The sequence below is a fragment of the Pseudomonas sp. TE31087 genome, assembly GCF_057284075.1.
Map to the genome: position 1 here is coordinate 1,911,448 of NZ_JBXVNN010000001.1, position 57,671 is coordinate 1,969,118.

Here is a 57,671-nt window from a genome sequence, read left to right on the forward strand (position 1 = left end):
CCGCTACCGCCCTGGCTGCGGAATTGGGTGATGGTAAGCAGTTCCGCTGTGGGCGAAATTATTCAGCCTCCATAGGCCTGGTTCCCAGGCAGCACACGACAGGCGGCAAACCTTGCCTGGGGCGAATCAGCAAGCGGGGCGACGGCAATCAGCGACGACTGCTGATCCAGTGCGCGAGGGTCTATCTGATTGGGCTGGAGCGCAAAACCGGCAAGCTGGCGGACTGGGTACGTGGCTTGCTACGTGTTCACCACCCCAACCTGGTGGTGTGCGCTATCGCCAACAAACTGGCCCGAATCGCCTGGGCCATCACGGCACACCACAGCGAATTTGATGCAGGGTCAAGCGCCATGAACGCTTGACCCTGCAGACACACGAGTAACAACCCACCTGGTTTTGCGATGCTGCACACAGATGACGTGAACGGTATACCGGCCTGGCGATCAACCTGAGCTCCTACTCGGCTTCAGAAGCCGAACAAATATCTAGGCTCGTCGGGCGCGATTTTCATCGAGGCGCGGGACCAACCTCCCACACGACGCCGTATAGATTGACGCAAACCAAACTCACGCACATCTCAGTACAGTATTGCAGAAATGGGGGTAACCATAGATGTAGGAGCGGCCTTGAACTGGTCAAGTAATTTTGGACACCGGTTAAGGTTCATGCCGCTGCCTTGAGCTTTTCCTCCATGGCTACTGGCGTTTCATAGCCGTTGTAGCTGTGGAGGCGCTTGAGGTTGTAGCGCATCAGATAAGCCTGGATATCCACTCGTGCCTGCGCTTCGGTCTCGTAACCCTCTGCCGGCACCCATTCTGATTTCAATGCTCCGAAGAATCGCTCCATGGCAGCGTTATCCCAGCATTGGCCTCGATGGCTCATGCTCTGGTTCAAGTTGTACTCATCGAGCGCGGCTCTGAATTTATGGCTGGTGTACTGACAGCCCTGGTCTGAATGAAACATTACGCCCGCCGGCCTACCCCGCGATTCAGCGGCCATGCGCAGGGCGTTACAAGCTAAGTTGGCATCTGCAATCATCGAGAATGCCCAACCCACTACGCGACGGGCATAGAGGTCAATCACGGCGGCTAGGTACAGCCAGCGCCTGCCAACCTGGATATAGGTCACATCGCCACACCAAACCTCATTGATCGCCGAAACCTTGAAATTGCGCTTCAGCTGATTCTCGGCGATCAACGCTTCTGCCCCTGATGACCGATAGCGGTGCGGCCTGCGCTGTTTGCACTTCAGGCCAGCTTCACGCATTAGCGCACGCACCTTGTATCGTCCTATTTCATGGCCTTCGTGCCGCAATTCCTGCGCCAGGGTTCGCGAGCCAGAAGCACTTCGCGATGCGTTGAAGTGCTTGATTACCAGCAGGCGTAGCGCATCTCTTGCCGGGTTTTCACGTCCTTGCCGTTTGCGCCACGCATAGAAACTGCTGCGCTTAACCCCAAGCACGCGGCAGCAGTCGACAACAGGGTATTGCTCACTCAGCTCGTTGATCAGCGAGAACGATCTTTGGAGTCCCGAAGCAGGAGAGCACTGGCCTTTTTTAGGATTTCGATATCCCGATCCTTTTGCCGAACCAGCGCTTCGAGTTCTTCAATTCGTTGCTGCTCGGGTGTGATCGCTTTGGCTCCAGCAGGAACCTTACCGGCTCTCTCTTCACGCACCTGATCAACCCAGCGGCGAAGCGCGGTAGGGCCCAGCCCAAGGGCTGCACAGACCTCAGGAACTGACTGCCCACCATCCAGCACCATTTCGGCAGCTTGGACTTTGTATTCTCTTGAATAAGATTTACGCACTGATTTTGCCTCCAATTGGGCGCCATCATAGCGCCCGATGAAGGTGTCCAAAATCATTAGGCCAGTTCACCTTGCGTCGCGATGCGCCGCGCGGGCGGCGCTCGATCTCATAGGCGCTGCAAACCTGTCGCCAGGCACCTTTACGCCACTACACGATCCCCGCCATCAACACCCCTTGGCCACTTCCTGCGCCGACACCGGCACATCGAAAACCTTATCGAACCCCCACTGGAACACGAACGCATAGACAAAGAAGAACACGAACAGCGCCAGGTTGGTCACCAGCGCCGCCCACAGCCCGATGTCCAGCCAGTAGGCCACCAGCGGCAGCAGGATCAGCACCAGCCCACCCTCGAAGCCCAGGGCATGCAGCAGGCGCCGCAGGAAGGTGCGGCTACGCTGACTTTGGCGTGCCTCCCAACGCTCGAACGCCCAGTTGTAGGCCATGTTCCAGCTCATGGCGATGCCCGACATGAGGATCGACAGCACGGTCGACTGGGCCATGCCGGCGCCGAATGCCAGCTCCAGCGCCGGCGCCACGCAGGCCACGGCGATGGCCTCGTAAAGGATGGCCTGGACGACCTTGCGCGCCTTGCCTTGCATGTTCAACTCCCCGAAGAAAAGACCTACAAAGCTACAAGAAGAAGGCTGTAAGAAAAAGTCGGAAATACTTTATTGACTGACCGTTCAATCAAGAAAAGCTAGCATAAACGTTTCCGCACCACCCCTCCCTGGCGTCCGGCCCGTCAAGTGCCGACACGACCCCCGCCTCCGTGGCACTTCCGCAAGCGCCTGCACCGCACCGTCCGGCGCAGGCCGCGCATTGGACAACCCCGTGATCGACTGCTTGTATCTATGACTGGCAAGCGGAGACACGTCGTACAACTTCGTCCAGGGAATCGAACGAGGAACTACACGATGGCTTACACCGTGATGATGGTATTCGGTACCCGCCCTGAAGCGATCAAGATGGCCCCGCTGGCCCGCGTCCTGCGCGACTGGCCTGAGGTCGACTTGCATATCTGCTCCACCGGCCAGCACCGCGAAATGCTCGAGCAGGTCCTGACCGCCTTCGGCCTCACGGTCGACCAGGACCTGCAGGTGATGACCCAGAACCAGACCCTCAACGGCCTGTCCCGCGACCTGCTGGACAAGCTCGACCGCGCCTACGAGCAGGTCAAGCCCGATATCGTCCTGGTCCACGGCGACACCACCACCAGCTTCATCGCCTCGCTGGCGGCCTTCCACCGGCATATTCCCATCGGCCATGTCGAGGCCGGCCTGCGCACCGGCAACCTGCAGCAGCCCTGGCCCGAGGAAGCCAACCGGCGCTTGACCGGCGTGCTCGCCGACCTGCACTTCACCCCCACCCGCGACTCCGACGCCAACCTGATCCGCGAGGGCGTGCCGCCCGAGCATATCGAGGTCACCGGCAACACGGTGATCGACGCCCTGCTGTGGATGCGCGACAAGCTGCACCGTGACAACTGGCGCCCCGCCCCCGAGTCCCCGCTCAAGGTGCTGCGCGACGACCAGCGCATGGTGCTGATCACCGGCCACCGCCGGGAGAACTTCGGCAGCGGCTTCGAACGCATCTGCCTGGCCCTGGCGGAGCTGGCCCTGCGCTACCCGGATGTGCAATTCCTCTACCCCGTGCACCTCAACCCGCAGGTGCAGCACGCGGTGTACAGCGTGCTGTCCGGCCGCGACAACATCCACCTGGTCGCGCCCCAGGACTACCCGCATTTCGTCTGGCTGATGAACCGCGCCCATATCATCCTCACCGACTCCGGTGGCGTGCAGGAAGAGGCGCCCGCCCTGGGCAAGCCGGTGCTGGTGCTGCGCAAGGTCACCGAGCGTCCCGCCGTGCTCAAGGGCGGCACGGTCAAGCTGGTCGGCACCCTGACCGAGCGCATCGTCCACGAGACCAGCCAGTTGCTCGACAACCCGGACGCCTACGCGCGCATGGCGCAGGTGTTCACCCCCTTTGGCGACGGCCACGCCAGCGAGCGCATCGCCGAACGCCTGAGCCGCTGGTTCGCCGAGCAATCCGCCGCACGGGACAACGCATGAGCCTGGTCTTCATCGATTTCCTCACCTATGTCCTGTTCGGCCTGAAGATCCTTGCCATCATCCTGGCGACACTGATGTTCGTGCTCGGCCTGGACGACCTGTTCATCGACCTGTGCTACTGGGGGCGCAAGCTGATCCGGCGCTTCCGCATCTACGACAAGTTCGAGAAGGCCGACGAGAAGCGCCTGTTCGAGGTGCCGGAAAAGCCCCTGGCGATCATGGTGCCGGCCTGGAACGAGGTCGGCGTGGTCGGCGAGATGGCGCGCCTGGCCGCCTCGACCATCGACTACGAGAACTACCAGATCTTCGTCGGTACCTACCCCAACGACCCGCAGACCCAGGCCGACGTCGACGCCGTGTGCCTGCACTACCCCAATGTGCACAAGGTGGTCTGCGCCCGCCCCGGCCCGACCAGCAAGGCCGACTGCCTGAACAACATCATCGACGCCATCCTGCGCTTCCAGCAGGACGCGCGCATCGAGTTCGCCGGGTTCATCCTGCATGACGCCGAGGACGTCATCTCGCCCATGGAACTGCGCCTGTTCAACTACCTGCTGCCGAACAAGGACATGATCCAGATCCCGGTGTACCCCTACGCCCCGGAATGGAAAGGCTTCACCGCCGGCCACTATGTCGACGAGTTCGCCGAGAACCACGGCAAGGACGTCATCGTGCGCGAGGCGCTCACCGGACAGGTGCCCAGCGCCGGGGTCGGCACTTGTTTCAGCCGCCGGGCGATCAGTGCCCTGCTCGAGGACGGCGACGGCATCGCCTTCGACGTGCAATCGCTGACCGAGGACTACGACATCGGTTTTCGCCTCAAGCAAAAAGGCATGAAGTGCATCTTCGCCCGCTACTCCATCACCGACCCGGCGCTGGCCCTCAAGCAGGACTGGCGCCCCGGCATGAGCCGCGAATTCGCCCAGGTGATCTGCGTGCGCGAGCACTTCCCGCGGGACTGGCAGCACGCCATCCGGCAAAAATCGCGGTGGATCGTCGGCATCGTGTTCCAGGGCACCAGCAACCTCGGCTGGAGCCGCAAGGGCGCGCTCAATTACTTCCTCTGGCGCGACCGTCGCGGGCTGTTCGCCTACCTGCTGAGCTTTTTGGTCAACCTGTTGCTGCTGGTGCTGCTGGCGATGTGGCTGGTCACGGTGATCGCGCCGGAGTCGTGGCGCTTCATGTCGATCCTCAGCGACAGCAAGCTGCTGACCACGCTGCTGTGGCTCAACGGCCTGCTGCTGTTCAACCGCCTGTTCCAGCGGTTCTGGTTCGTTACCCGCTACTACGGCATCTTCGAGGGCCTGCTGTCGGCGCCGCGGATGATGTGGAGCAACTTCGTCAACTTCTTCGCCAACCTGCGCGCCTTGCGCCAGGTGATGGAGATGGGCGATTCGCGGCGGGTGGCCTGGGACAAGACCACCCACGAGTTCCCCGCCCTCGCCGCGCCTGCGCGCACACCGCTGGGCCAGCGCCTGGTGGAGAAAGGCTTGATCACCGAGACCCAACTGGAGCAGGCCATCACCAGCCCGGTCCGCCGGCGCCTGGGCCGCGAGCTGCTGCTGCGCGGCTGGCTGAGCAGCGAGCAACTGGTCGAGACCCTGGCTGAACAGCTGGACCTGCCCTGGGCGCCGCTGAACCCGTTCAAGATTGAGCCAGCGCTGATCGCCAAGCTGCCGCGCAAACTCGCCACCCACTACGGCGTGCTGCCGGTGGACGAGGACGGCGACACCCTGGTGCTGGCCAGCGAGAGCCCGGTCAGCCAGGTCTCGCTCGGCGTGATCAGCCGCCAGCTCAAGCGCCCGGTGCGCGCCCGCCTGGCGCCGCAAGGTCGAGTCACCCTGGGCCTGCGCTACCACTACCCGAGCCCCTGGCAGAAGCCCGAGACCCGCGAAATGCTCGCGGTACTCGAACGTCATCAGGACGACGCTACCCTGCTGGAGCAGGTGGGCATCCACCAGGTGATGCTCGGCACGCTGTTGCAGGTGCGCGGCATGGTACCAGTGACCCTGTTCAACCAGGCGCTGATCGATTTCAGCCCCGAGCAGCAGAGCCTGGGCGAGCACCTGATCGCCCGCGGCATCATCACCGAAGAGGTGCTGCAACAAGCCCTCTCCGAGCAGGCCAGCGAACAGCAGGCCGCCTATGAACTGACCCGGGAGGTGGCATGACGCCCCGTCTTTCCCTGACCCTCGCCAGCCTGCTGCTGTGCTCATCCACCCTGGCCGCGCCGACCAAGCCGATGACCGACTTCCAGCGTTTCACCAGCTACCCGTTCATGGAGCGTGGTTACCGGGAAGCGCAGAAGGACAACTGGGCGGAGGTCGAGCGCCTGACCCGTCATGTACTCAAGCGCGTGCCCAACAACAACGAGGCCCGCGCCCTGCTGGCCGAGGCCCTGGCCCATCAGCGTCGCTACAAGGAAGCCGAGGCCATCGCCGAGGACCTCGACGACAACCCCGAGCACGCCGACGCCCTGCTCGAACTGCGCCTGACCTGGATCGAGCAGGACCCGCCCGCGGCGAGCCAGGTGGAGGCCTGGCTGGCCGACAGCCAGGGCCAGCAGCGCGTACGCCTGTGGCAGGCCTACAGCGTCAGCCTGGCCAAGTTCGGTGGCGCGGGCAAGGCGCTGGAGTGGCTCAACCGGTTGCCGGTGCGCGACGACGGCATGGTGCTGCGCATGACCCGGGCTAACTTTGCCGAGCAACTGCGCAACTGGGGCGAGACCATCGACCAGCTGCAACCCCTGGCCGACAAGGGCGAATTGCCGCCGCAGGACTGGCAGCGCCTGGCCAACGCCTATATCCAGCAGGTCGATGAAAAGGGCCTGAACAAGCTGCTGGCCAGCGCGCCATCCCAGGAGGCGGCGACCCACGCCCGCCTGGCCATGGCCAACCGCGCCATCGCCATGGGCCACAACCAGCAGGCCGAGCGTTGGCTGCAGAGCCTGCCCGCCGATCAACTGCAACATCCCGAACAGCGCCGGCAACTCTGGGAACTGGCCCGCGAGGGCGACGACGCGGCGCTGGTGCGCCAGCTGAGCAACGAATTGCAGCGCCCGTGCCTGGAGACCGTCGACTGGCTGTCGCACAAGGACCTGAAGCTGGCCCGCGAGCAGCTCGCCCAGTGCCAGGCAAGCGACAATCCACGCAGCTACGCCATCCTCAAGCAGCGTCTGTACGGTGAACCCGCGCAGCCGCCGCAGCCACGCACGGCGGCACAATGGGAGCAACGCTACCGCCAGACCGGCGACCTCGCGGCGCTGGAACAAGCCACGTTCATGCTGCTCGAACGCGGCCAGGCCAAACACGCCCGGCAGCTGCTGGAGAACGCCTACGACCGCCGCCAGGGCCGGTTGACGCCCTCGCTGCTGCAACGCCTGGGTAACCTCTATGCGCGCAACGACGGCCCACTGGACACCCCGCGCATGCTTGCCCTGGTGCCGCGGGTCGATGCCGCCACCCGCGGCCTGTTGCTCGCCCGCCTGGCCGAGGCCGGCCAGTGCGACGCGGTGCGCAAGGCCATCCCGGCCAACCCGAGCGAAGCTGGCCAGTATCGCGCCCTGGGCCGCTGCGCCATGCCCGACCAGCCCGGCGAAGCCGTCATCTACTACCAGGCCGCCGAACGTCTGGGCGACCCAGGCAGCCGCCTGCCCCTGGCCTACGCGCTGGAGGCCTCGGGCGACTCCGAGGCGGCGCTGCCGATCTGGAACAGCCTGCCGGCCGACGCCTGGACCGACAATGCTCGCCTGACCGCGGCGCGTGGTGCCTTGAACGCCGGCGACGCCAATGTCGCCCGCCGTCACTGGGACGCGGCCGCGCACCTCAGTGCCGACGATTGGGCCCTGGGCGCCGCCATTGCCCAGCGCCAGGGCGACATCCAGCAGGCCCTCGCCTTCCAGCGCGAAGCCCTGCGCCACACCCCGCGTGCCGATCATTACTACGCCGCCGCCGGCACCGCCCAGCAGGCCGGCGACAGCGCCCAGAGCACCGCCTGGCTGGCCGAGGCCGTGCGCCTGGCGCCGGACCAGCCGCGCTACCGGGCCGACTACGGCATGCGCCTGGCCGGCTCGGCAGACAAGCAGCAACGACGCCAGTCCATACCCTACCTGGAACGCGCCACCCGCGACTTCCCCGAGGACTACCGCCTGGGCGAGACCCTGGCGCTGCGCTACGACGAGGCCGAGGACAGCGCCTCGGCCCGCCGCGAACTGCGCCGGGTGCTGGACGTGGAACGCAACCTGGTCGACGGCAACGACGAGTACGGCAGCCTGGATGCGCGCAAATACCGTCAGCGCCGTGCCCATGAAGCGCTGTCGCGCCGCGATACCATCACCCTGGCCAGCACCTGGTCGCCGGCCGGCACCTCGACCAACGACAAGTTCCTCGACGACGGCGCGCGCGCCGGCAGCTCACGCCGGGCACAATCGCAGAACGTGCAACTGGCGATGTGGGACCACGCCCTGGGCGAGGAGCCCAGCCGCAACGGCAGCACCCTGTCGGTGTATGGCCGCGTGCTGTTCGGTGGCCAGAGCCGCACCGACTACGCCCAGAGCATGGGCACCGGCGTCGGTCTGCGCTACAAGCCGCTCGGCCGGGCCAACCTCAACCTTTACGCCGAGCTGTACCACCAGCGCCAGATCGACAGCACGCACTACAGCGGCCTGAGCCTGGGCGAGCTGCTCAGCCCGGCCAAGGTCGGCGGCAACTGGGGCGACCTGCGCCACAACGCCGAGTCGAGCAATGATCTGCTGCTGCGCGCCACCGCGTCCTTCCTCGACCAGGGCCGGTACCGCAACGACTGGCGCATCGACGAGGACGACTGGGACGAGCGTTTCCTCTACCTGGACGCTGCCTGGTGGACCCGGGCCGGCGATCATGCCTGGCTGTCGCGCTTCCAGCAGGGCCATGCCTGGAAACTGCCGAGCCAGTCGCCGCAGACCATCATGCCCTACGGCTTCTTCGAGTTCTCAAGCCAGGACCCGAGCAACGACTGGCGCCAGGACGCCCGCGCCGGGGTCGGCGTGCGTTGGCAGTGGTGGTTCGACGATGACCGTTACAACGCCTACCGTGGCTCGCTGAAAGTGCGCGCCGAGTACCAGCAGGCACTGGGCGGCAACCTCTACGAGCGCGCCAACGGCGTGTTGCTGGGTGTGGAGATGAACTTCTGATGCGTACCTTCCTGGCGCTCTGCCTGCTCGCCCTGTGCCTGCCCGCCCAGGCCGACCAGCGCCTGTTCTACCAGCCGCTCAACCGTGATGCCAACGTCACCCACGCGCAATGGCAACAGCTGTGGCGCGCCACCAAGGCCCAGGGTGGCAAGACCCTGATCGTGCAGTGGAGCGCCTACGGCGACAGCGACTTCGGCGGCGCCAACGGCTGGCTCGCCGGCAGCCTGCGCGAGGCGCAGGCCCAGGGGCTGGAGCTGGTGCTGGGGCTGTACATGGATCCGGCCTACTACCAGCGGCTCGAACAGCTCGACGGCGAAGGCCTGAACAGCTACTTCAAGGCGCAGCTGGGCCGTTCCCTTACCCAGTACCAGCAGCTCAAGACCGACTGGGCGCTGCCGGTGTCCGGCTGGTACCTGCCGCTGGAGCTGGACGACCTGCACTTTCGCGATGCGGCCAGGCGCGATGCGCTCTACACGCAGTTGCAGGCGTTCAACCGGCAACTGGACAAGCCCCTGCATATCAGCGCATTCAGCGCCGGCCAGCTGTCGCCACGGGTCAATGGCGCATGGCTGGACCAGCTGGCGAGCCTTGGCCTGAACGTGTGGTGGCAGGACGGCGCCGGCACCGGTCGCCTGGCGCCGCTGGTGCGAAAGGGCTACGAACAAGCCCTGCCCTGCCGGGTGGGTATCGTGCGCGAGGCGTTTCGCCAGGTCAGCCAGCCGGGGCAACCGTTCCGCGCGGAACCGGCGCAACCGGCGCTGGGCGGAGGTTGCCACGCCGAAGCGGTGTTCGCCCTGCGCTATCGGCCCTGGGCCAAGGATGTGCTGAAACCAGGCTCGTTGTAGGAGCGGCCTTGTGTCGCGAAAGGGCCGCGCAGCGGCCCCGGCGATCTTTGCATGAACGCTGAAATCCTGGGGCCGCTGCGCGGCCCTTTCGCGACACAAGGCCGCTCCTACAGAGACCTCACTGCCCTGGAAGGCATAACAGACAACAATTTCAAGGCCACCATCGCCTCCATGTACAAAACCCTCGAAGCCCACATCCGCCAACAGGTCGCCCCCGCCGCCCTGCGCGCCGAGTTCCGCCAGCACGAATTCGAGGCCATGCGCCGCTTCTGCCTGCTGATCTTCTGCATCGGCATCGCCATCTGGCTGATCTTCGATCTGATCGTCAGTTACCTCGGCGGCCAGGGCTTCACCTGGCTGTCGGGGATATTCATCGCCCTGCTGTGCAGCCTGTGCGTGGTCCTGGGTTTCACCCACAAGAGCCAGCATTTCGACGTGCTCAACCTGTTGTTCGTGGCAGTGATCACCCTGGCCATGCGCCTGGTGATCGAGGGCATCCCCATCGTCCTGCGCCCGGTGTGGCTGGTGCTCGGGGTGTCGACGGTGCTCTACGCAGTCTCGGTACTACCGGTGCGGCGCTGGTCGTTCTTCTGCGCCATGGCCATCACCTGGCTCATGCTCAACCCCTTCTACCACACGCGTATCGAGGCCCTGGAGCTCGAGGGCGCGATGCTGCTCAGCTACGCGGTGTTCCTCAGCGGCTTGGTGATCTACAGCTACCTGCGCATCCGCCAGGCCAAGCTGCACAACTTCTACCTGACCAAGGTGCTGCTGGAGCAGGCGTACATCGACGCCCTGACCGAAATCCCCAACCGCCGCTCGTTCATGGCCAAGGCCGAAAAGCAGCTGCGCCAGGCGGACGCCGGGCAGTTCCTGGCGATGATCGACATCGACAACTTCAAGCAGGTCAACGACCGCTTCGGCCATGACATCGGCGACGAGGTGCTCAAGCGCGTGGCGGCACATATCAAGGCGGCAATGAACGGCTACGAGATCGCCCGGCTGGGTGGGGAGGAATTCGCGATCTTCTTCCAGGGGCTGGACGAGGCCGGCGCCGAGCAGCAGGTCGCGGCGCTGTGCCGGCGGGTGCGCGAGGACCTCGGCGCACATCCGGTGACCATCAGCATCGGCCTGGCCCGGATCGACAGCGGCGATAGCCTGAGCATGGCGCTGATCAGGGCGGACCAGGCATTGTACGAGGCCAAGCACACGGGCAAGGACCGCTTCGTGACCTGGTCGGCAAGCTTGTCAGGACAATGACCATCGCGGGGCAAGCCCGCTCCCACGCCAACCTCCATCACCCCTTCATCACCTGCCTCCAACACCTGCGTGGGAGCGGGCTTGCCCCGCGATGAGGCCGGCCCAGGCGCTGCATTACCCTGCGGGCAAGCGAATCCTGAACTGCGCCCCACCCAACGCCGACTGCGCCACGGTCAGTGTCCCGCCCTGCCCTTCGATGGCCCGCCGACTGATCGCCAGCCCCAACCCGAACCCACCGGTATTGCGATCACGGCTACGGTCCAGGCGATAGAACGGCTGGAAGATCCGCTCACGCTCCTCGGTCGGGATGCCGATGCCATCGTCCTCCACGGTCACCAGGCAGGCGCCGTCTTCTTCCCGGCGCAGGCGCAGCAGCAGGCTTTCATCGCAATAGCGCATGGCGTTGCGCACCAGGTTCTGCACGGCGCGGGCGGTCAGCCGCGGGTCGAGGACAAAGCGCGGCAGGTCGGTTTCGCAGCGCACCTCCCAACGGATGCCACGGTTGTCGAGCTCCTCGGCGAAACTGCCGAGCACGCTGTCCACCAGCTCCAGCAACGACACCTCGACCCGCTCGCGGGCCTGGTCGACGCTGTCCAGGCGGCTGTAGGACAGCAGCTCGAGCACCAGCTCGTCCAGCTCGCGCACGTGCCCCACCAGCCCCAGCAGGCGCTTGCGGCTGGCCGGCGGCACCTCGTCGAACAACAGCACCAGGCCGAAGTCCAGACGCGTCAGCGGCGTGCGCAGCTCATGGGAGACCGCGTTGAGCAGTTCGCGCTGCTGGTTGACCTGGCGCTCCAGGTCGCTGGCCATGGTGTCGAACACCCCGGCCAGTTCACCGATGTTCGAGCGTGGCGAAATAGACGTGCGCTCGGACATCTCGCCGCGCCCCAGGCGCCGGGCGGTGTCCTTCAACCGTTCGAGGTCGCGCCAGTGCGGCCATACCCACAGCAGCAGGCAGCCAAGCATGGCCGCGCCGATCAGCACGGTCACGCCCCAGGACAGCACGTTGATGTCCAGCGGGTCGTCCGGCGAGTGCAGGCGCACCAGCCATTGCGAATCCAGCGGCGCCAGCACCGTTTCGTAATAGCCCCAGTCGGCCATGCGCACCGCGTACAGGCCATGCTCGAGCCGGGCTTTTTCCTCGCTGCTCAGCTCGGCCTCGTCCATGCGCAGCAGGCGCACTTGCAGCGGCTTGAACACCCCGGCCAGGTCTTTTTCCACTGCCGGCCACTGCTCCCGCGGCGCCTGCTGGAACTGGCGCACGATCAGGGTCTGCACGCCTTTGGCCTGCTCGAGGTTGTAGGCCATGAAACGCTCATGGAACAGCCCGACGATGGTGTCGGGGATCAAGGCGATCGCCCCGGCATAGGCGACGATGATCACCAGGTACAGCCGCACCAGGATCTTGAGCATGGCCTGTCAGTACTCCCACTCGACCCGGCTGAACAGATACCCCTTGCCCCACACGGTCTTGATCTTGCGCGCCTCGCCGGCGCTGTCGTCGAAGCGCCGGCGCAGCTTGGAGATGGCCACGTCCACCGAGCGGTCGGTGCCGTTGAATTCGATGCCGCGCAGTTGCTGGAGAATACGGTCGCGGCTCATCACCTCGCCGGCGTTGCGCGCCAGCACCACCAGCAGGTTGTACTCGCCACTGGACAGCTCCACCTCCTCGCCGCGCCAGCTGACCGTGCGCTCGGCCAGGTCGATGCGCAGGCCGCCGACCTGGATCAGGTCGCTGTCCAGGCGCGGTTCGTTGACGCTGCTGCGGCGCAGCAGGGTGCGCACCCTGGCCAGCAGCACCCGGGGTTCGCAAGGCTTGGTGACGTAGTCGTCGGCGCCCATTTCCAGCCCCAGCACCTGGTCGTGGCTGTCGTCACGGGCGGTCAGCATGAGGATCGGCAGGCCCTGGGTTTCCTGGCGCAGCAAGCGGCACACCTGCAGGCCGTCGAGGCCCGGCAGCATCAGGTCAAGGATCACCAGGTCCGGTTTCTGCCGGCGGAACTCGTCCAGCACATGGTCGCCGCGGGCAATCACCCGGACATGAAAATCGTTGCGTTGCAGGTAGCTGGCGATCAGTTCGGACAACGCGCTGTCGTCTTCGACCAGGAGAATGTTCGGCATAAGGGGATTTGACGAAAGATTGAAGTAAGGCAGGATATAGAATCCCGCGCGGGCCACCGCCGATTGTTCACACTTTTTCACATACGCCCAACATAGCTTAACAGCCGCCACCCGAACGGCTGCTTTAGCATACGCTGGATCAAACCTGGAAGATCCGTATGTCCATTCCCTGCCCTTCGCGCCTGCGCCCCTTGGCGCTGCTGGCGCTGATGACCCTTTCCCTGGCCGGTTGCAACGACGCTGCCGAACAGGAAGAACAGGCCCCGCCTTCCCAGGTCCGGGTCGAGACCCTGGCCGTGCAGCCATTGGCGATCAGCACTGAACTGAGCGGCCGCATCCTCGCGCCGCGTACCGCCGAGGTGCGCGCCCGGGTAGCCGGCGTGGTGCTCAAGCGGGTGTACCGCGAGGGCAGCGACGTCAAGCAAGGTGATGTGCTGTTCCTGATCGACCCGGCGCCGTTCAAGGCCGACTTCGACAGCGCCCGCGCCAGCCTGGCCAAGGCCGAGGCAACCCTGTACCAGGCCCGCCTGCAGGAGCAGCGCTACCGCGAGCTGGTCGACGACAAGGCGGTCAGCCGCCAGGAGTACGACAACGCCCGCGCCGCCTTCCTCCAGGCCGATGCTGCGGTCGGCGAAGCCAAGGCGGCGCTGGAACGGGCACGCCTGAACCTGGGCTACGCCACCGTCACCGCGCCGATCTCCGGACGCATCGGCCGCGCCCTGGTGACCGAGGGCGCGCTGGTCGGGCAGAGCGAAACCACGCCGCTGGCCACCATCCAGCAGTTGAACCCGATTCATGCCGATGTCACCCAGTCGACCCGCGAGCTCAACGCCCTGCGCCGTGCCTTGCGCGCCGGCGAGCTGCAGCAGGTCGGCCAGGGCCAGGTCAAGGCCACGCTGATCCAGGATGACGGCAGCGCCTACCCGCTGGCCGGCAAGCTGCTGTTCTCGGACATCAGCGTCGACCCAAGCACCAACCAGATCACTTTGCGCAGCGAGTTCCCCAACCCCGACCTCGACCTGCTGCCAGGCAGCTACGTGCGCGTGCGCCTGGACCAGGCCGTACAGCCCCAGGGCATCAGCGTGCCGCAGCGCGCCATCCTGCGCGACAGCGCCGGCGTGCCCAAGGTGCTGCTGGTCGACCCGCAGGAGCGCATCAGCGAACGCCAGGTGGTCCTGGGCAGCGCCCAGGGTGATCGCTGGATCGTCAGCGAGGGTCTGGCCCCCGGTGATCGCGTGGTGGTCGAGGGCCTGCAACACGTCAAGGCCGGGGACCAGGTCCAGGTCGACGAGCAACCGGGCGCCTCCGCGGTCGCCCAACACACCGGCCAATGAGGGCCTGATCCATGCCGCAGTTCTTCATCGACCGCCCGGTATTCGCCTGGGTGGTCGCCCTGTTCATCCTCCTGGTCGGCGCCCTGGCCATCCCGCAGCTGCCGGTGGCCCAGTACCCCGACGTGGCGCCGCCGCAGGTGGAAATCTACGCCGTCTACCCGGGCGCCTCGGCGGCGACCATGGACGAGAGCGTGGTCAGCATCATCGAGCAGGAGCTCAACGGTGCCGACAACCTGCTCTATTTCGAGTCGCAGAGCAGCCTGGGCAGCGCCACCATCACCGCCAGCTTCCAGCCCGGTACCAACCCGGACCTGGCCCAGGTCGACGTGCAGAACCGCCTCAAGGTAATCGAGTCGCGCCTGCCGCGCCCGGTGACCCAGCAAGGCCTGCAGGTGGAAAAGGTGTCCACCGGCTTCCTGCTATTGGCCACCTCTCACCTCCGAGGATGGCAGCCTCGACGAGATCGCCCTGTCGGACATCCTCGCGCGCAACGTGATGAACGAGATCCGCCGCATCAAGGGCGTCGGCAAGGCGCAGCTGTATGGCTCGGAGCGGGCCATGCGCATCTGGATCGACCCGGCCAAGCTGGTCGGTTTCAACCTCACGCCCAACGACGTGGCCGAGGCCATCGCCGCGCAGAACGCCCAGGTCGCCCCCGGCAGCATCGGCGACCTGCCCAGCCGGCCGACCCAGGAAATCACCGCCAACGTGGTGGTCAAGGGCCAGCTGAGCACCCCCGAGGAATTCGCCGCCATCGTCCTGCGCGCCAACACCGACGGCTCGACCGTCACCGTCGGCGATGTCGCCCGGGTCGAGATCGGCGCCCAGGAATACCAGTACGGCACGCGCCTGAACGGCAAGGCCACCAGTGCCTTCAGCGTCAAGCTGTCACCCGGCGCCAACGCCATGGAAACCGCGGGCCTGGTCAAGCAGAAGCTCGACGAGCTGGCGCGCTACTTCCCGGCCGGGGTGAAGTACGACATCCCCTACGACACCTCGCCGTTCGTCAAGGTCTCGATCCAGCAGGTGATCAACACCCTGGTCGAGGCCATGATCCTGGTGTTCGCGGTGATGTTCCTGTTCCTGCAGAACTTCCGTTACACCCTGATCCCGACCCTGGTGGTGCCGGTGGCGCTGATGGGCACCTTCGCGGTGATGAACGCGCTGGGCTTCTCGATCAACGTGCTGACCCTGTTCGGCATGGTGTTGGCGATCGGCATCCTGGTCGACGACGCCATCGTCGTGGTGGAGAACGTCGAGCGGATCATGGCCGAGGAAGGCCTGCCGCCGAAGGAAGCCACGCGCAAGGCCATGGGCCAGATCAGCGGCGCCATCGTCGGCATCACCCTGGTGCTGGTGGCGGTGTTCCTGCCGATGGCCTTCATGAAAGGCTCGGTGGGCGTGATCTACCAGCAGTTCTCGGTGTCGATGGCGGTGTCGATCCTGTTCTCGGCGTTCCTCGCCCTGAGCCTGACCCCAGCGCTGTGCGCCACCCTGCTCAAGCCCCTGGAAAAGGGTGAGCACCATGAGCGCAAGGGTTTCTTCGGCTGGTTCAACCGCCGCTTCGAAGGCATGAGCAACGGCTACCAGCGCTGGGTGACCCACGCCCTGGCTCGCAGCGGCCGCTACCTGCTGGTGTATGCCGCGCTGCTGGCGGTGCTCGGCTACGGCTTCAGCCAGCTGCCCACCGCCTTCCTGCCCACCGAGGACCAGGGCTATACCATCACCGACATCCAGCTGCCGCCGGGCGCCAGCCAGGCGCGGACCATCGAGGTGGCGCAGCAGATCGAGGCGCACAACGGCGAAGAGCCAGGCGTGGCCAACACCACGCTGATCCTCGGCTTCAGCTTCTCCGGCAGCGGGCAGAACGCGGCGCTGGCCTTCACCACGCTCAAGGACTGGTCCGAACGCGGTGGTGACGACAGTGCGCAGTCCATCGCCGACCGCGCGACCCTGGCCTTCACCCAGCTCAAGGACGCCATCGCCTACGCGGTACTGCCGCCGCCGGTGGACGGCCTGGGCGAGTCGACCGGCTTCGAGTTCCGCCTGCAGGACCGTGGCGGCATGGGCCACACCGTGCTCATGGAGGCCCGCGACCAACTGCTGGAGGCGGCGCGCAAGAGCAAGGTGCTGGTCAATGTGCGCGAAGCCTCGCTGGCCGAAAGCCCCCAGGTGGAACTGGAAATCGATCGGCGCCAGGCCAATGCCCTGGGTGTTTCGTTCGCCGATATCGGCGCGGTGCTCGACACTGCGGTGGGCTCCAACTACGTCAACGACTTCCCCAACCAGGGCCGCATGCAGCGGGTGGTGGTGCAGGCCGAAGGCGACCGGCGCAGCCAGGTCGAGGACCTGCTGAAGATCCACGTGCGCAACAACAGCGGCAAGATGGTGCCCCTGGGCGCCTTCGTCACGGCCCACTGGCAGTCCGGACCGGTGCAGCTGACCCGCTATAACGGCTACCCGGCGGTGTCGATCTCCGGCGAGCCGGCGGCCGGCTACAGCTCGGGCGAGGCCATGGCCGAGATCGAGCACCTGGTCGCCCAGTTGCCGGCCGGTTCCGGCCTGGAATGGACCGGCCTGTCGCTGCAGGAGCGCCTGTCCGGCAGCCAGGCGCCGCTGCTGATGGCGTTGTCGCTGCTGGTGGTGTTCCTGTGCCTGGCGGCGCTGTACGAAAGTTGGTCGATCCCCACCGCGGTGCTGCTGGTGGTGCCCCTGGGCGTGCTCGGCGCGGTACTCGCCGTAACCCTGCGCGGGATGCCCAACGATGTGTTCTTCAAGGTCGGCCTGATCACCCTGATCGGCCTGTCGGCAAAGAACGCCATCCTGATCATCGAGTTCGCCAAGGACCTGGTGGACCAGGGGCACGACGCGGTGGACGCGGCGATCCAGGCCGCGCGCCTGCGCCTGCGCCCGATCGTGATGACCTCGCTGGCGTTCATCCTCGGCGTGGTGCCCCTGGCCATCGCCAGCGGCGCCAGCTCGGCCAGCCAGCAGGCGATCGGCACCGGGGTGATCGGCGGCATGCTCAGCGCCACCTTTGCCGTGGTGTTCGTGCCGGTGTTCTTCGTCGTGGTGATGCGCCTGGCCGGACGTGGCAAGGCACCGCAGGCAACGCTGGAACACAGCGCATCCCGATGATGCCACCTGGACAGGGAGGCACCTGCCGCCTCCCTGTCCATCATCGTGGCGAAATGCTCAGTTGACCGTGTACCTCAATGTCTTGCCGGCCTTGAAAACCGGTTGTTTCTTCGCCGGGATCTTCAAGGTTTTTCCCGTTTGCGGATTGCGCCCTACCCGTGCGCGTCGCTTGGCCACGGAAAACGCACCAAAGCCGACCAGCGATACCTTCCCCCCTTCGACCAGTGTCCGGGTCACTGCCCGGAGAAAGACATTCAGGCAACGCCCTGCCGCCACTTTCGTGATGTCGGCCGATTGGGCAATTGACGTGATCAGTTCGCTCTTGTTCATCAACACTCTCCGTGATGCTCGCCAATGGCTCGATTCGATCCAAGGCCGCGAGCCCTATTAGCCATCGGCAACCCGCCCCGTACAACTGACAGAAATACCAGGTGCGCCGTCTGTAGCGCACTGGACAATACAGGGACGAAGTGGGAGGGTTGCAGGCCGTGCACCCGTAGAGCCTGCCCCATGCCCACATCCTTCCCCCCCTGCTCCATCCTCATCCTCGCCGGCGGTCGTGGCCAGCGCATGGGCGGGCGCGACAAGGGGCTGGTGCCCTGGCGCGGCGAGCCGCTGGTGGCCCATGTGCAACGTGCCGTGCGGGCACTCAGCGACGACCTGGTGATCTCCTGCAACCGCAACCAGGCGGCCTATGCGGTTTATGCCGACCAGCTTGTCGGCGATGCCGAAGCGGGCTTTCCCGGCCCACTGGCCGGGGTCATCAGCGGGCTCAAAGTGGCGCGGCATGAATGGGTGGTGCTGCTGGCCTGCGATGCGCCACGGATCGACCGGGCCCTGATCGAGGACCTGCTGGCCCTGGCGGTGGCCCACGACAGCGCGGCCATGGTGCGCCAAGGTGGGTACTGGCAGCCGATGCTCAGTGTGTTGCCGCGGCGGTTGTTGCCGCTGCTCGAGCAGGCCTGGCTGGAGGGGGAGCGGAGTTTGCAGAAGGCGTTGTTGCAGGCGAGCGTCCAAGGGCTGGAGTGTGTCGAGGACGATCCGCGATTGAGTAACTTCAACAGCCCGGATCTGCTGCAGGATTAACCTGTCCACGACCCTCTGTAGGAGCGGCCTTGCCGAGGCGTCGGACCGGCCGGAAAGGGCTGCAAAGCAGCCCCAGGATCTCGTGGCGAGGCGGATATTGCCGGGGCCGCTACGCGGCCCTTTCGCGGCACAAGGCCGCTCCTACAGAGATTGTGTAAGCCCAAATAAAAAAAATAGCCCCGGGGCAAAGATCCCCCGGGGCCGAGCGGTTGGATTCCCCAACCAAAGGAGTTGGTTTCAGCCCTTGTCCGGCCAGCCGCCGCCCAGGGCACGGTACAGATCGACCAGCGCCAACTGGCGCTGGGTGCTGGCCTCGATGAACGCCGCTTCGTTGACATAGCCGTTGCGCTGCGCATCCAGGTAGCGCAGGTGGCTGTCCACGCCGCCCTCGTAGCGCGCCTTGGCCAGCGCCACGGTCGCCCGGCTGGTGTCGGCCAAGGCCCGGCGCGCCGCTTCCTCGCGGCGCAGAGTGTCGGTGGCGGCCAGGGCGTCGGCGACTTCGCGGAAGGCGGTCTGGATCGTGCCTTCATACGCCGCCACCGCCGAATCCTTGCGCGCTTCGGCCAGGCTCAGGCCGGCCTTGTTGCGCCCGGCGTCGAACAGCGGCAGCGACAGCTGCGGCATGAAGCTCCAGCTGCGCGAACCGCCGTCGAACAGCCCGGACATCTGCGCGCTGGAGGTGCCGAAGCTGCCGGTCAGGCTGATCCGCGGGAAGAACGCCGCCCGCGCCGCGCCGATATCGGCGTTGCGCGCCCGCAGCCGGTGCTCGGCGGCGAGGATGTCCGGGCGCCGTTCGAGCAGCGCCGACGGCGCGCCCGGGGCGATGTCCTGCAGGACCAGCGGCGCCTCGCCGCGCTCGGCGGGAATCGCCTTGCCCGCGTCCGCGCTGCCCAGCAGCAACACCAGGGCGTTGTAGGCCTGGCGCTGCTCGCGCACGATGCCTTCCAGCTCGGCCCGCGACTGATCGACCAGCCCCAGCGCCTCCTGGTGATCCAGCGCCGTGGCCGTGCCAGCAGCACGCCGCTGGCCGACCAGGGCCAGCGAATCCTCGCGGCTGGCCAGGGTCTGGCGGGTCAGCGCCAGGCGCCGCTCGGCGCCGTCCAGGGTCAGGTAGGCCTGGCTGACCTCGGCGATCAGGGCAATGCGTGCGGCACGGCCAACTTCCTCGGTGGCCAGGTACTGTTCCAGGGCCGCATCACTCAGGCTCTTCACCCGGCCGAACAAATCGACCTCGTACTCCGGCAGCGACAAGCCCACCTGGTAAGTACTGCTGACACCCTCGCGGCCATTGCTCGACAAGTCGGCCGGCAGGTGCTGACGGTTGCCGGAGGCCCCGGCATTCAAGCCCGGCACCCGGTCGGCACGCTGGATACGGTACTGGGCGCGGGCCTGCTCGATATCCAGCAGGGTCTGGCGCAGCGAGCGGTTGTTGTTCAGCGCGGTGCCCACCAGCTGGCGCAGGGACGGGTCGACGATAAACGCCTGCCAGTCCAGCTGCTCCACCGCCTTGCCGTGATGGCCGGCGGCATCGCCCCACGCGGCCGCCACCGGCGCCTCGGGGCGCTGGTAGGTCGGTGCCAGGGAGCAGCCGGCCAAGGTGACGGCCAGCGCGAACGGAATTGCAAGATTGCGCATGAGCATCACTGGGTCACCTCGACAGCGTGTTGCACAGGGGCCGGCTTGCGCTTGAGCAGCTTCAGCACGAACACGAAACAGATCGGCACGAACACCACGCCCAGCAAGGTGGCGCTGAGCATGCCGCCGATCACCCCGGTACCGATGGCGCGCTGACTCGCCGCGCCGGCGCCGGTGGCGATGGCCAGCGGCACCACGCCGAGAATGAAGGCCATGGAGGTCATCACGATCGGGCGGAAACGCAGGCGCGCGGCCTCGATGGCGGCGTCGCTCAGGCTGTAGCCCTTCTCCCACAATTCCTTGGCGAACTCGACGATCAGGATGGCGTTCTTCGCCGCCAGGCCAATGATGGTGATCAGGCCGACCTTGAAGTACACATCGTTGGGCAAGCCGGTGAGCATCACCGCCCACACCGCGCCCAGGGCGCCGATCGGCACGATCAGCATTACCGTCAGCGGGATCGCCCAGCTTTCGTACAGTGCCACCAGCAGCAGGAACACCACCAGGATGGCCAGGGCGAACAAGGCCGTGGCCTGGCCGCTGGAGACCTTCTCCTGGTACGACAGGCCCGTCCAGGCATAGCCGATGCCAGGCGGCAGTTCGCTGACCAGGCGTTCCATCTCGGCCATCGCCTGGCCGGTGCTGTGGCCGGGCGCGGCATCACCGGCGATGCGGATCGACGGATAGCCGTTGTAGCGCACCATCTGCACCGGGCCCTCTTCCCATTTCGTGGTAACGAAGGCGCTGAACGGCACCTGCTCGCCCTGGGCGTTCGGCGCATAGAGGCGCAGCACGCTTTCCGGGGTCATGCGCTCGCCCTGTTCGGCCTGCACCACCACGCGCTGCTGGCGCCCGGCGTTGCTGAAGTCGTTGATCACCGCCGAACCGAAGGCGGTGGCCAGGGTGCTGTTGATGGTTTCGAAGCTCACGCCCAGGGCGCGGGCCTTCTCGCGGTCGATCTGCACGCGCAGCTGCGGTGCCTCGGCCAGGCCTTCCATCATCGCGTAGAGGATCACCGGGTTGCCGTTGGCGCGGGCCAGCAGCTGGTCGCGGGCCGCCAGCAGCGCTTCGCGGCCCAGGCCGCCACGATCCATCAGGCGCAGGGCGAAACCGCCGGAGTTGCCCAGGCCGTCGATCGGCGGTGGCATGACCGCGGTGATGGTGCCGTCGCCATTGGCCGCGAACTGGGCGTTGATGGCAGCGGTTTCCGCCTCGGCCGATTGCTCGGGGCCGCGCACGGACCAATCCTTGAAGGTCGGGAACGCCAGCGCGGCATTGTCGCCCTGGCCCGAGAAGCTGAAGCCGCTGACGATGAACGAGCTGGCCGTCGCCTCGCGGGACATCAGGAATTGCTCCAGCGCCTCGGCGGTGTGGTCGGTACGCACCCGGCTGGCGCCCGGCGGCAGTTGCACGTCGACAATGCTGTAACCCAGGTCCTCCGAAGGCACGAAGGCTTCCGGCAGACGCAGGTAGGAATAACCGAGCACCACCAGGATGCCGACGTAGGCCAGCATCCAGCGACCGGCGCGGGCCACCAGAGCGCTGTTCATTACCGAGTAGCGCTCGGTCACGCGGGCGAAGGCGCGGTTGAAGGCACCGAAGAAACCGCCCTTCTCATGGTGGCCATGGGGCACCGGCTTGAGCAGCGTGGCGCACAGCGCCGGGGTGAAGGTCAGGGCGAGGAAGCCGGAGAACAGGATCGACACCGCCAGCGACACCGAGAACTGCTGGTAGATCACCCCCACGGAACCGGACATGAACGCCAGCGGCAGGAACACCGCCGCCAGGACCAGGGTGATGCCGATGATCGCCCCGGACACCTGCCCCATCGCCTTGATGGTCGCGTCCACCGGCGACAGGCCCTCCTCGGCCATCAGCCGCTCGACGTTCTCCACCACCACGATGGCGTCGTCCACCAGGATGCCGATGGCCAGCACCATGCCGAACATGGTCATCATGTTCACCGAGAAGCCGAGCAGCTTCATGATCATCAGCGTGCCCAGCAGGCACACCGGCACCACGATCGACGGAATCAGGGTATAGCGCACGTTCTGCAGGAACAGGAACATCACCAGGAACACCAGCACCATGGCTTCGATCAGGGTGTGGATGACCTTCTCGATGGCCACGTCGACAAAACGCGAGGTGTCGTAGGGCACCGAGTACTCGACGCCCTCGGGGAAGAACTGCGCAAGCTCGGCCAGGCGCTCCTTGACCAGCGTCGCGGTCTGGATGGCATTGGCGCCGGGCGCCAGCTGCACCGCGCCGGCCACGGCCGGGTGGCCGTCCAGGCGCGAGGACAGGTTGTAGTTCTCGCTGCCGATGGCCAGGCGCGCGACATCGCCCAGGCGCACGCTGGAGCCGTCCGGGTTGGCGCGCAGGACGATGCCGGCGAAGGCCTCGGGAGTATCGAGGGTGCCCTGCACCGCCAGGGTCGCGGTCAGCTCCTGTTCGCTGGCGCCCGGCGTGCTGCCGAAGCTGCCGGCCGGCACCTGGACGTTCTGGCCGCGGATGGCGTTGTTGATGTCGTCGATGGACAGGCCATAGCCCACCAGTTTCTGCGGATCGACCCAGACCCGCATGGCCGCTTCGGAGGCGAAGAACTGCAGCTTGCCCACGCCCGGCACGCGCAGCAGTTCGTTGTTGATGTTGCGCGCGGCGTAGTCGGCCAGGGCCGTGGTGTCGCCACGGTCGCCGGCCTTGCTGGTCAGGGCGTAGATCAGCAGGAAGCCGGAACTGGCCTGCTCCACCTTCAGGCCCTGGGTCAGCACCGCCTGGGGCATGCGCGCCTCGGCCTTCTTCAGGCGGTTCTGCACGTCGACCTGGGCCATGTCCGGCTCGGTGCCGGGCTCGAAGGTCACCAGCACCTCGGCGACGCCATTGGAGTTGTTGGTGGACTCGTAGTACAGCAGGCCCTTGGCGCCGTTGAGCGACTCCTCGATGATGCTGGTTACCGACTCCACCAGCACCTTGGCCGAAGCGCCCGGGTAGCTGGCGGTGATGGAAATCTGTGGCGGTGCCACGCTGGGGTACTGGGCCACCGGCAACGCCGGGATCACCAGCAGGCCGGCCAGGGATATGAACAGCGCCACGACCCAGGCGAAGTTCGGCCGATTGATGAAGAACTTGGACATCTCGCTACCCTCGCCTTATTTCGCCGCGACCGGCTGCGCCTGTGCCGGCACCACGGGCATGCCCGAGGCCAGGCCGGCCGGGCTGCCGACGATGACCTGGTCACCGCCGCGCAGGCCTTCGACGACCTGCCAGCGCGAACCCTGCATCACGCCGGTGCGCACGCTGCGCGCCTCGGCCAGGTTGCCGGTGCCGACCACCATCACCCGCGCCTCGCCGTCGCTGCCACGCTGCACCGCCCGCTGCGGCACCAGGATGGCCTGCTGGTCGGTGCCCTGCGGGGTGCGCACGCGCACATACATGCCCGGCAGGAGAATGCCGTCGGCATTGTCGAAGCGCCCGCGCAGGGTGACCTGGCCGGTGCCGCGGTCGACCGCCACGTCGGTGAACATCAGCGCGCCCTGGCGCTGGTAGTCGGTGCCTTCCACCTGGGCGGTCAGCGCCTTGTCGTCGCCACCACCCAGGGCGCCGTCCTTGAGGGCCTGGCGCAGGCGCAGGGCGTCGGCGGCGGACTGGGTGAAGTCGACGTAGATCGGATCGAGCTGCTGGATGCGCGCCATCAGCGTGGCGTCGCCCTGCCCGACCAACGCGCCTTCGGTGGCCAGGGCGCGACCGATGCGCCCGGAGATCGGCGCGGTGACCGTGGCATAGCCCAGGTTCAGGCGCGCGGTCTGCACGTCGGCCTGGGCCGAACGCACGGCAGCCTGGGCGCTGCGCAGCTCGGCGGTGGCGCTGTCGAAGTCCTGCTGGCTCACCGCTTCGATCTTCACCAGCGGCGCATAGCGTTTTACCCGCGCCTGGGCTTCGTGCTGCACGGCCTGGGCCCGGGCCAGGTCGGCCTCGGCGCGGGCCAGGGCGGCCTTGAACGGCGCCGGGTCGATCTGGAACAGCACATCGCCGGCCTTGACGTCGGCACCTTCCTCGAAACGCTTGTGCAGGACGATGCCGGCCACCCGCGCACGCACCTCGGCCACCCGCATCGGCTCGACCCGGCCTGGCAAGGTCGAGGCCAGGGCCAGTGGCTCGGCGGCCACGGTCACGATTTCCACCGGAAACGCCGTTTCAGCGCCGACCTGCTGTTCATCGGCCGCCCCGCAGCCAGCCAGGGCTACTGCCACTGCCAGCCAGCTGGCCACTCCTATTGCACGCAAATTGCTCATGAACTCACCCGAGCCGTTAACTAAATTTGGCGCGAATGGTACTCATGCAATCGATTTGAGTCAATTTGGTCTCATTTGAAGTTTTTGTGAAAAGTTGTAATGACCACCTCCGATCGTCGGGTCGTCGCAGTCCAGGCCCATGGCAGGCGTCAAATGAAACACAACGCCTGAGGAGATCCGCCATGACCCTGCACGCCGTGGCCAGCCTCGACCAGCTCGAGGAACACCGCCCCCTGCGCGTCCAGGCCGGCACCGAGGACATCGTCCTGGTGCGCCAGGGCGAATTGGTGAAGGCCTACCAGGCCAACTGCCCGCATGAGGGCGCGCCCCTGGAAGAGGGCGCGGTCTGTGGCGGGCTGCTGGTCTGCCCCTGGCACAAGGCCGCCTTCGCCGTGGACGAGGGCGCGGTCTGCGAACCGCCGGCCCTGACCGGCCTGCGCCGCCATGCCGTAGAGCTCAGGGATGGCCAGGTCTGGGTCGACGACCAGCCGTTGCCCGAGACAGCACCGCCGCGCCACAGTGACGCCCGCACCTTCGTCGTGGTGGGCGCCGGCGCCGCCGGCTCGGCCGCCATCGCCACCCTGCTCGAGCATGGCTTTGCCGGGCGCCTGCTGTGGATCGATCAGGAACAGCCGAACGCCTACGATCGCACCGCCCTGAGCAAGTTCGTCATCGCCGGGCAGATGCCGGTGGACGAAGTACCGACCCTGCTGGCCCCGGACGCCCTGCGCCGTGGCCAGCTGCAGCGCCTGCACGGCAAGGTGCGCGCCGTGGATGCCGGCAAGCGCCTGATCACCCTGGCCGACGGCCAGAAGCTGAAGTACGACGCCGCCCTGCTGGCCACCGGCGGCAAACCCAGGCGTCCCGAGCTCCCCGGCGTGCAGTTGCCCGGCATCTGCGTGCTGCGCTCGCGCACGGATGCCGCGCAGCTGCTCGACCTGGCCGAGCCGGGCCAGCCGGTGGTGATCGTCGGCGATGGGTTCATCGGCCTCGAGGCCGCCAGCGCCCTGCGCAAGTACGGCCTGCTGGTGCATGTGGTCACGCGTCACGCCATCCCGCTGGCCCGGCAGCTGGGCGAGCGCATCGGCCAGACCCTGCGCGAGCTGCACGAACGCAAGGGCGTGGTATTCCACGGGCCGACCGAGGTGAGCGGCTTCGAAGGCCGGGAACGGGTCGAGGCCGTGTTACTGGCCAATGGCGAGCGCCTGCAAACCCCGCTGGTGCTGCTCGGCACCGGCGTCAGCCCGGCCACCGGCTACCTGCACGACCTGCCCCTGGCCGAGGACCGCTCGCTGAGGGTGGACGCCCATCTGCAGGCCACCGACGGCCTGTGGGCGGCCGGCGATATCGCCACCTTCCCCCTGGCCGGCCGCCCGGTGCGCATCGAGCACTGGCGCCTGGCCCAGCAGCATGGGGTGATCGCCGCCGCCAACATGCTCGGCGAGCGCCGCCGCTACGACGACGTGCCGTTCTTCTGGACCTACCAGCACGGCCGTACCTACGAAGTGCTCGGGCATGCCAGCGGCTGGAACCGCATCGAGTACGTCGGCACCCCGGAACAGGGCGACTTCATCGCCCTGCAGTGCCTGGACGACCAGGTCGAGGCGGTGATCGCCAAGGGCCACGCACGGGCCATGGCGGTGCTGTCGCAGCGGCTGAAACGGCCGCTGCCGAGTCGCGAGGCGCGTGACCTGATCGATGCCTGGGCGGAGTGAAACGGCGCCCGCCGCACGCTTTCAATGCCGGGCGGAACTGTGTAAAAGAGGGAAACCCCTCTCAAGGCGTCAGAAAAGGATTATCTGCAATGATCTACCGCCCCCTCGGCCGCTCCGGCCTGCATGTCTCGGCCCTCACCCTGGGCAGCATGATGTTCGGTGAGCAGACCGGCACCGAAGACTCGCTGCGCATCATCGACAAGGCCTGGGACCAGGGCATCAATTTCGTCGACACCGCCGACGTCTACAACGGCGGCCGTTCCGAGGAGATCGTCGGCGAGGCGGTGGCGCGCAACCGCCACGACTGGATCATCGCCTCCAAGGCCGGCTACGGCCCGGTCGATGGCGTGCCCAACCGCAGCGGCCTGTCGCGCAAGCACCTGTTCAATGCCATCGAGGCCAGCCTCACGCGCCTGGGCACCGACTACCTGGACATATACTACCTGCACCGCGAGGACCACTCGGTCCCCCTGGAAGAGACCGTGCGCGCCATCGGCGACCTGCTGGCCCAGGGCAAGATCCGCTACTGGGGCGTGTCCAACTTCCGTGGCTGGCGCATCGCCGAGATCTGCAACCTGGCGGAGAAACTCGGCGTGGCCAAGCCTGTGGTCAGCCAGCCGCTGTACAACATCGTCAACCGCCAGGCCGAACCCGAGCAACTGACCGCCGCCGCCTACCATGGCCTGGGCGTGGTGCCGTTCAGCCCGCTGGCCCGTGGCGTGCTCAGCGGCAAGTACGCGCCCGGCTCGACCCCGGACCAAGGCAGCCGCGCCGGCCGCCAGGACAAGCGCATCATGGAGGTGGAATGGCGCCAGGAGTCGCTGGCCATCGCCCAGAAGATCCATGCCTACACCGAGGCCAAGGGCGTGGGCATCGTCGAGTTCGCCATCGCCTGGGTGCTGAACAACCGCCTGGTCAGCTCGGCCATCGTCGGACCACGCACCGAGGCGCAGTGGGACACCTATGCCGGCGCGCTGGAGGTGAAGATCACGGCGGAGGACGAAGCGTTCATCGACTCGCTGGTGACACCGGGTCATGCCTCGACGCCTGGGTTCAACGACGTGGCGCACTTCGTCAGCGGGCGCCTGCCACGCTGATACCCAGGTCTAGGTCTGGGACGTAGAGCATAGAACGAGGGAGCGGGCTTGCCCCGCGATGAAGGTTGCGCAATCCCTGGCACCCGCTTCGCGGGTGTTCGCGGGGCCCGTCGCATCGGCGCACCGCCGCTCCCACGCTGTCCCCAGCAGATCGACAGCTCATGTGTCCGCAAGCCCCCATGGCGGCCCGCCCCGATTGCTGGCATTGTTCGATTTTCCCCGCGCAAAGGACGCGCTCCCATGGCCCTGCACCTCTGGTTGACCTTCTCCTTCGCCTACCTGCTCACCTCGCTGATCCCCGGCCCCAACGTCCTGCTGACCGTGCGCAACGCCCTGCGCTACGGCCCCTCCGGCATGGGCATGACCCTGTTCGGCAACCTCACCGCGCAACTGCTGACGATCACCGCCGTGGCGATGGGCGTGGGCGCCCTGCTGATCTCGCTGCCCACGGCGTTCCAGGTGCTGAAACTGGCCGGCGCCGGCTACCTGATCTACCTAGGCCTGCGCCAGTTGCTGAGTAAAGGAGGCCCCGCCGCCCCGGCGACCCAGGTGGTCGCGACGCCACCCCAGACGCAATGGCGGATCGCCGTGGAGGCCTTCCTGGTCTCGGTGAGCAATCCCAAGACCCTGGTGTTCTTCTGCGCCTTCCTGCCGCAGTTCCTCGAGCCCGGGCGACCGATCTTCGGCCAGTTCGCGGCGATGTACCTGAGCGGCTCGCTGATCGTCTGCCTGGTGCATTCCTTCTACTGTTTCACCGCCTGGCGCTTCGGCCTGCGCCTGAAGGCTTCGCCCCTGGCCGCCTGGTTCAAGCGCGCCACCGGCGCGCTGTTCATCGGCCTGGGCGTGCGCCTGCTCAACGCTCGGGCGGTGTGACGCTCGACTGCTCCCTCGCAAGGCCTGGGTGGTGATTCAGGACTGCCCCAGGTTGAGCACCATCGCGATGAACGCCTGCTCGTCGAGCCACTCGTCATGCAGTTCGATGGCCCGGCGGGTGTCGCCCTTGAGACTGGCATTGAGCAGCCCGGCCTGGTGGATCAGCGTCCTGAGCCGGGCCAGGCGCGGACCACGCCAGTCGGCAAGGCTGGCGATGCGGGCGTCGATCTGCTCGCGGGCTTCGGGCATGGGGGCATCCTCAGGCAGGTTCTCCCAAGAACTGTAAGCGAATGCTGCCAAATAGCCCTGAAAGGGAAAATCAGAGAAACGTCCTACGCGGATTTGGGAAGCCCTGCTGACCACCCACAATCCGTTCCTCGCTAGTGTTTCAGGTCTGCGTCACCGTCGCTCTGCCTGAGGCACTCAACGCCTTCATGCAGCAGTCACTGACGGGGCATTCCGCAACAGCCAGGCAACGGCGAGCACCGTCTCGTTCCTGGACAGCCGTATCCGAAGGACCTCTCATGCCTAATCAATCCGACCTGAGCTACCACTTCGAGCCCCTGGCCAGCCAGGACCCGTTCGAAGTGGTCTCCTTCACCCTTGACGAAGCCCTCAGCACCCCGTTCAGGCTGGTGCTCGAACTGGTCAGCTACGAAGACAACGTCGATTTCGCCCACCTGCTCGACAAGCCCGCGCTGTTCACCATCCTGCGCGGCCAGCGACCGATGCGCCATGTACACGGCCTGATCAGCGCCTTCAGCCAGGGCGACACCGGCAACTGCCGCACCCGCTACCAGGCCGTGATCGAGCCCAAGCTGGCCCGCGCCGGGCTGCGTTCGAACTGGCGCATCTTCCAGCAACAAAGCGTGCCGCAGATCCTCGAAACCCTGTTCAAGGCCCAGCGCATCACCGACTTCGAACTGGGCCACAGCTTCCCCCACGCGCCCCGCGAGTTCTGCGTCCAGGCCGGCGAAACCGACCTCGCCTTCATCACCCGCCTGGCCGCCGAGGAAGGCTTCATCTACCGCTTCGTCCACAGCGCCAAGGGCCACCGCCTGCTCATCAGCGACCGCGTGCTGACCCTGGGCATGATCAGCTCCAGCCTGGTCAAGATCGAAGACGATGACGACGACGAAGGCTTCATCGACGACGACTACCCCGACCCGCTGGCCGTGCTCTACCACGCCAACAGCGGCGGCGACCAGGCCCGCCCCTGCCTGCGCCGCCTGCACTACCGCGAACAGGTGCGCACGGCCCGCCAGGTGCAACGCGACTACTCCTTCACCCACCCGGCCTACCACCTGCAGCAGGAGTTCAACGCCAGCGACCTGCAGCACCAGGCCGACGACTACGAGCGCTTCGACTACCCCGGCCGCTACAAGCGTGACGAAGTCGGCATCCCCTTCACCCGCACCCGCCTCACCGCCCTGCGCCACGACGCGCGCATCGCCGAGGTCGAGGGCGACGACGTGCGCCTGCAGCCGGGCCTGAGCTTCGACCTGGTCGAACACCCCCGCGCAGACCTCAACATCCATTGGCGGGTGGCCAGCGTGCGCCACGAGGGCGCGCAGTTCACCAGCCTGCAGGAGGAAGCCGCCGGCGCCGAACAAGGCACGCGCTACATGCAAAAGGCCCTGCTGGTGCCCGGGCGCATCGAGTGGCGCCCCGAGGCGCCGCCCAAGCCGCGCATCGACGGGCCGCACATGGCCACGGTGGTCGGCCCCGAGGGCGAGGAGATCTTTTGCGACGAGTGGGGGCGGGTCAAGGTCAGCTTCCCCTGGGACCGCGAGAGCCGCGACAACGAGTACAGCTCCTGCTGGGTGCGGGTGTCCCAGGGCTGGGCCGGCGGCGGCTGGGGCGCCATGGCCATCCCACGGATCGGCCAGGACGTGGTCATCCAGTACGTCAACGCCGATCCCGACCAACCGATGATCACCGGGCGCACCTACTGCGGCAACCAGCGGCCGCCCTACGAACTGCCCAAGCACCGCACGCGCATGACCATCAAGAGCAAGACCCACAAGGGGCAAGGTTTCAACGAGCTGCGCTTCGAGGATGAACTGGGGCAGGAAGAGGTATTCATCCATGCGCAGCGGGATCAGAACAATCGGGTAGGCAATGACGAAACGACCTGCGTTGGCCGCAACCGCATCGAACAAGTGGGCAACGATGAGCAAATCAGTGTCGGCAACGACCTTCGCCAGGAAACCGGCAATGACCACACCCATGCCGTAGGCCGGGACTGCCATCTGAAGGTCGGCCAGGACCTGTCCATACAGGTGAGCAATGATCGCAGCGAAACCATCGGGGTGAATCAACACACCCTCGTCGGTGGCAACAGCGAACTGCGGGTGGACGGTCATCAGCGCATTACCGTCGGCCAGGGCCTGGAGCAGCAGACAACAGTCTTTCGACTCACCGCCAGCGAACGTATCGAGCTCATAAGCCCAGGTGCAAGCCTCGTGCTCGACCAGCAGGGCCTTACGCTCAACGGGTTGACGCTCAACTTTCATGGCCCTACGCAAGCAGGGGCCGAAGGCGCCGGAAATGTCACGGCACTGGAGCTCACTGCGAACAACGGCAGTGCCTGTGAGGAAAAGGGCCGATGAACACCACTGACTTGACCCAGTTCGTCATGGATCACCACACCTCGGACCAGTACTGCCACGTGCTGATCGACCCCACTGCGGTGTCCAGGCGAAGTGACCACGCCGTGCTCGAAGGTTTACGCCAAGGGCTGGGGGCGAAAGCGCTGACGCCAATCTACAGGGCCGACCTCGCCCACGCCCCCGACGCCCATCCGGTCCTGGCCTGCCTGGCGTCTCCGGGAGAACCCCTGCCGGAATCCCTGGTGACCCTGACGGCACGGGCAAGCCTGCGGGATGTTCAGCGACCTGGGCGTCTGGTCTGTGGCTGGCTATTCAGTGACACGCCTGCCGCGGCCCTGGCCGAGCACATCATGTCGCTGTGCGAGGTCTCGACCACGGGAATGCAGACCTGCTTCTATCCGGTATTCGAACCTGTACGCCTGGAACTGCTTGCAGCGGCCTACGAACACGCAGAGCAAATGCCATGGTGGCCCATCCACCGTTGGCTGTTCCTTACCAGCGGCGGGTTTGCCGTACGCATGATCGGTGAGCCGTACGCCCAAAAGCCGATACCGGTCGCGGCTGGAGAAATGCAAGCCGAAGCTCCGCTGGTCCAGGCCATGCTCAGCGCCTGGCGCGCCCTGCTCCCACAGACCGATGACCGGCCTTCCCTGCCAGCGGTCGCCGCCGTGCTGGCGTACGAAGAGATCGTCCAGGCACGCAGACAGGGCTTGAGCGAGCCAGCCGACATCATTGCCCTGGCCCTCCATCAACGCTGCCTGCACCCGCAGCTGCATACCTACCCTGCGCTCCGCACACTGATCGACAAAGCCGTGCATGCGCAGATTCCGCTGACCCAGACACTCGCCGAATACACCGAATCCAACTGGCGGTATGTGCTTGCAAACCTGCCTCAATCCGGAGTACGCCCATGACCCTCAGCAAGCGAATCGCCCACGTCATCGCCGAATCCGTCCTGCCCCACGACCAGTGCCAGGCCTGCGAACGCAAGGGCCTGCCCATCCTGCCCCTGCGCCGCGCCCTGGTCCCGGACCTGCGCCCGGCCTACCGTCACCCCCTGGCCGGCGGTGACCAGGTGGCCACCCGCATGGGGCTGCGCACCCTGCGCACCGGCTACCTGTATGTCCTGCTCGACCAGCGCATCTGGTACGCCTACGAAGTCACCGACGAGGCCCACCTGCGCCGCTTCAACCCCCTCGAGCCGCCGCCCGCGCCACCGCGTTTGCTCGCCCGCCAGTGCCTGGGCGAAAACCACGACATCCCCTCCTCCTTCCTCACCGTCGACACCGAGGCCTTCTCCACCGCGTGGATCGCCTTCAGCAGCGACGCCTGGCCGCCCAGCGTGCTCAATGCCTACCGCAACGCCAAGACCCCGCCCGAGCGCTTCCAGGTGCTGGACCTCACCCTCGCCCGCAGCGCCCCCGCCCAGCTCGGCATGGCCATGACCCTCAGCGAGCTGCAAGTGGACCGCGAGGTCTTCGAGTACAACCAGCAACTGCCCGGCGCCTTCGACAGTGTCCATGGCTTTCACAGCCGCCTGCTGCGCCAGACCGCCACCCGCGGCTACCTGGTCAACGCCATTGCCCGCCACCAGCTCGAACACGGCGTGCTCGCCCTGGTGCTCGACGACACCGTCGGCCTGGTCCAGGAGTACAACCACCAGCGCCTCAACTGGATCGCCCGGCGCCAGCAATGGCGCGAGGACCCGCTGCGCGCCTATCAGCTGCAGACCTCGCAGATCCTGCTGACCCTGCGCGCCATGCAATGGCCCTGGGCCGAGCAGCAGACCCCGTCCTTCGAGCCCCACAGCGGCGATGGCCCGCCGGTGTTCGTCGACCCGCAGGTCGAGCGCCAGCGCGAGGTCGAACGGCGCGCCCGCGACGGCGTCGCCCGGCTCGAAGAGCGCTACCACGAGCCCCTGCGCGCAGGCTTCCAGGCCGAGTACGAGCGCCAGGAAGCCGAGTACCAGCGCTACATCGACCTGAACACCCAGGCCTACACCCAGCTCTGCGACAGCAGCCTGTTCCACGCGATCGAGGAACACGACTACGACGGCGGCGACCGCGAGTCCGGCATCGCCTACAGCAAGACCATGGCCCTGTGCCTGGCTGGCGGCGTCACCGAGGCCCCCGACGTGGACGGCGAAGCCCGCGCACCTGCCCCGGGCAGCAGCGCGGCGCTGTGGCAGCGCTGGCTGCAGGACCCGAACAGCCCGCCCTACCGCGCCGTGCTCCTGCGCGACCGGGCCTTGCTCGCCGCGCTGCTGCCCAGTTTCTCCACCACCGATCCCACCGACTGGGGCGACAGCGAGAAACTCTACGGGGCGCTGAGCAAGGTCATCGCCAGTGACGATGCCGGCTTGAACCTGCGCGACACCCTGCGCCAGGCCATCGCCGAGACGCAAGGCGCGATCAATGGCGCCAGCCTGCGCCTGAAGCCCCTGCTGCCGCCCGGCGTGCAGCGCGCCGTGATGCGCCTGAACAGCGCCAGCCAGTGGCTGTACAACGGCGTGCAACTGATCGAGCTGCAGGTGCAGATGAAGCTCAGCGAGTACTACGCCCTGCAGAGTGCCCACCTGCGCGAGCTGCAGCACAAGGCCAGCGCGCAGACCGCCAAGGCCCGCGAGCGCATGCTCCTGGGCCTGCGCGAATTTGATGCCGAGGTGAGCGCGTCCAGGCGCTGGGTGCGGCCGGTCATCCAGCACGGGCTGCTGAGCCTGGCGGTGCTCGACCCGAAGCTGGCGCACAGCGTCATCACCGTCAGCGTCTGGGTCGAGGGCACCGCCGACGTGCTGCAGGAGCGCCTGGCCCAGGAAGCCGGTCTGCGCGTCAACCAGCTCAGCGACGCCGCGCAGATCAGCCTGGTCAACCTCTCGGTCGCCGCGGGCACCCTAGACGCCAACGCCCGCCAACTGCTCCACGGCATGCGCATCACCGCGAAGCAGGCGGCGCAGTTGGTACGTACCAGCTTCACCGGCGTGCGCGGCGTGGCGGGCAGCTGGGAGCTCCTGCTGGCCCTGGGCGGTTTGTACCTGACCCACGACAGCCTGGCGAAGAATCTGGAGAAGGCGGAAATCGAGATCGGCGAGAAATCCAGGGAAGCGGTGATGGCGTTGCATGGGTCCAAGCTGGCGATCCTAGGCGGCGGGATCGAGGCGCTGGGCTTGATCATCAGGACCGGCGCCACGCAGATCAACACCAGGATCCCCATGACGCCTGCGGGTACGGCCCGGATGGCCACGGCCATAGAAATGGGGCGGGCAACGGTCAGGGTAGGTGCCGTCATGGGGGCCGTGGCCGGGATTTACGATACGGCACAGGCAGTGTTTGCCTTGAGGCGAACGTCTGTAAGCGGAGATAATACCGCTATGCATGCTTATGTCTTATCAGCTATGGGATTTGGCCTGGGGACAGTGGCCTCGGTATACGCAGTATTCGTTCCTACCTTTTGGGGGCCGCTAGGAATAGCAATCATCCTTGCTGCCATCTCTTACGGTGCTAAAAAGATTGCAGAAAGCCTTGAGTCAAGTCCCTTAGAGCGCTGGGCAAGGCGTTGTTACTTCGGCAAGGCAAATGAAACCCACGCCATCCACTGGGAGTTCCCTGAGCATGCTGATATCGCTTTTGCAGAGCTAAACGCTGCTACATTGGGCATTGAGGCAGGCCTAAAATTCGAATCCCAAAGAGCCGACCCCACGCTCACGGCTAAAATCGGATGGATTGCCCAAGCCGCCACCGAGCAAAAGCTGACATTCAAGATCCTCCTCCCCAACATTAATGCCTCCAGCTACAGCTATCACTGGTCCCTGACTGTTCATCGACATGGCGATGGGGTTCCGTCCAACTACACAAGCGGAGAAACAATCGCCTCAGGGTCCCATGAGGTTTTACACCCGCTGCCAACTTCACAGAAAAAGCCGTCGTCGCGCCCCTCTCACAAAGCTAAAGACTACAGAGTAGATACCCTCAGCCAAAAAACCAGTAATAAAATCTGTCGTACTGCACTCCGGGGGATCCACTACCACCGAGTTCATAACCGGCCATATAGAACTCACCCCAAGCCTTGGCAGGCACAGCATACAGGCTGCAACTTTTAACGTCACTTACTGGCCAGACCGAAACTCTCCCGAGGCCTACGCACACTTAGAAATACAGGCGGTCAACGAATGACTAAAATCAATGAATATCTACCTCGCCATCCCCTAGGTTGGAAATATGATCTAGCTCTTCCCCACGAAGAGCCAACCCAACGATTAAATTCACTCCCACTACCACCCACACCAAGCAAAATAAATAACACTTATTTGGAGATCCCCAGATCAAGCGTGAGCATTAGAGGCATTGCCTCAATTGGCGGAAGTATCACCTTATCATTCGGACTTATATTATATTTATACACCACACTCAGCACAATAACAGAAATCGGCATCAGCGAAGCGAAAATCATAGCTATAGGCCTAACAATAACCACAGCCGCATACTGGGCAATGATACCGTTCGTGCGCTTAGACATAGAACTCCCACGCAACGAACCAATCCGCTTCAATCGACTCAGGCAAAAAGTTTATTTTTATGAATATCGATTTGATCGCTTCTACATATTCAGCCGAAAGAAATGGGGGGTACGACCCGTAGCCTACGATTGGAAAGACCTTATCGCCGAAGTCTGTAGTGTCTACGCTCCCATGGGCAATGGCGGACTCGTCGAGAACGTCCTTATTGCAGTCCGCAAGCCAGGCACCGACGAAATCATCGACCGTCTTTTCTTCACCCATAGCATCGAGGATGGAAAGCGATACTGGGAGATCATCAGACTTTTCATGCAACAGGGCCCAGACGCACTTCCCACCTTTGTTCGCCCACCCCGCAATTGGGACAATGACTTCGAACTCACCCCCATTCGCCGACTGGCCCCCAGGGTGCAATGGCCTGAAGCGATAGACCGTGAGTCACGTACCGGCCCTGCCGCAGGAGAACACACGTGAAACCGGTCGTACTTTTAGGCCACCTGCACGAGTGTCCACTGCATGGCGCGGGTGTGGTGGAAACCGGCAGCGAAACCTACCAGTTCAATGGTAAACCCGTTGCCCGGATTGGGGATCGTATCAGTTGTGGGGCGCTGATCGAGACAGGGGCCGCGCACTTTCTCATCGATGGCAAGCGCGTTGCACGCCAGGGCGATCGCACCAGTCATGGCGGCACGCTTGTCGAGGGGGACTCGGGGTGGCTTCTCGACTAAGAAAACCGATCAGAGCGAAACCGCCGATCGGGCTGGCCGGTTCAAGGACAACCTGTCGGCCATTGCCACCCTTACCCTCCCCACGTGGAGGGCAAAGGCATCTGTGCCAGAGGGTGGAACAGGCCTCACTCGCTCCGTTGCAGTACCAACGTGGCCACCAACGCCAGCACCGCAAACCCACAAGCCACATAACCCAACGCAGCCAGACCAAGCCCCTGGATCGCCGCGCCCCCCAGCGCGGCACCGGCGGCGATGCCCGCGTTGGCCGCCGACACGTTGAGGGTCCCGGCCAGGGCCTGGGCCTTGGCGCCGGCCCGCATCACCCGCACCTGACACACCGGGAACAGCGCCGTGTAGTCGATGCCCCACAGTGCCAGGGCGCCCACCAACAGCAGCGGGTTGCCGATCACCGGGGTGACCAGGCCCATGCCCAAGGCCAGCATCGCCAACAGCAGCAGCGTGGCCCGCAGCGGGCTGCGATCGACGAACCGTCCGGCCAGGGGGTTGCCGAGCATGCCCACCAGGCCAAAGCCCATCAGCCACCAACCGACCGCGTTGGCCGGCACGGCGGCAAGCTGTTCGAGGATCTCGGCCAGGTAGGTATAGGCAGTGAACATGGCGGTGAACACCAGCGCCGAAAGCAGCACATGGGCGATGAAACGACGGTCCTTGAGAATCACCGTCTGCCGCTCCCCTGCGACGCGGGCCGGGACCTTCGGCAGAGGCGGCAGCCAGGCCCACATCAGCAGCGCCACCAGCAGGCACAGCCCGGCGCTTTCGCTGGCGGTGCCCCAGTACACCGGCAGGGCCAGCGCGGAAAGGAACCGCGCCAGGGCCAGTACCCAGACGTTCGGCGCCAGCGCCGACAGAGCATTGAAGGCGGCGAACAGCAGCAGGATGGAGATAAACAGCCCCCTGGCGCCGCAACCGCGGGCATCTGCCCAAGGTGAGCGCGATGGTCCAGGCCCTGGCCGAGCGGCTGGGGCCGCTGATTCAGGGCTGATCCAGGCTGAACGCCAGTGCATGCCTGTATCCAGGCACAGACAAATGAAATAAAATAACATTTCATTTGAATGCTATCCCTGCCTGCGACCCGCCTCGATGACCAGCCTCCCGACCGCCCTCCCCAGCCAACGCCTGCACAGCATCGACGCCCTGCGCGGCCTGGTGATCCTGTTCATGCTGCTGGACCACGTACGCGAAACCTTCTTCCTGCACCGCCAGGTCAGCGACCCGATGACCATCGACGCGATCGACGCCACCGACCCCAGCCTGTTCGTCAGCCGCACCCTGGCGCACCTGTGCGCGCCAGTGTTCGTGCTGCTCACCGGGCTGTCGGCCTGGCTCTACGGCGAAAAGCACCAGGGCCGGGGCGATGTAGCGGCGTTCCTGTTCAAGCGCGGCCTGTTCCTGGTGCTACTGGAGCTCACCCTGGTCAACTTCGCCTGGACCTTCCAGTTGCCGCCGGGCGTGATCTACCTGCAGGTGATCTGGGCCATCGGCCTGAGCATGATCGCCCTGTCGCTGCTGGTGTGGCTGCCACGCCCGCTGCTGCTCGCCCTGGGCGCGCTGATCGTCGCCGGCCACAACCTGCTCGATGGCCTGCATTTCGCGGCGCACTCGGCGCTGCATGTACCCTGGGCGATCCTGCACGAGCGCAACTGGCTGGAGCTGTCCGACAGCCTGCGCCTGCGTACCTCCTACCCGGTGTTGCCGTGGGTCGGCGTGATCGCCCTGGGCTATGGGCTCGGCCCCTGGTTCAGCCGCGCCAGCGACGCCGGCGAGCGCCAGCAGCGCCTGCTGCTGGGCGGCGTGATGCTGCTGCTCGGCTTTGTCGTCTTGCGCCTGCTCAACGGCTACGGCGAGGCGCCGTGGGCCTTCTACCCCAGCGTCGGGCAAACGCTGATGAGCTTCTTCAACATCACCAAGTACCCTCCGTCGCTGCTGTTCCTGGCCTTGACCCTGGGCGTCGGCCTGTTGCTGCTGCGCGCGTTCGAGCGTGCCGGCGAGGCCCGCTGGATCGGCCCGCTGGCGGTGTTCGGCGCAGCGCCGATGTTCTTCTACCTGCTGCACCTGTATGTGCTCAAGCTGCTGTATGTGGCCTGCGTGGCGCTGTTCGGCCTGAACCAGGGCAGCCATTTCGGCTTCGACGGCATCGGCGCGGTGTGGCTGGTCGCGGTACTGCTGGCGATCGCCCAGTACCTGCCGGTGCGCGGCTTCGCCCGGCTCAAGGCGCGGCGGCGCGACATCGCCTGGCTCAAGTACCTGTAAAAGCGTTTTCAGCCGATGGCCCGATGGTCTACCATGCCGCCCGCCGGTTTCCACACGGAATCAAAAGGGAATCCCGGGCGCGCCGAGGGCGGGCCAAAGGGAACTGCCCCCGCAACTGTAGGTGCCGAGCCTGCGCCATCGATGCCACTGGGTCTGCCGACCCGGGAAGGCCGGCGCCGGCCAGGACGCACCAGTCAGGAGACCTGCCGGCACGCATTCACCAACCGGCGGGGTGTCCGGGATGGTCATCCGCCCCTGGCCGCGTGCTTGCCGCACGACGCCTGGCGATGCCTGTCCGTGGGCCATTCCGTGTACCACCCGACAGGAGATCGCCCCACCATGCCGCACCGCCTCGCCACCCTGCTCGCCGGCCTGTCACTGGCGGGCCTGGCCCACGCCGACGCCACCCGCTACCCGCTGACCGTCGACAACTGCGGCCTGCCGCAGACCTTCGCCCAGGCCCCGCAGCGCGCGGTGACCATCGGCCAGGCCGGCACCGAGCTGCTCTATGCCCTGGGCCTGGGCGAGCGGCTGGCGGGTACTTCGCTGTGGTTCAACAACGTGCTGCCCGAGTTCAAGGCGCAGAACGACAAGGTCGAGCGCCTGGCCGACAACGAACCGGGCTTCGAGGCGGTGGTCGGCAAGCGCCCGCAGCTGGTGACGGCGCAGTTCGAATGGATGGTCGGCGCCCAGGGCGCGGTCGGCACCCGCGAACAGTTCGCGGAACTGGGCATTCCCACCTACCTGCTGCCCTCGGACTGCGAAGGCAAGGACAACCTGGTGGGCGCCGACGGTACCCGCCTGCAGCCGTTCAGGATCGACACCATCTACAAAAGCGTCAGCCAACTGGCCGAGATCTTCGACGTGCAGGATCGCGGCGAACGCCTCAATGCCGAGCTCAAGGGCCAGCTGGACCAGGCCCGGCAACGCCTGGCCGGCCAGGACCTGAGCCACACCAGCGCGCTGTTCTGGTTCTCCAGCGCCGACCTCAAGGTCGACCCTTACGTCGCCGGTCGCCAGGGCGTGGCCGACTTCATGCTGCAGACCCTTGGCGTGCGCAACGTGGTGGAGTCCAGCGAAGAATGGCCAGCGGTGGGCTGGGAGACCCTGGCCAGGGCCAACCCCACCTGGCTGATCGTCGCCCGCATGGACCGCCGCCGCTACCCCGCCGACGACTACCGGAAAAAGCTCGAGTTCCTGCGCAACGACCCGGTGACCCGCAACATGGACGCGGTCAAGCAAGGCCGGATCATCGTCCTCGACGCCGACGCCATGCAGGCCGGCATCCGCCTGTTCCGTGGCCTGGAGGTGCTGTCCAGCGCCTTTGCCAGCGGTAAAGCGCCACAACCATGAGCCGTCTGTTGCCCATCAGTGCCTTCGCGCTGCTCGCCCTGTGCCTGGCCATGCTCGCCGGGATCGCCATCGGCGAGACGCGGATCAGCGCCGAGGTGGTCTGGCAGGTGCTGGCCAACCAGTTGTGGCAGGCCGGTCATGCGCTCGACCCGATCGACGCCGGCATCGTCTGGAACTACCGCCTGCCGCGCACCCTGGTGGCCGCCGCCTGCGGCGCGGGGCTGGCGACCTGCGGGGTGATCCTCCAGGCGCTGCTGCGCAATCCGCTGGCCGAGCCGTACCTGTTGGGCCTGTCGGCGGGCGCCTCGACCGGCGCCGTGGCGGTGGGTCTGTTCGGCCTCGGTGGCGCGGTGCTGTCGCTGTCGGCCGGCGCCTTCCTCGGCGCGCTGGCCGCGTTCGCCCTGGTGCTGGTGCTGTCGCGGGCCAGCGGCAGTCGCCACGACAACGCCCAGGTAATCCTCGCCGGCATCGCCGGCTCGCAGCTATTCAACGCGCTGACGGCCTTTCTGATCACCAAGTCGGCAACCGCCGAACAGGCCCGGGGCATCCTGTTCTGGCTGCTGGGCAATCTCAGCGGCGTGCGCTGGCCGGCGGTGTGGCTGGCGCTGCCAGTGGCCCTGGTCGGGCTGGCGGTGTGCCTGTGGCACCGCCGGGCGCTGGACGCCTTCACCTTCGGCGCCGACTCGGCGGCCTCGCTGGGCGTGCCGGTGCGGCGCACGCAATGGTTGCTGATCAGCTGCACAGCGCTGGTGACCGCGGTGATGGTCTCGATCGTCGGCGCCATCGGCTTCGTCGGCCTGGTCATCCCCCACGCCCTGCGCCTGCTGCTCGGCCCCGGGCACAGCCGCCTGCTGCCGGCCAGCGCCCTGGGCGGCGCGTTGTTCCTGATCGTCGCCGACATCCTCTCGCGCACGCTGATTGCCGGCCAGGTGATCCCGGTGGGCGTGGTCACCGCCTTGATCGGCGCGCCGGTGTTCGCGTTGATCCTGGTCAGCCGCCGGGGGCGTCCATGACCGTGATGACCGCCATCGCCCACGCCCCGCTTGCCTGCGAGGGCCTAAGCCTGCGCCTGGGCGACCGCGACGTGCTGCAGGGAATCGACCTGAGCGTGATGCCCGGCGAGACCCTCGGCGTGGTCGGCCCCAACGGCTCGGGCAAGTCCACCCTGCTCAAGCTGCTCGCCGGCCTGCGCACGCCCAGCAGTGGCAGCGTGCGTTTGCTGGGCGAGGCGCTGGAGCGCATGCCGCGTCGCCGGGTTGCGCAAAGCCTGGCACTGGTCGAACAGCAGGCCGACACCCTGGACGCCATCAGTGTGTATGACGCCGTGGCCCTCGGCCGCACGCCGTGGTTGTCGGCCCTGGCGCCGTTCGGCGCGGATGACCGTGCGATCGTCGAGCAGGCGCTGGCCGACGCCGATGCCGGCCACCTGCGTCGGCGCCTGTGGGGCGAGCTGTCCGGCGGCGAACGCCAGCGCGTGCACATCGCCCGGGCCCTGGCCCAGCGGCCGCAGGTGCTGCTGCTGGACGAGCCGACCAATCATCTTGATATCCAGCATCAGTTGAGCCTGTTGCGGCAGGTGCAGGCGTTGCCGGTGACTACCCTGGTGGCCTTGCATGATCTGAACCAGGCGTTGACCTGTGACCGGTTGGCTGTCCTGGATCAAGGGCGGTTGGTGGCCTTGGGGAAGCCTGAAATGGTGCTGACGCCGGAGCGGTTATTGGGGACGTTTGGGGTTCAGGCTCATTACCTGGTCGATCCGTATGATGGGGCGCGGGTGCTGCGGTTTCGTGCCTGAAACGGCTGGGGGGGCTTTACAGCCCTATAAAGGTCTTTGGAGGCGGGGTTATTGATTGTATCAAGGCCACCAGGTGCTCGCCGCGCCCCTTGCAGCGCCTATGAGATCGAGCGCCGCCCGCGCGGCGCATCGCGACGCAAGGCCGCTCCTACATCTGTTTCGGGCCAGTCACTCCTGTGAGGTTATCGCTGTCCGCCTTGGCTCATGCCTCAAGTCGTGCGGGGCGGCAGTGATGCCCACGCTGAAACCGCGTCGTACCAACAGGGCGGACCAGGTAATGGCACAGGACTGACTGGCCCGAAACAGATGTAGGAGCGGGCTTGTCCCGCGATGCGCCGCGCGGGCGGCGCTCGATCTCATAGGCGCTGCAAAGCTCGTGGCAAGCACCTAGTAGCCCTAATGCAGTCAATAACCACCCGCGTCCAAACCTTGAAAGGACTGGTCCCAAGACCGTGGAGCGCCGGTGATCGCGGGGCAAGCCCGCTCCCACGTTGGTAATGCTGGTAAGGCTGCTTCCTGCGCGACAGCGCAGATGAACAGGACGCGGACTCTACCGCAGATTCGACTGTGCCGGACGCTCGCCCATCCGTTGCGCCAGCCTCAGCAGATAACCATCCGGATCCTGTACCAGAAACTGACGCAGCCCCACCTCGACCGCATCGGCGTGATACCAGACGTCCTCGCACGCCTGGAACAACGGCCAGCGATGGCGCTCGAGCCGCTCGACCAGCGGCGCGACCGCCGCGACGTCGATCTGCAGGTTGATCCCCCGCCCCAAGGGTTTTTCCAGGGGCCCGGTAAGCCAGTGATCCTCGGCGTCGAACTGCTCGAGCATGACCTGCGCGCCCTGCAGGTCAAGGTAGGCAAAGCGCTGCTCCGGGCGCTGATAGGCAATCTCGAACCCCAACAACGAAACCCAGAAATCCAGACTGCGATCGAGGTCACTGACGATCAGTTCGGGCACCATCTTGTTGCGCTGCAGCATGCAATCGTCCTTGAGCGGCATGGGAAAGTGGCGCACATGATATCCCTTACTCAATCTCAAGTCGTGCGCCAAGGCGGGCAACCATGGCCCAACAGGTTCGGCACGTTGCAATAGATGTAGGAGCGGGCTTGTCCCGCGATGCGTCGCGCGGGCGGCGCTCGATCTCACAGGCGCTGCAAGGCCCTCGCCGAACACCTGTCAGCCTCCCCCCAATCCCCAACCTTCACCCCACCCTCCACCAACGCGGCCGACAAGCCCGAAACGAATGCGAACTCGGCCGCAGGGCCTGGTCGCCCTTGGCATCGAAGCAGCCCAGCAGCAAGGCCACCGTCGGCGCATCGTCAATGGCCCCGAGGGAACTGCCGCAGGTGGCACAGAACGCACGGCAGGAGCCCTCGGACGAGCGGTACAGCGCAGGCAATCCACCCTCCCCGGTCCAGGCGACCGCTGCCTTGTCGAACTCCACCCAGCACAGGGTCAGGCTGCCGGAATGTCGCTGGCACTGCCCGCACGAGCAGGTATGCGGAAAACGCGGCTCGCCGCTGGCGGAGAACCGGATACGGCCGCACAGGCAGCCACCTTTGTAGCGGGTCATGGGGTTACCTTCCTTGGCTGCCGGGATTGCCGCACAATAGCCAACCTCGCGCCTACCAGTGGTGCAAAAGTGTTACGCCGTGTGGCATGCCGATCTGCCCTGCCTGCGTCGCCTGCTACAGTGCGCCCCGCGGCCCTTCCGGCCCCTGCAATGATGGAAACCTGCTGATGGAAAGAATGATCCAGTTCGTGGCCGTGGTGGTGGTCTGCACCCTCATCGGCGTTGCCTGCGAACACTACGAAGTCAACCGCTACCTGAAATGGCTGCTGATGGCCCTGCCGGCGATTCTCTGGGTGCGCCTGCGCAATCCGCTGCAACGCTGATTCCACCACCACGGGTTTGCAGTACACTCCCAGGCCTTACCGTGCCCAAGGCCCCACCATGCCCCGCCTGTCTCGTCTACTGCTGCCCGTGTTGCTGCTCGGCGCCCTCGCCGCCTGCGACCAGAAACCCAGCCGCGAGGAAAAGATCCTCGCCAACCTGCCCCTGCAGGAAGCCTACGACCACAACATCGAGCGCATGGCAGGCCTGTTGGCCATGACCCATGCGCAGGTGCCCGAGGACAAGATCAAGGACGTGCTGCGCAAGCACCTGACCGTCGACGACCAGCGCCAGGACCTGTTCAGGCTGTACAGCGAGGAGCACTTCAGCGATGCCGAGTTCGACCTCATCGTTCAGGCCACCCGCGACCCGGCCAAGGCCAGGGAGCTTGGCCAGAGCGAGGAAGGCAAGCGCCTGAGCGAGAAGCTCACCACGCTGATGCGTGAAAGCGCCAGCGACGCCAAGGTCCAGGCCCTGGTGCAGGAGCGCATGCAACAGGTCGAGGATGACCTGCAGGCGCTGGAGCAGACTGCGCCCTGACCCTGGATAACAAGGGAGGATAATTCCGAGAGCTTTGTGGGAAACCGGAGCTCCCCTTGTCCTCCAATCCTGCAATTGCGCACAAGCATGGTCCACCTTGCGCCAAGCGCGTAAGGTGCGTTTTCCGCTGTATCCGACGAGGCCAAGGATTGCGATATTTCACCCCGCACGGACCGCGCCCCGACCTGCGCACCCTCATACTCGCCCTGTGCGCCACCACGGCCCTGGTCATGCTGCTGGCCAGCTACTTCGCCAGCTACCGGGTACAACGGCAACTGCTGATCGACAGCGCCCTGGAGGCCAACCGAGCCTATGCCGCCAAGCTGGCGGCCGTGACCGAAACCACCTTGGTCAGTGCCCTGCAGCAACTGGCCTACAGCGCCCGGCAAAGTGGCCTGCACCCGAACGACGACAGCCTGGTGCAGGATGAGATCGACCGCCTGCAACAGCAGGGCAACCTGTTCAATTCCACCTTGCGGGTCGATGCCCAGGGGACCGTGCGTTCGCTCTCGCCCGCCTCGCTGCAGCACCTGGCCGGCAGCCAGGCGACTTCACCCGGCGCCCAGCAAGCACTGCGCGAACACCGCACGCTGGTCTCCACACCTTTCCTGTCGGCGGCCGACAACCTGCTCGTGGTGCTCTCGCAACCGATCTTCGACGCCAGCGGCCACTACCACGGCTACATAGGCGGCAGCCTCTACCTGCGCGAGCGCAACCTGCTCAACAGCCTGCTGGGCACGCACTTCTACCAGAACGGCTCGTACCTCTATGTGGTCGATCGCAACCGCCGGCTGCTGTTTCACCCTGACAGCAAACGGGTCGGCACCCTGGTCGGCGACAACGCGTTGCTCGACGACCTGCCGAACCTCGACCATGGCACCCGGCGCCTGGTCAACAGCCAGGGCGTCGAGATGCTGGCCGGCTTCGCCACGGTGCCCAGCGCCGGCTGGACCATCGTCACCCAGCAGCCACTGCGCCACACCGTAGCCCCGCTGCGCCAACTGGTCCTCAATGTGGTTGCCATCTCCGCGCCACTGGCCCTGCTCGGCTGCCTGCTGTTGTACTGGCTGACACAGGTCATCGCCCACCCGCTGCGACAGTTGACCCACGTTGCCCGGGGCATGGGTCAGCAACAGACCACCGAACGCATCCATCAGGTCCGCGCCTGGTACGCCGAGGCCGCCGAGCTCAAGCGCGCACTGCTGTTCGGCGTCAACCTGCTGCAGGAACGTATCGGCCGACTCAACCGTGATGCCCAGACCGACCCACTCACCGGGCTGGTCAATCGTCGTGGCCTGCAACAGGCGCTGCGCCTGTTACAGGCCGAAAAGCGCGGCTTTGCCGTGGTGGTGCTGGACATCGATCACTTCAAGCGGATCAACGACGGCCATGGCCACGATATCGGCGATCAGGTCCTGCAGCAGCTGGCAGGCTTGATGCGTGGAAGCTGTCGCGAGGGGGACCTGCTGTGCCGCACCGGCGGCGAAGAGTTCCTGATACTGCTGCCAGGGGCGAGCCTGGAGGTGGCGACCGCGATCGCCGGTCACCTGCGCCTGACCGTCGAGCACGCCCCTTTCGCGCCAACTGGCGGCGTCACCCTGTCACTGGGCGTGGCCAGCTGGCGGCCTGGGGACGGCAGCGAACCCGCTGATGTGTTGGGCAACGCCGACAGGGCGCTGTACCGGGCCAAGCAGAAGGGTCGCAACCGAGTCTGCATCGACAGTCCGCACTGACGCCTGCCTGTCGCTGGTCATCGCCCAGCCACATCCGTCACGCTCAGGCCTGGCGTCTGCGCGGCACCTGTTCCGGCAGCGGCAAGGCGCCGGTGGCCAGGGCGCGAGCGCGGTCCACGCCCCAGACCAGCGCCCGGGTCATGGTCTCGCCTGGCCGCGAGGGGTAGTACTCCTCCAGCAAGGCCTTGCCACCTCGGGCATAGAGCCCGAGAAACAGTTGCGTGGCACCGACCCTGGACAGGCGCACCTGCACATTGATGCTGGTGCCGTCGCTCAGTTCCTCGTCATGGCAGCGACTGTGCAACTGCGCATCGGCCCACTGCCAGTAGGTCTCTTCCCTGATTCGCATTGCGCTCGATACTCCGTGTCTGAAATGCCGCGCAAGAAAAGCACAGCCACGAAGCCGCGACGAGGGCCACTCGCCGAAACCATGAGCGGGATCAAGAAACCACAGGAAAAGCCTGCCGTTGGGCGGTTTTGCTCTCACAGCAACAGGTTGCCCCGCTCCTCCTCGGTCAACTGAGCCTTCGCCCGTTCGTCCAGCGTCCCCGCGCCCAGCACCTGCACCGGGCTCTGGCGGTTGTACTGGGGATTGAGGCTCGCCCCGTCCTGCCCCGGCACCAGCCGCTCGCCGCCGAAACCCAGCACCTGCACGGTGATCACCGAAGGCTGGCGCTGCCTGGACGCAGCCTGCTGCTGGCGGCCCGCCTCTTCGGCAGCCTGGCTGGCCGACGATGCCGCGGCACTGGCCGAGGCGATCGCACCGGTGTTCACCGAGGCCACCACCGGCATACCCTTGGCATCGCCCTGGACCTGGATGTTGGCGGCGTTGACCACCTGCAGCGCGGCGATGTTGACGTTGCCCGACACGCGGATCCCGGCCTCGCCAGCATCGATGGTGCCCAGCGGCGCGATCAGGTCGATATCCCCCGGTGGCACCTCGGCGATCGGATTGAGCGTGGCGATGCCGGCGCCGGTACTCGGCACGCTCGGCGCCAGGCCGACGTTGCCCCAGCGGTCGTAGGTGCGCTTGGGCGGGGTGTAGACCACGGTGGTCTTCGAACCGCGGCCGGCGTTGATGTCGCCCTGGGCCGACCAGCCGAGGATCGAGCCGCCGAAGGTGGTCATGATCCGGCTCTGGCCCAGCAGGATGCTGCCTTGCGAATACAGCTGGATGTTGCCGCTGCCCTGGGTGATCACCCCGGCGGTGGACGGCGGGGCCTCGCCTTCGATACCGAACACTTGCTGGCCACCCGGCGTCAGTACCTGGATATCGCCGCCGAAGTCGGTGTGGATGCCCGCCCCGCCGTAGAAGGTGGCGCTACCACCATAGCTGATCGGGTTGCCGGCCACGTCCCGCTCCGGGAACAGCGCGGCGATCGCCTGGCGACCGCGCAGGTAACTGCCGCTGCGCGGGCCGTCGACGTCATTGTATTCGCGGCCACCCTCGCGCAGTTCGGCGAAATACACCTGGCGGGCGAAGATCCGCTGCTGCTCGGCGGGCAGCGTGGCGAGGAACGCCCTGCCCGCCTCGGCGTCACCCTCGAAGGCAAAGCGCGCGCGCAGCCAGGCCAGCAGGTCCTGGTCGTAGACCTTGACGACCTGGCCCGGTTGCCCCGCCAACGACCGGGAAGGATCGGCCAGGTGCTGCGGATCCAGGTAGCGTGCCAGCAGGCCGGCGTAGTCCGGTCCCTGCTTGCCGGCCCCGACGATGATGGCGATGGCCGCGCCATCGTTACCGGCGCCACTGCCACCGACCCGACCGATACTGGTGATCGCCGCCTCCTGATAGGCCGAGTCGACGCCCGATCCGGACTGGTACAGGTTGCGCCCGGCGACCACCTCGAGCTGGCCGGGGCCGGCAACATTGAAGGTGCTCAGGCGGATGTCACGACCGGCGCTGACCAGCGAGACATCGTGGCGGTCGCCATGGATGATGAGGTTGCCGCGGGACAGGTTGTTGCCACCCTCGCCACCGGCCACCAGGCCGCCGGCCGCCTGGCGCTGGCTGCCCAGCACGGTGCCGGCGTTGACGATGTCGCGACCGGCCATGATGCGCAGCGGCCCGCTGCCCTGATAGAGCCTGAGCCCCAGCACGGGATAATCGATGACCTCGCCGGTGTTCAGCCCGACGATATCGCCGTCCAGCGCATAGAACCGCACTGGCTGCGCAGGCTGCACCCGGCTTTCGACATAGGTGTTGACGCCGAAACTGTAGAGCGGACTTTCCCAGACATTGCGCGGCAGGTCGCCGTGCAGGTTGGTCGACAGCACGAGGTTGCCGGTACTGCTGCCCAGGAATGCGGGGCGCCACGGTGTTGGTAGCGCCGAGGCGTCGGTGCCCGCCTGGCTGACTGTGTAGCCGCCGGCATAGATCGAGTCCCCCGCGAGCAACTGCAAGCGCGTGTTGGCCGACGGCGCGGTCATCAGGCTCTCCGCCGAGGCCTGGCTCGCCGAGCTGCGCACCGAGTCGCCATAGTACAGGCTGCCATTGACGGCGGTGGCGCTGAGCGCGGTCGGATAGAACACGCGGCCGCCATGGATCGCCAGGTTGCGGGTCGCGACACTGGCACGGTTGTGAACGTTCGGTGCCAGGTCGCCACCCAGGCTGACCAGTTCGATGGAGGTCTGCGGGGTCCACAGCAAGAACCAGCTGTTGCCGCGCCCGCTCATCCGCGTGCCATCGTCGGCAGTGAACGGCGTGCTGTTGAACGTCGGCACCCGGCCCGGATCGCCTACCCCCTGCAGCACCAGGTCGCCGCGGCTGAGCAGGCGCACGCCGCTGTCACCCGGCATCAGCATAACGCCGCCCCAGGCCTTGGCCCGGGTTGCGCTGTAGGGGTCGTAGGCGCGCGATTCGCTGTTGTCCTGCTCGATGCCGTAGCTGCCGTAGATCGACTGCAACAGCCCGATATTGGCCGCCTCCACCTGCAAGGCGCCGCGCAGGTTGACCAGCGTTCCCTGCAGGTCCATCTGGGCATCCGCGGCCGTGATCGCGGCCAGCCCCGGGTTGAGTCCGCCACCGACACGCAGGTCGAGGTCGCCCCCGCCGGTCTGCACCAGGCGCCCATCGGCGTCCACCCGGCCGCTGCTGGCGACCACCAGGTTCAGGCCCTGGCTGCGCTCGACGCTGGAAAGGTCGGCGCCGCTGGCCTGCAACAGGCCGGCCGCGCCCGCCACCCGCACATCCAGATTGCCGCCACCCAGGGTGCCGATGCCGGTGAAACCGACCAGGTACGGCAAGCCGGGTGCGCTGGCCGGGTCCTGGGCGAAACTGCCGAAATTGAGCCACCAGGCACCTGGCGTGCCAGCGTCGGTCTGCCCCTGGCGCCACAGCCAGTTGCCGACAGCCGCCGAAGCGGTCTGACGGCGCGTCTGCTGCTCGGTAGCCTTGGGCCCGACCAGGTTGCCGGTCAGGTCGCCGCCAGCGGCGATCAACAGGTTGCCGCCCTGCTGCGGATACCAGGCCCGGTACTGGCCGGTGGTCGATTCGTAGGCCGCGCCCAGGGCGCCAAGCACGCTGCCATCGGCCTGGCGACCGCGGGCCAGCTGATGCGCATCGATGCCCTGCTCGAGCAGGGCCGGTGCCTGGGTACCGGCGGTGTAGACCCCATACAGCGAGTCCATGCGCCAGTCGCCGGCGCTGAGCAGTTCAAGGTCGCCGGTACCGGTACGCAAGACGCTGTACAACTGGGTCTGCGGGGTGATCTCGGCCTTGGTGACGCCGCCCGGCGTTTCGACCTTCAGGCACCAGGTCGGCCGGGCGGTACACAGCGCCAGCAGGTTGGAGGGTACCGGTTGGCCGGGCACCCGCCCAACCGCCAGGTTGGTCCAGAAATAGCTGATGATGGGTTTGGAAGTCTCGATCACCCGCGTGGCGATGTAGTGCTGGTCGGCCAGGCGCAATGCGCCGGCGTCAGGCTCCGGGCGGGTGATGCGGCTGTCGGCGGCGCCCAGGTCGGCGCCGGCCACCAGGCGCATCGACCAGGATTGCGAGCCCTCCGGCAGCATCTGCCCGAGCGCCCAGTTGCGTCCCTGCTGGCCGGCGACTTCCTGGCGCAGGTCGACCCAGAACACACCTGTGGGCAGCTTGACGTCGGTGCCGGCCGGCAGCAGCGCGCCCACTGCCAGGGCCAGGGCGCCACGCTGGGTCAGCCCTCCCACAGGCAGGGCAGCGCCCTTGCGCCAGACCCCACCGCGCACCGCCACGCTTACCGGCAGGCGGCTGCCGGCATCCAGCCGGGTATCGGCGGCCAGAGTCACCGCCTGCTCGAGCAAGGTGCCGGCGGCATACAGGAGATTGCCGGAAGCATCACGCACGGCGGCATCAAGCACGGTACCGGCCGGCAGGGTCACGGCGCTTGCCAGGGTCAGCACAGCGGGCAGCCGGGTGTTGGCCGGCAGCGAGGTGTCGGCGAACGGCAGGTCGAAATTCAGCGTGCTGCCCGCGGGGTAGCGCGTGCCGGCGGCCAGTTCGACGCCGCTGCGTGGAATCACCAGGTCACTGTCGAACGGCTGCTTGCCGGGAATCAGAATCCAGCCACGGCCATCCATGCGTTCGCTGCCGGTGGCCAGCTCCGGCGGCAGGAAGCCGTCGCTGATGCTGCCATGGACTTCCAGGTTGCCGCCGGCGCGCAGGGCCAAGTGGCCGACTTCGCCGGAACCGCGCAGCGCAGTCTGCGCCGTGGCCGGGTTAATACTGGCGTAGCGATGACCGGACAGGTCGAGGTCGCCGCGCACCACCAGGTCGGTCTGGCGATCGCGGCTGGCGATCTCCACGCCGGGGCGCAGGTGCAGGGCCTTGGCGTAGGCAGCGTTGTTCAGCCCGGCCAGGCGGTTGTCGAGCAGGTCGCGGTTGGCCAGCGCGGCATTGACGAACAGCACGCTGCGCGCATGCTTGGCGTCGAGATAAGCCTGGTCGATGTACTGGTACGGCCGACCACTGGCCGCCGTGCCGCCATTCAGCGCGTCGGTGTAACGCTGCTGGCCGACCACGGCGATGGACTGCGCACCCTGGATGTCCAGCCTGCCACGGGCATCGATGGCGATATCACCGGCGATGTCGCCGCCCACGCGCGGCGCCGTCAATACCAGCGAGCCGCGGGCACGGCCGTCGTGTTGCGCGGCGGCGGTGCCGTGGCGCAGGTCCAGGCGAGCGCCGGGGCTCAGGGTCAGCACGCCGTCGCCGCTGGCCAGCTCGATCTGCGCCCGGTTCGGCGCATCGATGATCGCACCGTTGCTGTCGACCCGCAGCAGGCTGCCATGGGCATCGAGCACCGCCCCGGCGGCCAGGGTCAGGCCATGCCCGGCCGCCAGGCGGATGCTGCCGACCTGGGCGCCGCTGGCATCGACGGTGCCGGCCACGGTCAGCTGGCCGTTGTCCAGCGAGAGGCTGATTTCCCGCGCCTTGAGCTCGCTGCCGATGACCAGGTCGCCCTGGGTGATCTGGAAGCTGCGCGCGCCGAACACCTGGTCACGGTTCAGGCGCTGGTTGAGGCCGGCGAAATCATCCACCTGGCGGGCACGGATCGCCACCGCTCCCTGGTCGTACGGCACTCGCGTGCCACCGGCGTCATGATCACCGCTGGCGGCGCCAAGGAGCTGGCCCTGCAGGCTGACCTGCCCGCCCAGGGCAGTGGCGCTCAGGCGGCCGGCGCGATTGTTGCGGGCACTGAGGTCAACCAGGCTGCCACTGGCCTGGCGGATGTCACCGACAGCGCTGGCCAGCAGCAGCTCACCGCCCCAGCTGTACTGGGTCACGTCGTTGAAGGTCAGGCTGCGCCCGGCCAGGTCGATACGCGAACGCCCCCCCAGGACCAGCGCCTCTTGCGCCGAAACGCTCAGCTTGCCGCTGGGCAGGCTGAAGGTACCGTCGAGCAGCACCTGCTGGCCACTGAGCGCGAGCTCCGCGCCCACGCCATCGCGGCCGCTGGCCAGCGCGCCACCGCCACCGGTCACGCGCAACAGACCACCGGCGCTGATGCGGTTGATCGAACCGGCGCCGCCGGTCCACAGCGGCGTCTCCACCAGCAGATCGCCACCGCTATACTGGAAGCCGCCCTCGCCCTGCCAGGCGCCGCGCTGGTGGTACACCTGCAACGCCCCGCTGTGATTGGCGCTGACCTGGCGGCTGGCGCGGATGTCGACCTGGCTGAAGCCCAGGGTCTGGCGACTCATGCTGGCGGTGCCGTCGGGCTGGCTGGCCGGCCCGTAGCCGAAGGTCAGGTTTTCCACCCGCAGCTCGAGCACGCCGTCGCCACTGCCCGCGCCACCGGCGATGGGTGCGCCAGGCAACGTACGGGCGCCGTTCCACACCAGGTTGCCGGTGTGGATGGTCGCCCGTTCGCTGGCCTGGCCGAGGCCGTAGATGGCCGGCGTGCCGAGGATCAGTTGCTGCACGCGGTTGCGCCCGGTCAAAGGATCATAGGTGTCGAGCACGCTGTTGCCGAAGAAGTTCAGCGAGTCGGCCGCCGTCAGCGACAGGGTCTCCAGGGCGGGAATGCCGCCCTCGGTGCTGCCCTGGAACAGACGGTCGAGCACTTGCTGGTTGAGCGTCAGCCCCTGGCCCAGCACCCCGGCGTTGGCCGCGGCGGCCAGCGCGGCGGCGGAGCCGACGTTGATCCGCCCTACCGCCAGGCCCAGGTGGCGGGTGCCGAAGCTGACCTGGTCGTCGAGGTTGAAGGTGCGGTCGGTCGCGGCGAACAGCGAGCCGTCCGAGTACAGGCGGGTCACCCCCGCGCAGTTGCCCGAGGGGCAATCGCCAATGAGGATGCTGCCGGGCGCGAAGACATCGCCGGCCACCGACGGCAGCACGTCCAGGCGGCCGTTGGACAGCGCCAGCAAGCCGTGGGCATTGGGGTCGATGAGGAAACCGTCATTGGCATCGAACGGCACCGCCCCCTGGCCCAGGGTAATGATACCAGCCCCCTGCTCGACGACGATGGCGCCGCGCGCCCTGTCGGTAGCCAGGAACACCTCGCCGGCGCGCAGTTCGGCACCACTGCGCACGAGGATGTCAGCGGTCGACTCCTTGAAGCGCATCATGTTGCCACCCTGGCCGTAGAGCACCTCCGGACGGGCGCCGATGCTCAGCCGCGGCGCCTTGAGCGCGCTCAGGTCGCTGGCGCGCAGCGCGACCCGGTTGGGTTGCAACCAGTCGCTGGCCTGACCGTCGGCGAGGATCTCGATGGCCTCCACGCCCAGTACCGCCACGCTGCCGCCACGTCCGTCGCGGGCGGCGTCGAAGCGCGCCTGACCGGTAAAGCGGAACGCGGTCTCGGGATCGGCATTGGGCTTCAGGCGCAGGGTCAGCCACTTGCCATCGGCCTCGAGCGCCGCCCGCGGAACACCCTTGGCCAAGGCGTCGGCCCTGACGAAGGCGGCGTAGGACATTTCGTTGTACTGGCTGTAGCGGCGCAGGGTGTCGGCGGCGGTGAGGATCACCTGCCCCGACAACGGCTGGCGGATATCGGTGTTGGCCACCGACAGGCTGCCCGAGGTGGTCCAGGAACCATTGCGCATGACCTGGCTGATGCCTCGCTGGCCGGCCATGGCCAAGCCGTTGAGCTCGACGCGGAAGGCGCCCGGCAACAGCGCGTAGCTGGCCGGCAGCAAGGTGTAGGTACCCGCCGCCAGCCCCGGCACGCCCTGGTCGAGGGTGATGCGCTGGCCGATGGCCGGGTCCGCCACGCCGGCCTCCCCGGCCAGCGGCGCGTAGTCGCCGGCCAGGCCTGGGACGATGGCATAGACCGGGTTGCTCGACAGCGACGGCAGTACCAGGCGGCCATCGGCATCGAGCTGCATCAACGGATGGTAGCGGGCGTCGGTGGAGCCGCCGCGCCCGGAGACGAAGCCGGCGCCGGTCAGTTCGCCGCCGCCGGCCAGGTCGATCAGCGCCCCGGCCTGCACATCGATGCGCTTGCCGGCCAGGACCACCCCGTGATCGCTATCGCCGGTGCCGCCGATCAGGTTCACCGGCTTGCCGTCGTACAGGTAGCTCAGGCCATCGACCGTGCCGCCGTAAGGCATGCGCAGCCCCGCCGCGCTGACCGAAGTGATGCTGCCGGGCAGCAGGCGCACATCCTGGCCGTTCTCGCCGGTATCCCCCAGCAGCACCTGGCCAAGCGGCGCCCGCACCACCCCACCCTGCTCCACCGTGCCAGCGCCCAGGTGCAGGCGGCCGAACACCGACAGCGGCACGCCTGGCGTGGCCTCACCGACCCGTCCGATCCGCAGGGTGGCGTCGCGGGTGCTCAGCACGCGGGCGTAGGCACCGCTCACGGGGTACAGTTGCGCCGCCAACAGTTCAATATCGGCATTGCTGCTCAGCTGGGTCGGCATCGAGGGGATGTCGCGGCCGAGGAAGCGGATATCCCCTTCACTGCGCAGACGCGTCAGGGCAAAGCCCCGACGGTCGAACTCAAGCTGTTGCCCGCCACTGAGGGCCAGGTTGCCGTGGGCGCCCAGGCCCAGTTCGTCGCGTATTTCAAGCAGGTTGGCCTCGACCTGCAACAGTGCGTGCGACGCCTGCTGCGACAGCCCGCCCTTGACCGTCGGGCGCACGGTCTGGTCGCCGCCCAGGTGGTTGCTGCCTGCCAGTCGCACGTAGGGCGCACGCAGGCGGATGCGGCTGTCGTCGGCACTGCCGTCGGCGAGCACCAGGGAGCCGGCGTACAGTTGCAGGCCCTGGGCCAGGTCCAGTGCCAGCGAGCTGTCGAAGGCCAGCACACCGTCGCTGAGCAGGGCCAGGTTGGTGAAGCCACCGCGCTCGACGGTGTCCACATCCAGGCGCGCATGGCCATAGCGCAAGCGCTCGTCGGTCCCGGCCCCACGGCCGAGTACCAGCTCGCGCGGCACATTCAGGCCATCCTCCAGGCCATCCTTGTGGTACAGACCGGTATCGAGGGCCACGCCGAGGCTGCCGCCCGCCGCGCCGACACCGCCGGACCTGGCGCTGAGCGTGCCGTCCAGGCGCAGGCCATAGCTGGAGGCCAGGCTGATGCTGCCACCGGCGCTGGCCATTGCCAGTGGGCCCTGACCACGGATGTCCAGCACGGCGCTGGCGCCATCGGCGCGCAAGCGGGCGCCACGGGCGATGTCGACAAAGAGGTAGGCGCCGTCGCTGGTCCCCTTGGCGTGGTCGATCTGCCCACCAATGACGATGTTGCCGCCGGCGGTGACCCGCCCATAGCGCCGGCCCTGGCTGTCGAGGGCGGTAAGCGCCTGGCCGGAGACATCGATCAACGCCTCGCTGCCCAGGCGGATCGCACGGTTGTGCAGGCTTTCCTGCACCCCGCTCACCACCGTTTCGGGCAATGCCTGCAACAGGCTCACCTTGCCACCGGCGGCCAGCAGCGAACCGTCCAGGTTCAATTGCGCGGTACTGCTCAGGGCGATCGACTGCAACGGGTCGACACCGATGCTGGCGCCACGGCGCACCTCCAGCAGCGCGGCCTCGCGGTCCGCCTGGGCCAGGCGGGTATCGCCGGCAGCGAGGCTCAGGCTGGCACCGGCACGCAGGCCCAGCTCGCCCTTGATCGCGTTCTCGCGCACCTGCGGCGGCAACCACAGGGTGGCCTGGTCGCCGACCGGCAGGCTGGCGTCGAGCAGTTCCACAGGTCGGGTGACCTGCACCTGGGCGCCTTCGGCCACGGTCAACTGTCGCGTGCCACGTACGGTGTAATGGGCGAAGCCGCGGTTGAAGAAATCCTCGCCGAGGGACAAGGCGCTGGCGTCGGCCACGCCGCCGATCCGCACGCGCTCGGCCTGCAGGTCGAGGGTCCCGGCGCCGTTGCTGCCATGGCCGCGCAGCTCGCCATCAAGGCGCAGGCGCCCGTCACCGCTGGCGTTGAACACGCCGGCCTGCAACGTCAGGTTGCCGCCGCTGCCACCGCGCAGCTGATTGCGCTCACCGCGCACCACCCCGCCGGAAACATCCAGCACGCTGGCCTGCCCGAGCAGCACATCGCCTGAGCTGCGCAGCGACAGGCTGCCGCCGTTGCGCCAGGCCATGGCCCCTGCGTCTTCGCGGTCGCTGCGCGCACCACCGACATCCAGGCGCACACCTTCCCCAACCAGCACCTGCGCACGCAATCCGGCCGGCGTGGCCAGGGCGATATCGCGCAGATCGGCGCCGTCACGCTGGCGCAGCACATCGCCCAACATCATCTGCCCGCCCTTGGCGGTAAGGTCGGCCGCGACCCGCACCTGCGGCGCGTACAGGGTCAGTTGCCCGCCGTCGGCCAGGTGCAGCGCCTGGTCGACCTGCACCGACTCGCTGGCGGCAATGCTCAGGCCGCCCAGCGCGAAACCGTTGAGCAATTCGCTGTCCAGTACCAGTCGCCCGCGCCGCTGCTCGTCCAACGGCGCCTGCAACTGCACATCGGCACTGGCGCCACGGTTGCCGCCAGCCAACGTCACCTGGCGCAGCACCGGGGTCAGGCTGAAGGCCAGGTCCTTGCTGCCTGTGAGGTAACCCGGCACCTGCTGGCCGATGACCAGCTGAGCGCCTCGGGCGCGAGCACTGTGGACCTGCTTGTAACCATCCAGCCCGGCCACCGGCGCCTGCACCTGGCGCTCGTCCTGCCAGGTCTCGCCGACCAGCCTGCCGTCGAGCAGCGCGCCCTGGGTGGCCACCACCAGGCTGCCGGCGTCGCGCCCGACGGTGTAGCCCTGCTCGAAGCGCTGCTGCGGCGCGATCAGCGGGTTGTAGAACACACGGGTCTGGGCCCAGCGCGCCGAATGGTCCTCGAAGCCCTGATACAGGCCGCTGTAGAGCAAGTCGCCCGGCGCCCGCGACAACTCGTACAGGCGCCCGTCCTCGCCACGCAGCCAGCTCTGGCGCACATAGCCGTCCTGCACCGCCAGGGTGCCGCCGGACAGGTTGATCTCGGCGCCAGCGCGGGTGACCAGGTCCTGGCCGGTAAAGGTCACGGTGCCGCCCTGGGCCATCCATTCACCCACGCCGTGGCTGCGCGTGCCCAGGTAGCCGCCCACCTCCAGCAGGCCACCCGCGGTGTACCAGCGGTCGCCGGCATGACCATTGACGCCGGCCGCGACGTGCACCAGCTCACGCACGTCGACCCACACATCGCTGTTGATCAGCCCGCCCTTGTCGCGGTTGCCGGCGGCATCGCGCTGCTCGTTGCCCTGGACATTGATCTTGATGACATTGCTTTCCATCGCCACCTTGACCCCAAGCGCGCCAGCCACATCGAGGCGCGCGCCATCGTCGACCAGGCTACGCCGGCCGGCGCTGACCGCCACCTGGCCACCGGTGGCCAGGGTCAGCGAACCGTCCTGGAAGTGCACGGTGCCGCCGCTGACCACTTCCACCCGCGACTGCTCGGGGCGGTCGATGACCGTGCTGAGGTTGTCGAAGCGCCCCGTGGCCAGGTTGCCGTTGCTGCCGTTGACCACCGCCCTCGAGGCTTCGCGCTGGCTGTCGAGCGCCGCGCTGTCGTCGAGCAGCACGGCGGTAACGCTGCCGCGCTCGAAGCTGACGCTGCCGGTGGCATCGCTGGCGGCGTTGAGCAGGTGGATGCTGCCGCGCCGATCCACCGAGGTGCTGGCCAGGACCACACCCTGCTGGCGCACCTGGTGACCGGTCAGGGTGACATCGCCGCCACTGGCCTGGATCAGCCCGCTGTTGCTCACCGTGCCGGCACTGCTGCCGGGCTTCAGGCTACCCGCCACTTCGTTGCCACGGGTGGTCGAGTAACGGTTGGCCTCGGTGCCCTGGCCGCGACGGATATAGAAATCGTCCGCCGCCGCCAGGGTCGC

The 57,671-nt window shown here is 66.8% G+C and carries 38 protein-coding genes, 1 pseudogene and 1 riboswitch (2 of these 40 only partly in view); of the genes and pseudogenes, 24 read left to right on the forward strand and 15 right to left on the reverse strand.

Going from position 1 to position 57,671, the window contains the following annotated elements; genetic code table 11:
• Positions 1 to 362 carry the 3' end of an IS110 family RNA-guided transposase gene (locus ACZ899_RS08610; RefSeq protein WP_203646634.1) on the forward strand. 664 nt of this gene lie to the left of the window's left edge, so the window shows 362 of its 1,026 coding nt (coding positions 665–1,026); the start codon falls outside the window, past its left edge; its stop codon occupies positions 360 to 362.
• Positions 363 to 663: 301 nt separating this feature from the next.
• Here the strand turns inward: ACZ899_RS08610 and ACZ899_RS08615 are convergent, their stop codons facing one another.
• The 3 genes from ACZ899_RS08615 to ACZ899_RS08625 all read right to left on the reverse strand — a co-directional run bounded on the left by ACZ899_RS08615 (position 664) and on the right by ACZ899_RS08625 (position 2,411).
• Positions 664 to 1,509: an IS3 family transposase gene (locus ACZ899_RS08615; RefSeq protein ID WP_324256565.1), complete on the reverse strand. Its 846-nt coding sequence runs from the start codon at positions 1,507 to 1,509 to the stop codon at positions 664 to 666.
• Positions 1,506 to 1,865 carry a transposase gene (locus tag ACZ899_RS08620; protein ID WP_075043813.1) on the reverse strand — a complete coding sequence of 120 codons (360 nt, stop codon included), beginning with the start codon at positions 1,863 to 1,865 and terminating at the stop codon, positions 1,506 to 1,508. Before ACZ899_RS08620 ends, ACZ899_RS08615 begins: the two co-directional genes overlap by 4 nt.
• Positions 1,866 to 1,973: 108 nt before the next feature.
• The gene (locus ACZ899_RS08625; RefSeq protein ID WP_198743248.1) at positions 1,974 to 2,411 is read right to left on the reverse strand and encodes a PACE efflux transporter; all 438 of its coding nucleotides are present in this window, start codon (positions 2,409 to 2,411) and stop codon (positions 1,974 to 1,976) included.
• Positions 2,412 to 2,726: 315 nt separating this feature from the next.
• Between ACZ899_RS08625 and wecB the strand changes: the two genes are divergently transcribed.
• The 5 genes from wecB to ACZ899_RS08650 all read left to right on the forward strand — a co-directional run bounded on the left by wecB (position 2,727) and on the right by ACZ899_RS08650 (position 11,156).
• The gene (gene wecB / locus ACZ899_RS08630; RefSeq protein WP_203647108.1) at positions 2,727 to 3,881 is read left to right on the forward strand and encodes a non-hydrolyzing UDP-N-acetylglucosamine 2-epimerase; all 1,155 of its coding nucleotides are present in this window, start codon (positions 2,727 to 2,729) and stop codon (positions 3,879 to 3,881) included.
• On the forward strand, positions 3,878 to 6,052 hold the full coding sequence (gene nfrB / locus ACZ899_RS08635; RefSeq protein WP_234562742.1) for a cyclic di-3',5'-guanylate-activated glycosyltransferase NfrB: 2,175 nt from the start codon (positions 3,878 to 3,880) through the stop codon (positions 6,050 to 6,052). The genes wecB and nfrB overlap by 4 nt, the downstream gene beginning before the upstream one ends.
• Positions 6,049 to 9,051 (forward strand): phage receptor, encoded by a 3,003-nt coding sequence (locus ACZ899_RS08640; protein WP_234562743.1) that lies wholly within the window; start codon positions 6,049 to 6,051, stop codon positions 9,049 to 9,051. Before nfrB ends, ACZ899_RS08640 begins: the two co-directional genes overlap by 4 nt.
• A complete protein-coding gene (locus tag ACZ899_RS08645) occupies positions 9,051 to 9,896 on the forward strand; it encodes a DUF4434 family protein (RefSeq protein ID WP_234562744.1) in 846 nt (281 codons plus the stop codon). The genes ACZ899_RS08640 and ACZ899_RS08645 overlap by 1 nt, the downstream gene beginning before the upstream one ends.
• Before the next feature lie 171 nt (positions 9,897 to 10,067).
• Positions 10,068 to 11,156, forward strand: coding sequence for a GGDEF domain-containing protein (locus tag ACZ899_RS08650; RefSeq protein WP_234562756.1), 1,089 nt, complete (start codon positions 10,068 to 10,070; stop codon positions 11,154 to 11,156).
• 114 nt (positions 11,157 to 11,270) lie between these two features.
• On the opposite strand, the gene ACZ899_RS08655 is transcribed toward ACZ899_RS08650, so the two are convergent.
• Positions 11,271 to 12,569 (reverse strand): ATP-binding protein, encoded by a 1,299-nt coding sequence (locus tag ACZ899_RS08655; RefSeq protein ID WP_234562745.1) that lies wholly within the window; start codon positions 12,567 to 12,569, stop codon positions 11,271 to 11,273.
• Positions 12,570 to 12,575: 6 nt separating this feature from the next.
• Positions 12,576 to 13,277, reverse strand: a complete 702-nt coding sequence (locus ACZ899_RS08660) for a response regulator (RefSeq protein WP_050705882.1) — start codon at positions 13,275 to 13,277, stop codon at positions 12,576 to 12,578.
• A gap of 158 nt (positions 13,278 to 13,435) precedes the next feature.
• Between ACZ899_RS08660 and ACZ899_RS08665 the strand changes: the two genes are divergently transcribed.
• Complete coding sequence (locus ACZ899_RS08665; protein WP_234562746.1) at positions 13,436 to 14,611, forward strand: efflux RND transporter periplasmic adaptor subunit; 1,176 nt, start codon at positions 13,436 to 13,438, stop codon at positions 14,609 to 14,611.
• A gap of 11 nt (positions 14,612 to 14,622) precedes the next feature.
• Positions 14,623 to 17,749, forward strand: a pseudogene (locus ACZ899_RS08670) (multidrug efflux RND transporter permease subunit).
• A 57-nt stretch (positions 17,750 to 17,806) separates the two neighbouring features.
• Here ACZ899_RS08670 and ACZ899_RS08675 read toward each other — a convergent pair.
• A complete protein-coding gene (locus ACZ899_RS08675) occupies positions 17,807 to 18,079 on the reverse strand; it encodes an HU family DNA-binding protein (RefSeq protein WP_234562748.1) in 273 nt (90 codons plus the stop codon).
• 180 nt (positions 18,080 to 18,259) lie between these two features.
• On the opposite strand from ACZ899_RS08675, the gene mobA reads away from it, so the two are divergent.
• Positions 18,260 to 18,835, forward strand: coding sequence for a molybdenum cofactor guanylyltransferase MobA (gene mobA / locus ACZ899_RS08680; protein ID WP_234562749.1), 576 nt, complete (start codon positions 18,260 to 18,262; stop codon positions 18,833 to 18,835).
• 237 nt (positions 18,836 to 19,072) lie between these two features.
• Here the strand turns inward: mobA and ACZ899_RS08685 are convergent, their stop codons facing one another.
• Genes ACZ899_RS08685 through ACZ899_RS08695 form a run of 3 tightly spaced genes read right to left on the reverse strand, consistent with a single transcriptional unit; the run spans position 19,073 to position 24,762 of the window.
• A complete protein-coding gene (locus tag ACZ899_RS08685; RefSeq protein WP_234562750.1) occupies positions 19,073 to 20,476 on the reverse strand; it encodes an efflux transporter outer membrane subunit in 1,404 nt (467 codons plus the stop codon).
• Entirely contained in the window at positions 20,476 to 23,604 is a 3,129-nt protein-coding gene (locus ACZ899_RS08690) for an efflux RND transporter permease subunit (RefSeq protein ID WP_234562751.1), read from the reverse strand. The genes ACZ899_RS08685 and ACZ899_RS08690 overlap by 1 nt, the downstream gene beginning before the upstream one ends.
• Positions 23,605 to 23,619: 15 nt before the next feature.
• Positions 23,620 to 24,762 (reverse strand): MexC family multidrug efflux RND transporter periplasmic adaptor subunit, encoded by a 1,143-nt coding sequence (locus tag ACZ899_RS08695; RefSeq protein ID WP_234562752.1) that lies wholly within the window; start codon positions 24,760 to 24,762, stop codon positions 23,620 to 23,622.
• 182 nt (positions 24,763 to 24,944) lie between these two features.
• On the opposite strand from ACZ899_RS08695, the gene ACZ899_RS08700 reads away from it, so the two are divergent.
• The 3 genes from ACZ899_RS08700 to ACZ899_RS08710 all read left to right on the forward strand — a co-directional run bounded on the left by ACZ899_RS08700 (position 24,945) and on the right by ACZ899_RS08710 (position 28,447).
• Positions 24,945 to 26,477: an FAD-dependent oxidoreductase gene (locus ACZ899_RS08700; RefSeq protein ID WP_234562753.1), complete on the forward strand. Its 1,533-nt coding sequence runs from the start codon at positions 24,945 to 24,947 to the stop codon at positions 26,475 to 26,477.
• An 89-nt stretch (positions 26,478 to 26,566) separates the two neighbouring features.
• Positions 26,567 to 27,574, forward strand: a complete 1,008-nt coding sequence (locus ACZ899_RS08705; protein ID WP_203647140.1) for an aldo/keto reductase — start codon at positions 26,567 to 26,569, stop codon at positions 27,572 to 27,574.
• Positions 27,575 to 27,814: 240 nt separating this feature from the next.
• Positions 27,815 to 28,447 carry a LysE family translocator gene (locus ACZ899_RS08710; protein WP_234562754.1) on the forward strand — a complete coding sequence of 211 codons (633 nt, stop codon included), beginning with the start codon at positions 27,815 to 27,817 and terminating at the stop codon, positions 28,445 to 28,447.
• A 36-nt stretch (positions 28,448 to 28,483) separates the two neighbouring features.
• Here the strand turns inward: ACZ899_RS08710 and ACZ899_RS08715 are convergent, their stop codons facing one another.
• Complete coding sequence (locus ACZ899_RS08715) at positions 28,484 to 28,696, reverse strand: hypothetical protein (protein ID WP_234562755.1); 213 nt, start codon at positions 28,694 to 28,696, stop codon at positions 28,484 to 28,486.
• Between the two features lie 275 nt (positions 28,697 to 28,971).
• On the opposite strand from ACZ899_RS08715, the gene ACZ899_RS08720 reads away from it, so the two are divergent.
• The 5 genes from ACZ899_RS08720 (at position 28,972) to ACZ899_RS08740 (ending at position 36,297) form a co-directional block, all read left to right on the forward strand.
• Positions 28,972 to 31,059, forward strand: a complete 2,088-nt coding sequence (locus tag ACZ899_RS08720) for a type VI secretion system Vgr family protein (RefSeq protein WP_485627589.1) — start codon at positions 28,972 to 28,974, stop codon at positions 31,057 to 31,059.
• On the forward strand, positions 31,056 to 31,973 hold the full coding sequence (locus ACZ899_RS08725) for a hypothetical protein (RefSeq protein ID WP_234563133.1): 918 nt from the start codon (positions 31,056 to 31,058) through the stop codon (positions 31,971 to 31,973). The genes ACZ899_RS08720 and ACZ899_RS08725 overlap by 4 nt, the downstream gene beginning before the upstream one ends.
• Positions 31,970 to 35,155 (forward strand): T6SS effector BTH_I2691 family protein, encoded by a 3,186-nt coding sequence (locus ACZ899_RS08730; protein ID WP_485627590.1) that lies wholly within the window; start codon positions 31,970 to 31,972, stop codon positions 35,153 to 35,155. Before ACZ899_RS08725 ends, ACZ899_RS08730 begins: the two co-directional genes overlap by 4 nt.
• A gap of 69 nt (positions 35,156 to 35,224) precedes the next feature.
• Positions 35,225 to 36,043 carry a DUF6708 domain-containing protein gene (locus ACZ899_RS08735; protein WP_234562394.1) on the forward strand — a complete coding sequence of 273 codons (819 nt, stop codon included), beginning with the start codon at positions 35,225 to 35,227 and terminating at the stop codon, positions 36,041 to 36,043.
• A complete protein-coding gene (locus ACZ899_RS08740) occupies positions 36,040 to 36,297 on the forward strand; it encodes a PAAR domain-containing protein (RefSeq protein WP_234562395.1) in 258 nt (85 codons plus the stop codon). The genes ACZ899_RS08735 and ACZ899_RS08740 overlap by 4 nt, the downstream gene beginning before the upstream one ends.
• 125 nt (positions 36,298 to 36,422) lie before the next feature.
• Here the strand turns inward: ACZ899_RS08740 and ACZ899_RS08745 are convergent, their stop codons facing one another.
• Complete coding sequence (locus ACZ899_RS08745) at positions 36,423 to 37,322, reverse strand: MFS transporter (RefSeq protein WP_234562396.1); 900 nt, start codon at positions 37,320 to 37,322, stop codon at positions 36,423 to 36,425.
• A gap of 76 nt (positions 37,323 to 37,398) precedes the next feature.
• On the opposite strand from ACZ899_RS08745, the gene ACZ899_RS08750 reads away from it, so the two are divergent.
• The 4 genes from ACZ899_RS08750 (at position 37,399) to ACZ899_RS08765 (ending at position 41,716) form a co-directional block, all read left to right on the forward strand.
• The gene (locus tag ACZ899_RS08750; RefSeq protein ID WP_234562397.1) at positions 37,399 to 38,568 is read left to right on the forward strand and encodes an acetyltransferase domain-containing protein; all 1,170 of its coding nucleotides are present in this window, start codon (positions 37,399 to 37,401) and stop codon (positions 38,566 to 38,568) included.
• A 27-nt stretch (positions 38,569 to 38,595) separates the two neighbouring features.
• A riboswitch (cobalamin riboswitch) is annotated at positions 38,596 to 38,793 on the forward strand.
• 114 nt (positions 38,794 to 38,907) lie between these two features.
• Positions 38,908 to 39,921, forward strand: coding sequence for an ABC transporter substrate-binding protein (locus ACZ899_RS08755; protein ID WP_234562398.1), 1,014 nt, complete (start codon positions 38,908 to 38,910; stop codon positions 39,919 to 39,921).
• Entirely contained in the window at positions 39,918 to 40,934 is a 1,017-nt protein-coding gene (locus tag ACZ899_RS08760; protein WP_234562399.1) for a FecCD family ABC transporter permease, read from the forward strand. Before ACZ899_RS08755 ends, ACZ899_RS08760 begins: the two co-directional genes overlap by 4 nt.
• Positions 40,931 to 41,716: an ABC transporter ATP-binding protein gene (locus tag ACZ899_RS08765; RefSeq protein ID WP_234562400.1), complete on the forward strand. Its 786-nt coding sequence runs from the start codon at positions 40,931 to 40,933 to the stop codon at positions 41,714 to 41,716. The genes ACZ899_RS08760 and ACZ899_RS08765 overlap by 4 nt, the downstream gene beginning before the upstream one ends.
• Before the next feature lie 550 nt (positions 41,717 to 42,266).
• Here the strand turns inward: ACZ899_RS08765 and ACZ899_RS08770 are convergent.
• Both ACZ899_RS08770 and ACZ899_RS08775 read right to left on the reverse strand, forming a co-directional pair.
• Complete coding sequence (locus ACZ899_RS08770) at positions 42,267 to 42,701, reverse strand: bleomycin resistance protein (RefSeq protein ID WP_234562401.1); 435 nt, start codon at positions 42,699 to 42,701, stop codon at positions 42,267 to 42,269.
• 223 nt (positions 42,702 to 42,924) lie between these two features.
• Positions 42,925 to 43,296, reverse strand: coding sequence for a GFA family protein (locus ACZ899_RS08775; RefSeq protein WP_232857425.1), 372 nt, complete (start codon positions 43,294 to 43,296; stop codon positions 42,925 to 42,927).
• 167 nt (positions 43,297 to 43,463) lie between these two features.
• Between ACZ899_RS08775 and ACZ899_RS08780 the strand changes: the two genes are divergently transcribed.
• The 3 genes from ACZ899_RS08780 (at position 43,464) to ACZ899_RS08790 (ending at position 45,890) form a co-directional block, all read left to right on the forward strand.
• A complete protein-coding gene (locus ACZ899_RS08780) occupies positions 43,464 to 43,619 on the forward strand; it encodes a hypothetical protein (protein ID WP_155952705.1) in 156 nt (51 codons plus the stop codon).
• A gap of 58 nt (positions 43,620 to 43,677) precedes the next feature.
• Complete coding sequence (locus tag ACZ899_RS08785; RefSeq protein WP_234562402.1) at positions 43,678 to 44,157, forward strand: hypothetical protein; 480 nt, start codon at positions 43,678 to 43,680, stop codon at positions 44,155 to 44,157.
• A gap of 230 nt (positions 44,158 to 44,387) precedes the next feature.
• Positions 44,388 to 45,890 (forward strand): sensor domain-containing diguanylate cyclase, encoded by a 1,503-nt coding sequence (locus ACZ899_RS08790; protein WP_442800024.1) that lies wholly within the window; start codon positions 44,388 to 44,390, stop codon positions 45,888 to 45,890.
• A gap of 43 nt (positions 45,891 to 45,933) precedes the next feature.
• Here the strand turns inward: ACZ899_RS08790 and ACZ899_RS08795 are convergent, their stop codons facing one another.
• Positions 45,934 to 46,239, reverse strand: coding sequence for a hypothetical protein (locus ACZ899_RS08795; protein WP_234562404.1), 306 nt, complete (start codon positions 46,237 to 46,239; stop codon positions 45,934 to 45,936).
• Positions 46,240 to 46,373: 134 nt separating this feature from the next.
• Positions 46,374 to 57,671, reverse strand: partial view of a filamentous hemagglutinin family protein gene (locus ACZ899_RS08800; protein ID WP_234562405.1) — the 3' portion only. It continues 954 nt past the right edge of the window; 11,298 of the gene's 12,252 nt are visible here — the last part of the coding sequence; the start codon falls outside the window, past its right edge; the stop codon is at positions 46,374 to 46,376.

Excerpts from the sequence above, each read along its gene's own strand:
- ACZ899_RS08620 (WP_075043813.1), bottom strand. The coding sequence starts at position 1,865 with ATGATTTTGGACACCTTCATCGGGCGCTATGATGGCGCCCAATTGGAG.
- ACZ899_RS08625 (WP_198743248.1), bottom strand. The coding sequence starts at position 2,411 with ATGCAAGGCAAGGCGCGCAAGGTCGTCCAGGCCATCCTTTACGAGGCC.
- wecB (WP_203647108.1), top strand. The coding sequence starts at position 2,727 with ATGGCTTACACCGTGATGATGGTATTCGGTACCCGCCCTGAAGCGATC.
- nfrB (WP_234562742.1), top strand. The coding sequence starts at position 3,878 with ATGAGCCTGGTCTTCATCGATTTCCTCACCTATGTCCTGTTCGGCCTG.
- ACZ899_RS08640 (WP_234562743.1), top strand. The coding sequence starts at position 6,049 with ATGACGCCCCGTCTTTCCCTGACCCTCGCCAGCCTGCTGCTGTGCTCA.
- ACZ899_RS08645 (WP_234562744.1), top strand. The coding sequence starts at position 9,051 with ATGCGTACCTTCCTGGCGCTCTGCCTGCTCGCCCTGTGCCTGCCCGCC.
- ACZ899_RS08650 (WP_234562756.1), top strand. The coding sequence starts at position 10,068 with ATGTACAAAACCCTCGAAGCCCACATCCGCCAACAGGTCGCCCCCGCC.
- ACZ899_RS08655 (WP_234562745.1), bottom strand. The coding sequence starts at position 12,569 with ATGCTCAAGATCCTGGTGCGGCTGTACCTGGTGATCATCGTCGCCTAT.
- ACZ899_RS08660 (WP_050705882.1), bottom strand. The coding sequence starts at position 13,277 with ATGCCGAACATTCTCCTGGTCGAAGACGACAGCGCGTTGTCCGAACTG.
- ACZ899_RS08665 (WP_234562746.1), top strand. The coding sequence starts at position 13,436 with ATGTCCATTCCCTGCCCTTCGCGCCTGCGCCCCTTGGCGCTGCTGGCG.
- ACZ899_RS08675 (WP_234562748.1), bottom strand. The coding sequence starts at position 18,079 with ATGAACAAGAGCGAACTGATCACGTCAATTGCCCAATCGGCCGACATC.
- mobA (WP_234562749.1), top strand. The coding sequence starts at position 18,260 with ATGCCCACATCCTTCCCCCCCTGCTCCATCCTCATCCTCGCCGGCGGT.
- ACZ899_RS08685 (WP_234562750.1), bottom strand. The coding sequence starts at position 20,476 with ATGCTCATGCGCAATCTTGCAATTCCGTTCGCGCTGGCCGTCACCTTG.
- ACZ899_RS08690 (WP_234562751.1), bottom strand. The coding sequence starts at position 23,604 with ATGTCCAAGTTCTTCATCAATCGGCCGAACTTCGCCTGGGTCGTGGCG.
- ACZ899_RS08695 (WP_234562752.1), bottom strand. The coding sequence starts at position 24,762 with ATGAGCAATTTGCGTGCAATAGGAGTGGCCAGCTGGCTGGCAGTGGCA.
- ACZ899_RS08700 (WP_234562753.1), top strand. The coding sequence starts at position 24,945 with ATGACCCTGCACGCCGTGGCCAGCCTCGACCAGCTCGAGGAACACCGC.
- ACZ899_RS08705 (WP_203647140.1), top strand. The coding sequence starts at position 26,567 with ATGATCTACCGCCCCCTCGGCCGCTCCGGCCTGCATGTCTCGGCCCTC.
- ACZ899_RS08710 (WP_234562754.1), top strand. The coding sequence starts at position 27,815 with ATGGCCCTGCACCTCTGGTTGACCTTCTCCTTCGCCTACCTGCTCACC.
- ACZ899_RS08715 (WP_234562755.1), bottom strand. The coding sequence starts at position 28,696 with ATGCCCGAAGCCCGCGAGCAGATCGACGCCCGCATCGCCAGCCTTGCC.
- ACZ899_RS08720 (WP_485627589.1), top strand. The coding sequence starts at position 28,972 with ATGCCTAATCAATCCGACCTGAGCTACCACTTCGAGCCCCTGGCCAGC.
- ACZ899_RS08725 (WP_234563133.1), top strand. The coding sequence starts at position 31,056 with ATGAACACCACTGACTTGACCCAGTTCGTCATGGATCACCACACCTCG.
- ACZ899_RS08730 (WP_485627590.1), top strand. The coding sequence starts at position 31,970 with ATGACCCTCAGCAAGCGAATCGCCCACGTCATCGCCGAATCCGTCCTG.
- ACZ899_RS08735 (WP_234562394.1), top strand. The coding sequence starts at position 35,225 with ATGACTAAAATCAATGAATATCTACCTCGCCATCCCCTAGGTTGGAAA.
- ACZ899_RS08745 (WP_234562396.1), bottom strand. The coding sequence starts at position 37,322 with ATGCACTGGCGTTCAGCCTGGATCAGCCCTGAATCAGCGGCCCCAGCC.
- ACZ899_RS08750 (WP_234562397.1), top strand. The coding sequence starts at position 37,399 with ATGACCAGCCTCCCGACCGCCCTCCCCAGCCAACGCCTGCACAGCATC.
- ACZ899_RS08755 (WP_234562398.1), top strand. The coding sequence starts at position 38,908 with ATGCCGCACCGCCTCGCCACCCTGCTCGCCGGCCTGTCACTGGCGGGC.
- ACZ899_RS08760 (WP_234562399.1), top strand. The coding sequence starts at position 39,918 with ATGAGCCGTCTGTTGCCCATCAGTGCCTTCGCGCTGCTCGCCCTGTGC.
- ACZ899_RS08765 (WP_234562400.1), top strand. The coding sequence starts at position 40,931 with ATGACCGTGATGACCGCCATCGCCCACGCCCCGCTTGCCTGCGAGGGC.
- ACZ899_RS08770 (WP_234562401.1), bottom strand. The coding sequence starts at position 42,701 with ATGCTGCAGCGCAACAAGATGGTGCCCGAACTGATCGTCAGTGACCTC.
- ACZ899_RS08775 (WP_232857425.1), bottom strand. The coding sequence starts at position 43,296 with ATGACCCGCTACAAAGGTGGCTGCCTGTGCGGCCGTATCCGGTTCTCC.
- ACZ899_RS08780 (WP_155952705.1), top strand. The coding sequence starts at position 43,464 with ATGGAAAGAATGATCCAGTTCGTGGCCGTGGTGGTGGTCTGCACCCTC.
- ACZ899_RS08785 (WP_234562402.1), top strand. The coding sequence starts at position 43,678 with ATGCCCCGCCTGTCTCGTCTACTGCTGCCCGTGTTGCTGCTCGGCGCC.
- ACZ899_RS08790 (WP_442800024.1), top strand. The coding sequence starts at position 44,388 with ATGCTGCTGGCCAGCTACTTCGCCAGCTACCGGGTACAACGGCAACTG.
- ACZ899_RS08795 (WP_234562404.1), bottom strand. The coding sequence starts at position 46,239 with ATGCGAATCAGGGAAGAGACCTACTGGCAGTGGGCCGATGCGCAGTTG.